Annotated in this window: 61 protein-coding genes, 2 tRNA genes and 2 pseudogenes (1 of these 65 running past the window's edge); 8 read left to right on the top strand and 57 right to left on the bottom strand. The window is 43.0% G+C overall.

All coding sequences use genetic code 11. The annotated features are described in order from the left end of the window. The 27 genes from FFM78_RS07950 to FFM78_RS07820 form a co-directional block, all read right to left on the bottom strand. Window positions 1-668, bottom strand: partial view of a cysteine desulfurase gene (locus tag FFM78_RS07950; protein ID WP_137637909.1) — the 5' portion only. It extends 571 nt beyond the left edge of the window; only the first 668 of its 1,239 coding nucleotides appear in the window; it begins with the start codon at window positions 666-668; its stop codon lies beyond the left edge, outside the window. Further along, entirely contained in the window at window positions 649-1,953 is a 1,305-nt protein-coding gene (sufD, locus tag FFM78_RS07945) for a Fe-S cluster assembly protein SufD (RefSeq protein ID WP_137637908.1), read from the bottom strand. The genes FFM78_RS07950 and sufD overlap by 20 nt, the downstream gene beginning before the upstream one ends. Window positions 1,954-1,966: 13 nt before the next feature. After that, window positions 1,967-2,761: a Fe-S cluster assembly ATPase SufC gene (sufC, locus tag FFM78_RS07940; protein ID WP_137637907.1), complete on the bottom strand. Its 795-nt coding sequence runs from the start codon at window positions 2,759-2,761 to the stop codon at window positions 1,967-1,969. A 320-nt stretch (window positions 2,762-3,081) separates the two neighbouring features. Then, entirely contained in the window at window positions 3,082-3,903 is an 822-nt protein-coding gene (locus tag FFM78_RS07935; protein ID WP_137637906.1) for a MetQ/NlpA family ABC transporter substrate-binding protein, read from the bottom strand. Window positions 3,904-3,948: 45 nt separating this feature from the next. After that, window positions 3,949-4,647 carry a methionine ABC transporter permease gene (locus tag FFM78_RS07930; protein WP_137637905.1) on the bottom strand — a complete coding sequence of 233 codons (699 nt, stop codon included), beginning with the start codon at window positions 4,645-4,647 and terminating at the stop codon, window positions 3,949-3,951. Then, window positions 4,640-5,674: a methionine ABC transporter ATP-binding protein gene (locus FFM78_RS07925; RefSeq protein WP_137637904.1), complete on the bottom strand. Its 1,035-nt coding sequence runs from the start codon at window positions 5,672-5,674 to the stop codon at window positions 4,640-4,642. The genes FFM78_RS07930 and FFM78_RS07925 overlap by 8 nt, the downstream gene beginning before the upstream one ends. Before the next feature lie 471 nt (window positions 5,675-6,145). Further along, window positions 6,146-7,351 carry an FtsW/RodA/SpoVE family cell cycle protein gene (locus FFM78_RS07920; RefSeq protein WP_137637903.1) on the bottom strand — a complete coding sequence of 402 codons (1,206 nt, stop codon included), beginning with the start codon at window positions 7,349-7,351 and terminating at the stop codon, window positions 6,146-6,148. A 79-nt stretch (window positions 7,352-7,430) separates the two neighbouring features. Beyond that, a complete protein-coding gene (locus FFM78_RS07915; RefSeq protein WP_137637902.1) occupies window positions 7,431-7,649 on the bottom strand; it encodes a DUF2969 domain-containing protein in 219 nt (72 codons plus the stop codon). After that, window positions 7,618-7,923: a membrane protein insertion efficiency factor YidD gene (gene yidD, locus FFM78_RS07910; protein ID WP_223877035.1), complete on the bottom strand. Its 306-nt coding sequence runs from the start codon at window positions 7,921-7,923 to the stop codon at window positions 7,618-7,620. The genes FFM78_RS07915 and yidD overlap by 32 nt, the downstream gene beginning before the upstream one ends. Window positions 7,924-8,000: 77 nt before the next feature. Then, a complete protein-coding gene (locus tag FFM78_RS07905; protein WP_137637901.1) occupies window positions 8,001-8,189 on the bottom strand; it encodes a DNA-directed RNA polymerase subunit beta in 189 nt (62 codons plus the stop codon). Window positions 8,190-8,203: 14 nt separating this feature from the next. Continuing rightward, window positions 8,204-9,187 carry a rod shape-determining protein gene (locus FFM78_RS07900; protein ID WP_137637900.1) on the bottom strand — a complete coding sequence of 328 codons (984 nt, stop codon included), beginning with the start codon at window positions 9,185-9,187 and terminating at the stop codon, window positions 8,204-8,206. Window positions 9,188-9,389: 202 nt separating this feature from the next. Continuing rightward, window positions 9,390-10,754, bottom strand: coding sequence for a UDP-N-acetylglucosamine 1-carboxyvinyltransferase (murA, locus tag FFM78_RS07895; protein ID WP_137637899.1), 1,365 nt, complete (start codon window positions 10,752-10,754; stop codon window positions 9,390-9,392). Between the two features lie 75 nt (window positions 10,755-10,829). After that, the gene (locus FFM78_RS07890) at window positions 10,830-11,063 is read right to left on the bottom strand and encodes a DUF1146 family protein (RefSeq protein ID WP_137637898.1); all 234 of its coding nucleotides are present in this window, start codon (window positions 11,061-11,063) and stop codon (window positions 10,830-10,832) included. 208 nt (window positions 11,064-11,271) lie between these two features. Beyond that, window positions 11,272-11,697, bottom strand: coding sequence for a F0F1 ATP synthase subunit epsilon (locus FFM78_RS07885; RefSeq protein WP_137637897.1), 426 nt, complete (start codon window positions 11,695-11,697; stop codon window positions 11,272-11,274). An 11-nt stretch (window positions 11,698-11,708) separates the two neighbouring features. Beyond that, a complete protein-coding gene (gene atpD, locus FFM78_RS07880; RefSeq protein ID WP_137637896.1) occupies window positions 11,709-13,154 on the bottom strand; it encodes a F0F1 ATP synthase subunit beta in 1,446 nt (481 codons plus the stop codon). Window positions 13,155-13,191: 37 nt separating this feature from the next. Then, window positions 13,192-14,127 (bottom strand): F0F1 ATP synthase subunit gamma, encoded by a 936-nt coding sequence (locus tag FFM78_RS07875; RefSeq protein WP_137637895.1) that lies wholly within the window; start codon window positions 14,125-14,127, stop codon window positions 13,192-13,194. A gap of 14 nt (window positions 14,128-14,141) precedes the next feature. Next, complete coding sequence (gene atpA / locus FFM78_RS07870; protein ID WP_137637894.1) at window positions 14,142-15,668, bottom strand: F0F1 ATP synthase subunit alpha; 1,527 nt, start codon at window positions 15,666-15,668, stop codon at window positions 14,142-14,144. Window positions 15,669-15,706: 38 nt separating this feature from the next. Then, window positions 15,707-16,249 carry an ATP synthase F1 subunit delta gene (gene atpH, locus FFM78_RS07865; RefSeq protein ID WP_137637893.1) on the bottom strand — a complete coding sequence of 181 codons (543 nt, stop codon included), beginning with the start codon at window positions 16,247-16,249 and terminating at the stop codon, window positions 15,707-15,709. After that, window positions 16,236-16,760, bottom strand: a complete 525-nt coding sequence (gene atpF, locus FFM78_RS07860) for a F0F1 ATP synthase subunit B (protein ID WP_137637892.1) — start codon at window positions 16,758-16,760, stop codon at window positions 16,236-16,238. Before atpF ends, atpH begins: the two co-directional genes overlap by 14 nt. Window positions 16,761-16,878: 118 nt before the next feature. Beyond that, window positions 16,879-17,091, bottom strand: coding sequence for a F0F1 ATP synthase subunit C (gene atpE, locus FFM78_RS07855; protein WP_137637891.1), 213 nt, complete (start codon window positions 17,089-17,091; stop codon window positions 16,879-16,881). 31 nt (window positions 17,092-17,122) lie between these two features. Further along, window positions 17,123-17,839, bottom strand: a complete 717-nt coding sequence (gene atpB / locus FFM78_RS07850) for a F0F1 ATP synthase subunit A (RefSeq protein ID WP_137637890.1) — start codon at window positions 17,837-17,839, stop codon at window positions 17,123-17,125. Between the two features lie 396 nt (window positions 17,840-18,235). Next, window positions 18,236-18,865, bottom strand: coding sequence for a uracil phosphoribosyltransferase (gene upp, locus FFM78_RS07845; RefSeq protein ID WP_137637889.1), 630 nt, complete (start codon window positions 18,863-18,865; stop codon window positions 18,236-18,238). A 136-nt stretch (window positions 18,866-19,001) separates the two neighbouring features. Further along, window positions 19,002-20,252, bottom strand: a complete 1,251-nt coding sequence (gene glyA, locus FFM78_RS07840) for a serine hydroxymethyltransferase (protein WP_137637888.1) — start codon at window positions 20,250-20,252, stop codon at window positions 19,002-19,004. A gap of 91 nt (window positions 20,253-20,343) precedes the next feature. Then, on the bottom strand, window positions 20,344-21,369 hold the full coding sequence (locus FFM78_RS07835) for an L-threonylcarbamoyladenylate synthase (RefSeq protein WP_137637887.1): 1,026 nt from the start codon (window positions 21,367-21,369) through the stop codon (window positions 20,344-20,346). 20 nt (window positions 21,370-21,389) lie between these two features. After that, window positions 21,390-22,226 carry a peptide chain release factor N(5)-glutamine methyltransferase gene (prmC, locus tag FFM78_RS07830; RefSeq protein ID WP_137637886.1) on the bottom strand — a complete coding sequence of 279 codons (837 nt, stop codon included), beginning with the start codon at window positions 22,224-22,226 and terminating at the stop codon, window positions 21,390-21,392. Next, window positions 22,219-23,301 carry a peptide chain release factor 1 gene (prfA, locus tag FFM78_RS07825; protein ID WP_137637885.1) on the bottom strand — a complete coding sequence of 361 codons (1,083 nt, stop codon included), beginning with the start codon at window positions 23,299-23,301 and terminating at the stop codon, window positions 22,219-22,221. Before prfA ends, prmC begins: the two co-directional genes overlap by 8 nt. A 2-nt stretch (window positions 23,302-23,303) precedes the next feature. Further along, window positions 23,304-23,894, bottom strand: coding sequence for a thymidine kinase (locus FFM78_RS07820; RefSeq protein ID WP_137637884.1), 591 nt, complete (start codon window positions 23,892-23,894; stop codon window positions 23,304-23,306). 190 nt (window positions 23,895-24,084) lie between these two features. On the opposite strand from FFM78_RS07820, the gene FFM78_RS07815 reads away from it, so the two are divergent. Beyond that, window positions 24,085-25,437, top strand: coding sequence for a Mur ligase family protein (locus tag FFM78_RS07815; RefSeq protein ID WP_137637883.1), 1,353 nt, complete (start codon window positions 24,085-24,087; stop codon window positions 25,435-25,437). Window positions 25,438-25,489: 52 nt separating this feature from the next. Here the strand turns inward: FFM78_RS07815 and FFM78_RS07810 are convergent, their stop codons facing one another. The 6 genes from FFM78_RS07810 to FFM78_RS07785 all read right to left on the bottom strand — a co-directional run bounded on the left by FFM78_RS07810 (window position 25,490) and on the right by FFM78_RS07785 (window position 32,913). After that, window positions 25,490-26,248 (bottom strand): NADP-dependent (R)-specific alcohol dehydrogenase, encoded by a 759-nt coding sequence (locus FFM78_RS07810; protein WP_137637882.1) that lies wholly within the window; start codon window positions 26,246-26,248, stop codon window positions 25,490-25,492. A gap of 213 nt (window positions 26,249-26,461) precedes the next feature. Continuing rightward, on the bottom strand, window positions 26,462-27,424 hold the full coding sequence (manA, locus tag FFM78_RS07805) for a mannose-6-phosphate isomerase, class I (protein WP_137637881.1): 963 nt from the start codon (window positions 27,422-27,424) through the stop codon (window positions 26,462-26,464). 106 nt (window positions 27,425-27,530) lie between these two features. Next, entirely contained in the window at window positions 27,531-28,547 is a 1,017-nt protein-coding gene (locus FFM78_RS07800) for a serine hydrolase domain-containing protein (RefSeq protein WP_137637880.1), read from the bottom strand. Window positions 28,548-28,619: 72 nt separating this feature from the next. Beyond that, a complete protein-coding gene (locus FFM78_RS07795; RefSeq protein ID WP_137637879.1) occupies window positions 28,620-30,497 on the bottom strand; it encodes an ABC transporter ATP-binding protein in 1,878 nt (625 codons plus the stop codon). Continuing rightward, the gene (locus FFM78_RS07790) at window positions 30,490-32,232 is read right to left on the bottom strand and encodes an ABC transporter ATP-binding protein (RefSeq protein ID WP_137637878.1); all 1,743 of its coding nucleotides are present in this window, start codon (window positions 32,230-32,232) and stop codon (window positions 30,490-30,492) included. The genes FFM78_RS07795 and FFM78_RS07790 overlap by 8 nt, the downstream gene beginning before the upstream one ends. Before the next feature lie 51 nt (window positions 32,233-32,283). Continuing rightward, window positions 32,284-32,913 (bottom strand): TetR/AcrR family transcriptional regulator, encoded by a 630-nt coding sequence (locus tag FFM78_RS07785; protein WP_137637877.1) that lies wholly within the window; start codon window positions 32,911-32,913, stop codon window positions 32,284-32,286. A 362-nt stretch (window positions 32,914-33,275) separates the two neighbouring features. Between FFM78_RS07785 and FFM78_RS07780 the strand changes: the two genes are divergently transcribed. The 3 genes from FFM78_RS07780 (at window position 33,276) to FFM78_RS13860 (ending at window position 34,312) form a co-directional block, all read left to right on the top strand. Beyond that, on the top strand, window positions 33,276-33,794 hold the full coding sequence (locus FFM78_RS07780; RefSeq protein WP_223877034.1) for a CPBP family intramembrane glutamic endopeptidase: 519 nt from the start codon (window positions 33,276-33,278) through the stop codon (window positions 33,792-33,794). A gap of 69 nt (window positions 33,795-33,863) precedes the next feature. Then, window positions 33,864-33,936, top strand: a tRNA-Glu gene (locus FFM78_RS07775). A 232-nt stretch (window positions 33,937-34,168) separates the two neighbouring features. After that, window positions 34,169-34,312 carry a hypothetical protein gene (locus FFM78_RS13860; RefSeq protein ID WP_171001862.1) on the top strand — a complete coding sequence of 48 codons (144 nt, stop codon included), beginning with the start codon at window positions 34,169-34,171 and terminating at the stop codon, window positions 34,310-34,312. A gap of 50 nt (window positions 34,313-34,362) precedes the next feature. Here the strand turns inward: FFM78_RS13860 and FFM78_RS07770 are convergent, their stop codons facing one another. The 3 genes from FFM78_RS07770 to FFM78_RS07760 form a co-directional block, all read right to left on the bottom strand. Continuing rightward, window positions 34,363-34,992, bottom strand: coding sequence for a hypothetical protein (locus tag FFM78_RS07770; RefSeq protein WP_137637875.1), 630 nt, complete (start codon window positions 34,990-34,992; stop codon window positions 34,363-34,365). 296 nt (window positions 34,993-35,288) lie between these two features. Continuing rightward, window positions 35,289-35,489: a cold-shock protein gene (locus FFM78_RS07765; protein WP_010688028.1), complete on the bottom strand. Its 201-nt coding sequence runs from the start codon at window positions 35,487-35,489 to the stop codon at window positions 35,289-35,291. A gap of 194 nt (window positions 35,490-35,683) precedes the next feature. Then, the gene (locus FFM78_RS07760; RefSeq protein ID WP_137637874.1) at window positions 35,684-36,337 is read right to left on the bottom strand and encodes a deoxynucleoside kinase; all 654 of its coding nucleotides are present in this window, start codon (window positions 36,335-36,337) and stop codon (window positions 35,684-35,686) included. A 200-nt stretch (window positions 36,338-36,537) separates the two neighbouring features. On the opposite strand from FFM78_RS07760, the gene FFM78_RS07755 reads away from it, so the two are divergent. Continuing rightward, a complete protein-coding gene (locus FFM78_RS07755) occupies window positions 36,538-37,467 on the top strand; it encodes an alpha/beta hydrolase (RefSeq protein ID WP_137637873.1) in 930 nt (309 codons plus the stop codon). 41 nt (window positions 37,468-37,508) lie between these two features. Here the strand turns inward: FFM78_RS07755 and FFM78_RS07750 are convergent. The 6 genes and pseudogenes from FFM78_RS07750 to FFM78_RS07725 form a co-directional block, all read right to left on the bottom strand. Then, window positions 37,509-37,860: pseudogene (locus tag FFM78_RS07750) on the bottom strand (DUF2200 domain-containing protein). A gap of 34 nt (window positions 37,861-37,894) precedes the next feature. Next, window positions 37,895-38,380 carry a GNAT family N-acetyltransferase gene (locus FFM78_RS07745; protein ID WP_137637872.1) on the bottom strand — a complete coding sequence of 162 codons (486 nt, stop codon included), beginning with the start codon at window positions 38,378-38,380 and terminating at the stop codon, window positions 37,895-37,897. Window positions 38,381-38,549: 169 nt separating this feature from the next. After that, entirely contained in the window at window positions 38,550-38,951 is a 402-nt protein-coding gene (locus FFM78_RS07740) for a hypothetical protein (RefSeq protein WP_137637871.1), read from the bottom strand. 265 nt (window positions 38,952-39,216) lie between these two features. After that, a tRNA-Gln gene (locus FFM78_RS07735) sits at window positions 39,217-39,288 on the bottom strand. Between the two features lie 133 nt (window positions 39,289-39,421). Then, a complete protein-coding gene (locus FFM78_RS07730; protein WP_137637870.1) occupies window positions 39,422-40,477 on the bottom strand; it encodes an LPXTG cell wall anchor domain-containing protein in 1,056 nt (351 codons plus the stop codon). Between the two features lie 131 nt (window positions 40,478-40,608). After that, window positions 40,609-41,271 (bottom strand): redox-sensing transcriptional repressor Rex, encoded by a 663-nt coding sequence (locus FFM78_RS07725; RefSeq protein ID WP_137637869.1) that lies wholly within the window; start codon window positions 41,269-41,271, stop codon window positions 40,609-40,611. Window positions 41,272-41,497: 226 nt separating this feature from the next. On the opposite strand from FFM78_RS07725, the gene FFM78_RS07720 reads away from it, so the two are divergent. Then, window positions 41,498-43,447, top strand: a complete 1,950-nt coding sequence (locus FFM78_RS07720; RefSeq protein WP_137637868.1) for an ABC-F family ATP-binding cassette domain-containing protein — start codon at window positions 41,498-41,500, stop codon at window positions 43,445-43,447. A gap of 28 nt (window positions 43,448-43,475) precedes the next feature. On the opposite strand, the gene tsaD is transcribed toward FFM78_RS07720, so the two are convergent. The 4 genes from tsaD to tsaB are packed head-to-tail and all read right to left on the bottom strand — an operon-like array spanning window position 43,476 to window position 46,269. After that, complete coding sequence (tsaD, locus tag FFM78_RS07715; protein WP_137637867.1) at window positions 43,476-44,540, bottom strand: tRNA (adenosine(37)-N6)-threonylcarbamoyltransferase complex transferase subunit TsaD; 1,065 nt, start codon at window positions 44,538-44,540, stop codon at window positions 43,476-43,478. Continuing rightward, window positions 44,497-45,012, bottom strand: coding sequence for a ribosomal protein S18-alanine N-acetyltransferase (gene rimI, locus FFM78_RS07710; RefSeq protein ID WP_223877033.1), 516 nt, complete (start codon window positions 45,010-45,012; stop codon window positions 44,497-44,499). The genes tsaD and rimI (FFM78_RS07710) overlap by 44 nt, the downstream gene beginning before the upstream one ends. Beyond that, entirely contained in the window at window positions 45,012-45,560 is a 549-nt protein-coding gene (gene rimI, locus FFM78_RS07705) for a ribosomal protein S18-alanine N-acetyltransferase (RefSeq protein WP_137637865.1), read from the bottom strand. Before rimI (FFM78_RS07705) ends, rimI (FFM78_RS07710) begins: the two co-directional genes overlap by 1 nt. Continuing rightward, entirely contained in the window at window positions 45,544-46,269 is a 726-nt protein-coding gene (gene tsaB / locus FFM78_RS07700; RefSeq protein ID WP_137637864.1) for a tRNA (adenosine(37)-N6)-threonylcarbamoyltransferase complex dimerization subunit type 1 TsaB, read from the bottom strand. The genes rimI (FFM78_RS07705) and tsaB overlap by 17 nt, the downstream gene beginning before the upstream one ends. A 385-nt stretch (window positions 46,270-46,654) precedes the next feature. On the opposite strand from tsaB, the gene FFM78_RS07695 reads away from it, so the two are divergent. Further along, on the top strand, window positions 46,655-47,629 hold the full coding sequence (locus FFM78_RS07695) for an asparaginase (protein WP_137637863.1): 975 nt from the start codon (window positions 46,655-46,657) through the stop codon (window positions 47,627-47,629). A gap of 43 nt (window positions 47,630-47,672) precedes the next feature. Here the strand turns inward: FFM78_RS07695 and galU are convergent, their stop codons facing one another. The 8 genes from galU to FFM78_RS07655 form a co-directional block, all read right to left on the bottom strand. Next, window positions 47,673-48,572 carry a UTP--glucose-1-phosphate uridylyltransferase GalU gene (galU, locus tag FFM78_RS07690; protein ID WP_137637862.1) on the bottom strand — a complete coding sequence of 300 codons (900 nt, stop codon included), beginning with the start codon at window positions 48,570-48,572 and terminating at the stop codon, window positions 47,673-47,675. Window positions 48,573-48,945: 373 nt separating this feature from the next. Next, the gene (locus FFM78_RS07685; RefSeq protein WP_137637861.1) at window positions 48,946-49,188 is read right to left on the bottom strand and encodes a hypothetical protein; all 243 of its coding nucleotides are present in this window, start codon (window positions 49,186-49,188) and stop codon (window positions 48,946-48,948) included. Window positions 49,189-49,385: 197 nt separating this feature from the next. Next, window positions 49,386-49,625: a hypothetical protein gene (locus tag FFM78_RS07680; RefSeq protein WP_137637860.1), complete on the bottom strand. Its 240-nt coding sequence runs from the start codon at window positions 49,623-49,625 to the stop codon at window positions 49,386-49,388. Window positions 49,626-49,991: 366 nt separating this feature from the next. Then, a complete protein-coding gene (locus tag FFM78_RS07675; RefSeq protein WP_137637859.1) occupies window positions 49,992-50,393 on the bottom strand; it encodes a Spx/MgsR family RNA polymerase-binding regulatory protein in 402 nt (133 codons plus the stop codon). Between the two features lie 232 nt (window positions 50,394-50,625). Continuing rightward, entirely contained in the window at window positions 50,626-52,041 is a 1,416-nt protein-coding gene (locus FFM78_RS07670; RefSeq protein WP_137637858.1) for a flippase, read from the bottom strand. Beyond that, window positions 52,038-53,231 (bottom strand): polysaccharide biosynthesis protein, encoded by a 1,194-nt coding sequence (locus tag FFM78_RS07665; protein WP_137637857.1) that lies wholly within the window; start codon window positions 53,229-53,231, stop codon window positions 52,038-52,040. Before FFM78_RS07665 ends, FFM78_RS07670 begins: the two co-directional genes overlap by 4 nt. Window positions 53,232-53,244: 13 nt before the next feature. Continuing rightward, entirely contained in the window at window positions 53,245-53,862 is a 618-nt protein-coding gene (locus FFM78_RS07660) for a YveK family protein (RefSeq protein ID WP_137637856.1), read from the bottom strand. A gap of 188 nt (window positions 53,863-54,050) precedes the next feature. Continuing rightward, complete coding sequence (locus FFM78_RS07655) at window positions 54,051-54,983, bottom strand: glycosyltransferase family 2 protein (RefSeq protein ID WP_137637855.1); 933 nt, start codon at window positions 54,981-54,983, stop codon at window positions 54,051-54,053. 142 nt (window positions 54,984-55,125) lie between these two features. Between FFM78_RS07655 and FFM78_RS07650 the strand changes: the two genes are divergently transcribed. Next, window positions 55,126-55,530, top strand: a complete 405-nt coding sequence (locus FFM78_RS07650) for a GtrA family protein (protein WP_171001863.1) — start codon at window positions 55,126-55,128, stop codon at window positions 55,528-55,530. A gap of 219 nt (window positions 55,531-55,749) precedes the next feature. Here the strand turns inward: FFM78_RS07650 and FFM78_RS07645 are convergent, their stop codons facing one another. The 3 genes and pseudogenes from FFM78_RS07645 to FFM78_RS07635 form a co-directional block, all read right to left on the bottom strand. After that, window positions 55,750-56,835 (bottom strand): acyltransferase family protein, encoded by a 1,086-nt coding sequence (locus FFM78_RS07645; protein ID WP_137637854.1) that lies wholly within the window; start codon window positions 56,833-56,835, stop codon window positions 55,750-55,752. A gap of 146 nt (window positions 56,836-56,981) precedes the next feature. Further along, window positions 56,982-57,215: pseudogene (locus FFM78_RS13990) on the bottom strand (IS21 family transposase); the annotation flags it as partial. A 291-nt stretch (window positions 57,216-57,506) separates the two neighbouring features. After that, window positions 57,507-57,671, bottom strand: coding sequence for a transposase domain-containing protein (locus FFM78_RS07635; protein WP_306438923.1), 165 nt, complete (start codon window positions 57,669-57,671; stop codon window positions 57,507-57,509).

Genomic DNA, 57,671 nt, shown 5'->3' with positions numbered 1-57,671 from the left:
GAAAAGGCAAGAAAATCACAATCCAGATCTTGCACATCAACCGGCATATTAGGTAGTGATTGCGCGCCATCCGCCACCATAACTGCGCCATGTTGATGGGCCAACTGTGCTAATTCTTTGATCGGATTAACGACCCCTAAAACATTAGAAACTTGTGCGATCGCCACGATCTTAGTTTTATCCGTGATCTGTTGACGCGCATCGGCCATGTCCAACGTACCATCGGCGTTCATTTTAATGTATTTTAAAGTCGCTTTTTTACGCAACACCAACTGCTGCCACGGTACTAAATTACTGTGATGTTCCATGTAAGAAATCACGATTTCATCGCCAGCAGTAATATTAGCTTCACCGTAACTCGCTGCGATCCAGTTCAAACTAGTTGTTGTGCCGCGTGTGAACAACACTTCCTTAGTTGAACGGGCATTGATGAAAGCACGCACTTTTTCCCGTGCCGCCTCAAAATCTTCCGTTGCGCGTTCGGCCAGTGTATGCACCCCGCGGTGAACATTGGCGTTATCGTTGTAATAATAATGCGTCAATGCTTCAACAACGGCCTTTGGCTTTTGGGTTGTTGCTGCGTTATCTAAATAAACTAATTGTTCATCATTGACTTGCTGATCCAGAATGGGAAAATCAGCACGGATATCATTCAGACTTTTGCCCATTTTCTAACTTCCTCTCGATAGTAGCCGTTAATTGATCACGAACCCGTTTGGCGGGGATCTCAGTCAAAACATTACCTAAGAAACCGCGAATAACTAGGCGTTCAGCCCGTTTCTTATCGATCCCCCGACTCATCAGATAATACATCTGCTCTTGGTCGACCCGGCCAACACTAGCAGCATGGCCAGCGGTAACGTCGTTTTCATCGATCAATAAAATTGGGTTGGCATCGCCCCGAGCATGAGTCGATAACATCAGCACGCGACTTTCTTGCTGTGAATCGGAACCGCGTGCACCTTTGACAATATGGCCAACACCGTTGAAAATCAATGAAGAAGTTTCCAAAATGACCCCGTGTTGTAAAATATGGCCGATCGTATGTTGACCATAATTAGTGACCCGCGTATCGATCCCTTGTAATTGCTTACCAGTGGTAACAGCGACTACCTTCACTTCAGCGTGTGCGCCTTTACCTACTAAGTCGGTGTTGAAATCAACGACCACATTCCCATCGTTCATCATACCAACGGCCCAGTCTAACTGCGCATCATTGGCCAAGTTACCTTGCCGGCTAAGGTAGCCAGTTGTGGCAGGGCTAAATTGATCAACGGCAGAAAAATGGACATGCGCATCGTCAGCGGCGATCACTTCAACAACAACGTTCGCCAAGTTAGCTTCAGTGCCTACAGTGGCATAGTTTTCAGCATAAGTAACTTGGCTGTTAGTATCCGCAACCACCAAAACGTGCTGAATGAAATCCTGTTTGCGCGTACTATCTTGAATGTAATAGCCTTGGATCGGTTCCTTAACGACCACATTCTTCGGGACGTATAAGAAGGCGCCCCCGTTGAGAAATGCGGCGTGAAAAGCGGTTAAACGGTTAGCATCAGGCTTGATCGCCGTCGTCATGAAATACTTTTCAACTAACTCTGGATAATCCCGTACGGCAGTGAAAATATCTGTGAAAATCACACCTTGCGCCGCTAATTCTGGATCCAACCGGGTAGTGACCACTGTTTCACCAAAAGTCACCAAAACGTTTTTCGCATCAGCGTAGTCAAGATCTAACGCTGCTAAAGCCGTTGCATCCGAAGCTTGAACTGCTGGTTCATGCGCGTCAGTTAGCGGCCAACGCTGATACTGGATCTTATCAAATTTAGGTAGCGCTAATTCTGGATATTTAGCCAGCATTGTTAGGCGCAATTTCTGCAACCAATCAGGTTCATTACGGGCCGCAGAAAAGGCCGACACTGCGGATTGAAAATCGATTTCTGCTTGTGTTTCCATAACCTGCGCCTCCTTAGATTTCGTCCGTTAATTTAACATCAATACCAAGATCATCACGAACACCGGCATAGCCTTCAGCTTCCAACTTTTCGGCTAATTCTGGGCCGCCGCTTTCAACGATCCGGCCATCCATCATCACGTGAACGGTATCGGGTACGATATAGTTCAATAAGCGTTGATAATGGGTAATGATCAATGAACCAAATTCAGGGCCGCGCATTGCGTTGACCCCTTTGGAAACGACCTTCAAGGCATCGATATCCAAGCCGGAATCAATTTCATCAAGAATCGCAAATTTCGGTTGGATCATCATTAACTGCAAGATCTCGTTGCGCTTCTTTTCACCACCAGAAAAGCCTTCGTTTAGGTAGCGTTCAACCATATCATCGGTCATATCCAAAGTCGCCAGGTTCTTATCAAGGAATTTCATGAATTCCAAAACAGGGATCTGATCATCGTCAGCGCGCCGCGCATTGATCGCCGCCCGCATAAATTCAACGTTAGTCACCCCAGCAATTTCAGCAGGATACTGCATCGCTAAGAACAATCCTGCACGTGCGCGTTCATCGACTGGCAATTCAAGGATGCTTTTGCCGTTTAATAAAACGTCACCTTCAGTGACTTTATAAGCAGGGTTGCCCATGATTGCTTGTGATAAAGTGGACTTCCCAGTTCCGTTTGGTCCCATGATGGCGTGGATCTCGCCAGTATTCATAGTCAAATTGACCCCTTTTAGGATCTCTTTTTCTTGGCCTTTATCTTCATCAACAACGGCAACGTGCAGATTCTTTACTTCTAACTTTGACATGTGCTCTCCTCCGATATCAGGAATTATTGGTTATGGTCCAGTGAAAGCGATTTAACAGAAAATCGTTTCCAATATTAAACAATACTCATTCTAACTTAATTGAGAATCTTTTTCAATGACCCTTAGCGACTTACTTAAAGTTTTTTAAGCTAAATAAGACTTGTGGTACTGGCTTATGGTTACAATCACAACGTTATGGTTGAAAATTAAAATTAAATAAGAATGTGCTAAAATTCACTTATGAAATGACCACTGTTGGTAGCGATTTCTTTTAGAAAAAATAAAAAACTACGATCACTCGTAGTTTTTTACTTTTGGTCTTATTTAACTGGCAGAACGGCCCCTTTAAAGTGCTTGCCGATCCATTTTTGCGTTGACTTCGATTGCAATGCTTTCTTCAACTTTTTGATTGCTGGTTTATTTTGGTCACCTTTACGGACTTCCAAAATATTAGCGTATGGTGATGATTTCTTCTCCAAAGCAATTGCATCCGTCTTCGGATTCAAGCCACCTTGAACGGCAAAGTTAGCGTTGATAAAGACCACGTCACCTTCATTGTTCTTGTACAATTCAGGCATTAATTTCGGATCATAATCGTACTTGAATTTCAGTTGCTTCGGGTTAGACGCAATATCATTGAAATCTGCATCGGTTAACTTAGTTCCCTTTTTGATCGTGATCAATTTAGCGTCCTTTAAGATCTGTAAAACCCGCCCATAATCAGGCCGATTGTTAGAAACTAAGATCGTTGCCCCTTTTTTAACATTGGCTAACTTCTTAACAGTTTTAGAATAAGCACCGATCGGTTCCAAATGAACGGCACCGATATCCACGATTTTATACCCATTTTTAGCAATTTCTTGTTCCAAATATGGCTTGTGGGCAAAATAAGTAACGTCTAAGTTTTTCGCAACTAGCGCCTTATCGATCAAGGAATAATCTTGGAAAACGGTCACTTTCAGATTGACGCCCTCTTTTTTCAACTGCGGCTTAACGTGATTCAGAATAATTGAATGCGGTGTTTTTGTTGCCCCAACTTTTAAAGTCGTTGCGGCTTCAGCCGTTGTACTGAGTGTGCTCGCCCCGAGCACTAATACCGCCGCGGCAGTAATAAACTTAATTAAACGATGTTGCTTTGACATAAAAAATCCCTCCATTTTTCATAAACCTAAATTAATAACCAAAACTTAATTTGCAACTCGCTTATCCAACTTGTTGACGATCAGATCGCCCACCGTTTGACAAACAAAGACGACAGCCAAAATAATAATCGTTGCCACTAAAGTTACCGTGTTATTGCTGGCCTGAAAACCATCTAAGTAGGCCAAATTACCTAGCCCACCAGCCCCGATAACCCCGGCCATTGCGGTAAAACCGATCAGTGAGATCCCCGTAACGGTGATCCCAGAAACCAGTGCGGGACTACTTTCAGGCAGTAACACCTTATAAATGATCTGCCAGCGCGTCGCCCCCATGGCCTCGGCCGCTTCGATGACCCCGTGATCGATCTCGTGAAACGCCAACTCCACCATCCGCGCGTAAAACGGAGCCGCGGAAATGATCAATGACGGTAACGCTGCCTTAGGCCCGATGATCGTACCGACTAACCCTTTAGTTAGCGGCAACAATAAAACGATCAAAATAATAAACGGCACCGACCGGAAAACGTTGACGAATAAGGCCGTGATCCCGTGCAGTAACCGGGCCCAAATATTGGTACTACCGGTTGTTTCAAATAATAGCAAGCCCAGTAAAATACCCAGAATCCCGACTAAAACTAAAGAAAATAACGTCATCCAAATTGTTTCACCAGTTGCCGACCACATATTCGCCCAATTGACCTGCGAAAAGTGAAAATACGATGAAAATCCGGTTGTACTACTCACCACGAATCACCTCCGTTACCACGCGCATTTTATGCAGATAATCCGTTGCCCCAGCAACTTCAGCATCATCGCCTAAAAGTTGCAAATACAACGTGCCGATCGCGCCTTCTTGGGTTTGATGAATACTACCATCCACAATATTCAAATCCACATTAGGAAATTGCCGTAGCATTTCGGAAATGATCGGTAACTTGGCCTGATCCCCGTGGAACGTTAATTTAACGATTTTACCAGTGGGAACTTGGGCTAACAATTCATTGATCACCACCGTAGTATCATTCATCTGCGGACTTTCTTCTTCCGAAACAAACTGGCGGGTGATCTCCATCTTCGGGTGCCGGAAAACATCGAAAACCGTGCCTTCTTCAACTACTGCGCCGGCGTCCATAACCGCCATCCGGTCACAGATCTTACGGATAACGTGCATTTCGTGGGTGATCACCACGATCGTGATCTTCATTTCCCGTTTGATCTTCAACAATAGATCCAGCACTTCATCGGTGGTTTTCGGATCTAGTCCGCTTGTGGCTTCATCGGATAACAAGATCTGCGGATCATTAGCCAAAGCGCGGGCAATCGCAACCCGCTGCTGCTGCCCACCAGATAACTCGCTGGGATACGCATTTTCCCGACCTTCTAAACCAACCGTTGCGATCAACTTAGTCGCTTTTTTAACTCGTTGTGCTTTATTCATCCCGACTAATTCCAGCGGAAACGTTACATTTTCTAAAACAGTGCGCGACCAGAGTAAGTTGAAATATTGAAAGATCATGCCCATTTTTTGGCGAGCTTCACGCAGTGGTTTTCCTTTTAACTCGCTCATCACCGTATCATTGATCGTGACGACCCCACTTGTCGGATTTTCCAACCCATTTAACATGCGGACCAGTGTACTTTTACCCGCACCAGAATAACCAACTATGCCATAGATTTCGCCATCATTGATCGTTAAGGTGACGTCTTTTACAGCAGTGATCGTTTTTTGCTTGCCGGGATACAGTTTACTGACGTCCTTGATTTCAATCACGCGTTAATCATCTCTTTCTTTTTACCGCTTAATTACGTTTGCGTTTTTTAGGCAACAAAAAAGCCCTTCGTCCCAACTAAACTAATACTAGTTGTTAAAGGACGAAAAGCTGAACTTTACGTGTTACCACCTTAATTTATTGATAGATCACTCTACCAACCTTAATGAGTTATAAACTCAGCGCATAACGGGCGCTTACCGGGCCAGATTACTTGATTTCACCTAGCGACGCTCCAGAACCATTCAACTAAGGCCATTACTGTTTCCCACTCCCAACAGCTCACTTAAAATGTCACCTTAGTGTCTTTCTTTCAACGCGCTTTATTGAATTGATTTCCATTATAAGCAGATTATAATTCAGTGTCAAGCACCAGCCGGCAGATAACCATTTTTTGTGTCCACCTACTGCCGAAAATAACTAACTTTTGGCCCCGGTGACCCTCAGCAAATTAAGTCAGTGGTCCAAGCGGCCTAATTAAATTTCTCGCTATCCGCACTAAACATATAACTATGATAATGGAAGCGCATTGACATGATCATTCCGATCCCGATCAAATTACCGATCAGCGCCGAGCCCCCTTGGGAAACAAACGGCAATGGAATCCCCGTCAACGGTAGTAGACCAATGTTCATACCAATATTTTCAAAAGTATGGAACAAGATCATCATGATGACCCCAGTAGAAATATAAGCATAAAATTCATTTTTTGTGTCGAAAGTGACCCGGATCATTTGGTAGATCAACAAAAAATAAAGCAAGATCAGCAAAGTCGACCCAATAAAACCAAAGTTTTCACCGATAACAGAAAAGATCATATCAGATTCACGAACTGGTACATAAACTTGAATATGATTAAAGCCCTTGCCAAAGATCTGACCGGAGCCAATAGCTTTCATACTGCGCCATAACTGATAACTAGAAGTACTGGTATCATTTGACGGATTTAACCAAGTGTCGATCCGCGCAAATTGATAAGAATGAAAACCTAAATGTGACAATAAATTTCGGCCCCAAGTGGTGGTGACAAAGGCTAAAACGGTTCCGCCTAATACGGTGATCGCGGAAATAAGTGGGACTAAGATCCGCCAGGTTACACCGGAAACTAATATGACCCCACCTAAAATTGCCAAGAAGACTAAGGTCGTCCCTAAGTCATTCTGAAAATGTAAGGACAGTAAAATTGGTAAGGTCCATAAAATAAGTTTACCGAGTAGCAAAAAATCACTGCGCACCGTGTGTTGCCGGTACTGATTGTTATGACTGCGAACGACCCGCGCCGCCATTAATATAAATGCTGGTTTCATAACTTCGGACGGCTGAAAAGTCAGTGGTCCAAGGGCAAACCAACTTTTAGCCCTAGTTTCAACATAATAGGCCCGACTATAAAAAATCAAAATCGCCACCATTAGAAAAATCCCAAAGCCATAGGCATAGGGTGCAATTTTCCATAATTGTTCGGAATCAAATTGCATCATCACAGCAACGATCCCGATCCCGATCACGTACCAGATCAACTGGGTCGCCACCATTTTAACCACATTAACACTTTTGGTATCGTGACTAGCGGCAACGTAAATCGACGCTAACCCAATTAAAGCCAGCATCATAATTGGAAAGATAATCCCGTAATCAATGCGTGAGTTTTCGCGTTCTTCACGCGCTGTTTGTCGATTCATCAACTCACCTTTCCTCTAATAGGTTAATTATTATTGCGGCCAAAGCAACTTTACAGTTAAAAGCCGCTATACTTAATAACTATTTATGCAAATGGTACTGCATGATCAAAGTATTCAAACCATCATCATAGGTTTTAGCGCGGTAAATTTCACCATTAGCTAATTCGATCACAAATTGAGCGGCATCGGGCCGAATAGTGCCGATCCGCCGTTTACCATCATAAACTACGCTGACAGTCACGTCCGCTTGTTGTTCTTCCTGAATACTAAGTTCGATCTTGTTGGGCTGTTTCGCCATAATAAATTTCACTCGCTTTCGCTATGTCTATAGGATTTTGATTGCGTAATAAGGTAAAATGCTGGGGTACTGGATCAATGCCGCCTTTGGCCAACGGCTGGCAGCGTAAAATTCGGCTGCCACCCATCAACAACCCCCGAATCACCCCAAATCGAGTAACGGCGGTTTGCATATAATGTGAACAAGTTGGGTAGTAACGGCAACGCTTAGGGGTACGCGCTGAAAAGCGCTGGTACCCTGCAATCAGCTTCAAGATCAAAGTTTGCATATCCATTCCCACTTCCTGCAAGTAAACATTAACGAACTACCATGGCAAAAAGAAGCCAAGCTTGCGGCTTAGCCTCTCCTTGATCAGCGGACAAAATCCAATAGATGACCCCAAGTACTAGGTAGAAAAACGCGTAATGGGTTACCACCGCCAACGGCATAACCGATCATTGCGCCAATGATGATCGCAATTGTCATCGCGATCGCCACTAGCAAAATTCGAATTAAAATCGGCTTCACAAAAATATCAAAGCGATTTGAGTCATTATTCATGCTATCACCTCAGTTTACCGTTTTTTATTGATATTGCCCAATAAGACCCCAGTACCTAAAGCAACCGCATCCAATGGCCGTTCCGCAACGATCACCGGCACTTTTAGATTATCCGTAAATAATTGTGCGATTCCGTGTAACAAAGCCCCGCCACCGGTTAACATGATGCCGTGATCAATAATATCAGCGGATAATTCTGGCGGCGTTTGATTCAAAACATCCTTTGCTGCCTGGACGATCACCATCATCGTATCGTGTAAGGCCGATTCGATCTCCTTAGACGTGATCGTGATCGTCCGCGGTAAACCAGTGACCATATCGCGGCCCCGCACGTCTAAGGACTTACCAGCGTCCTTGCCGTACACTTCACCGATCTCGATTTTAATTTTTTCAGCCGTGTGTTCACCGATCAACAAACTGTGTTCGCGCTTAACGAAAGCAGCGATCTCGGCGTCCATTTTGTCACCGGCTAAACGTAAGGATTGACTGGTCACAATATCGCCCATGGACAAAACCGCGATGTCGCTAGTGCCACCACCAATATCAATCACCATATTACCTTGTGGTTGAAAAATATCCATGCCCGCACCGATCGCTGCTACTTTTGGTTCTTCTTCCAAATAAACATTGCGCCCACCTGACTTCTCCGCAGCTTCGATGATCGCTTTTTGCTCAATTGACGTAATGTTGGTTGGACAGCAAATTAGAATATTGGGTTTGGATAAAACGCCTTTTACATTTAATTTATCAATAAAATAAGACAGCATTGCTTCAGTAATATCAAAATCTGCAATGACCCCATCTTTCAGTGGCCGAATCGCCCGAATATTGCCGGGCGTCCGCCCCACCATTTTGTATGCTTCTGCGCCGACGGCAAGTACCTTGCCGCTTTTCGTATCGATCGCGACGACTGAAGGTTCGTTAAGCACGATTCCTTTACCTTCGACGTGAATCAAAACGTTAGCGGTGCCTAGGTCAATGCCGATATCTTTCGCCATATTTATATTTCTCCTCTCACATAACCAAGTGCCACAATGACACTTCGGTTTCGAGCCAGTCTACTAGCCCAATCAATATTGAATTATAGCATAACTTCACAGGGACGAAAACCACTGGAGCCGCTCTCTAGTCGGTTTAAAAGTTAAAATTTTATCAAAAAACAGCTATCCCCCACAATGATCGGCGAATAGCTGCTAGTTTTTAAGGTTTAACCAGTGAAGTTAACCGTTGCACTTGATCTTGTTCACGCTGATAAGCGAGCTCTTTAGTAAAAGCCGTGCTATCTAAGCGCTCCTGATTAGCCGGTTCCGTAACCCGTACGATCGCCGCACCAAGTGCCCGCAATTTTTGCTGAAAATGATAATAACCACGATCTAAGTATTTTAAGTTGGTCACCCGTGTATAGCCCTTCGCCACTAATCCAGCAATAGTCAGCGCAGCCGCGGCCCGTAGATCGGAGGCAGCTACTTCCGCGCCATTAAACGCTGTTGGTCCATAAAGTAGCACCGAGCGCCCTTCAATTTTAAAATCGGCATTCATCCGGCGCAATTCCTCCAAATGCATGAACCGATTTTCAAAAACGGTTTCGGTCATCAAACTAGTGCCGGTGGCCGCCAATTGTAACACCGTCATTTGAGCTTGCATATCCGTGGGAAACCCTGGATGAGGCAGGGTCTTAACGCTAGTTGGCCGTAGATGCTGCTTACCAATGACCCGAACGCCAGCATCATTTTCGACAACGGTAACGCCCATTTCTTCAAGTTTAGAGATCAACGGTTTGTTATGTTCCTTGATGGCATCCTTAACTAAAACATTGCCCCCTGTGATCGCTGCTGCCACCATAAAAGTCCCAGCTTCGATTCGATCTTGAATAATACTATGCGTGCAACCATGGAGACTTTTGACGCCTTCGATCCGCAGGGTATCTGTACCAGCACCAACGATCTTAGCGCCCATTTTATTAAGCACGTTGGCCAGATCAACAATTTCTGGTTCCCGCGCCACGTTTTCTATCACAGTAGTGCCTTCCGCTAACGTTGCGGCCATCATAATATTTTGAGTCGCACCGACACTGGGAAAATCCAAATAAATGTTTGCGCCAACTAATTTAGCCGCACGCGCCTCAATGTACCCGGCATGTTGTTCGATTGTTGCGCCCAACGCTTCAAAGCCCTTGAGATGCAAATCGATCGGTCGTGTGCCGATCGCACAGCCACCCGGCATCGCAACTCGTGCATGCCCTAAGCGCGCTAATAGTGGCCCTAAAACAACGATTGAGGCCCGCATTTTTGAAACGTATTCCAATGGTGCCTCAAACGATAGATCGCCGGTAGCATCTAAGACGATCGTTTTACGTAGTTGATCGAATTCTAAGTTTAAATGCAGCACATTTAATACTTCATTCATCGTGAAAACATCGGACAAAATCGGTACGTTTTCCAATGTCATTTGGCCTTGCGCAGCTAAGATACTGGCTGCCAGAATCGGTAATACCGCATTCTTAGCCCCTTCGATCTCAACCGTTCCGTTCAATCTTTGACCACCGCGCACGATCAATTTTTCCATGGATTTTCCCTCCGTCAAACTGACTAGATTGTGTCTTGAATCTTTATTATAATGTACTTTCACTATTAAACGTAACTATTTTAATAAAAATAATAAGTTACGGGTGTTATCAATAAAACTTAAGAAAAAAGTAGTGCATAAATAACCTAAAACGGCCGCTAAGATCACGAACAGGGTTTGCGCTTGTGGAACATGACCGGGACGTAGTAAATGATCAAAGCGAACTGCCTGTAACGCCCAAAAAGCGACACCGGTAAAAATAAAATAGGCAGCTAAGGTAATAATGGCTTGAATACCGATGTTTTGCACAATCAAATTCCTCCTTCACGCGAATAACGCGCAATTAAGCCGTGAAAAAGGGATGCAACCCAAAAACAGCATTGCATCCGCCGGTTTTTCCTTGTCACCATTCTAACATAGACCAATCAAATTGTCAGGATTTTCCTGAGAAGTCGGTGTTAACAGCATTAAATAAAAAAACAGCCTAACATAAAATTTATGCTGGACTGCTTTTTGTTTAATGTTTGGCTACATTAATACGATTCAAAGCACGGCGTAACTTGATCTGTGCACGCGCTAATTCATCAGTATCGTGCTTCTCCTTAGCCGCCTTGATCCGCTCTTCAGCGTTATGTTCAGCCAGCTGTGCCCGGGACACATCAATATCCCGTTCACGTTCAGCTGAATCAGCGACGATCGAAGCAACATTATTAGACATTTCCATAAAACCACCGTTAACCGCGATCGCATCCTCACGATCAGGCTTATCCGCACGCTTGACGCGCACTTCATCAATCTGTAACGGTGCAATGATCGGCTCATGGTTAGGCATGATCCCTAACTGACCGTCTAAAGCTTTAACAATGATCATCGTTGCGTGATGATCATAAACGATGCCGTCAGGAGTGACAATATTAACTGTCAAAACTGGTTTGTCAGCCATTTGTGCACCTCCTAGTTAGCCGCAGCTTTTTTGGGTTCAGCAGCTGAATTATCTTGACCGTAACCCATTTTTTTAGCTTTTTCGACAACTTCTTCAATTGGACCGACACCACGGAAGGCATCTTCAGGAAGATCGTCGTACTTACCAGCTAAGATTTCCTTAAAGCCTTTGACTGTTTGATCAACCGGCACATATGAACCTGGCTGACCAGTAAACTTCTCGGCAACACTAAAGTTTTGTGACAAGAAGAACTGGATCCGCCGTGCCCGGGCAACAATGATCTTCTCTTCGTCAGACAATTCATCCATCCCTAAAATTGAGATAATGTCTTGTAACTCACGATAGCGTTGCAGAACTTGCTGAACTTGGGTGGCTACCCGGTAATGTTCTTCACCGACAATTTCTGGATCCAAGGCACTGGATGAAGAAGCTAACGGATCAACGGCCGGATAGATCCCCTGCTGGGTCAATGAACGTTCCAAGTTAGTCGTTGCGTCCAAATGAGCAAATTCAGTAGCCGGTGCCGGATCAGTATAGTCATCGGCAGGGACATAAACGGCCTGGATCGACGTAATTGATCCCTTTTTAGTTGAAGTGATCCGTTCCTGTAATTGACCCATTTCAGTAGCCAACGTTGGCTGATAACCTACGGCTGAAGGCAAACGGCCTAATAAGGCGGAAACTTCAGAACCGGCCTGGGTGAACCGGAAAATGTTATCAATAAATAACAACACATCCTGGCCCGCAACATCACGGAAATATTCCGCTAAGGTGACCCCAGTCAAGGCAACCCGCATCCGGGCACCAGGTGGTTCGTTCATCTGACCGAACACCATCGCTGTATTGTCGATAACGCCGGTTTCTTTCATTTCATAGTACAAGTCATTACCTTCACGAGTCCGTTCACCGACACCGGTGAAGACGGAAATACCACCATGCTGCTCGGCGATATTATGGATCAATTCCTGAATCAAAACGGTTTTGCCGACACCGGCGCCACCGAACAAACCAATTTTCCCACCGCGAAGGTAAGGCTCTAGCAGATCAATAACTTTGATCCCGGTTTCTAGAATTTCTGAAGAAGTACTTAGATCTTCAAAACTTGGTGCTTCCTTATGGATACTACTACGTTCGGCATCCGCTGGGAACTTATCACCAAAATCGATTGTTTCACCTAAAACATTAAATACACGCCCTAATGTTGCTTTACCAACTGGTACGGAAATCGAACCACCGGTATCATCAACGGTCATACCCCGTTGCAAACCATCAGTGGATTCCATGGCGATCGTGCGCATAACGCCGTCGCCTAATTCCAAAGCAACTTCTAACGTGACTGTTTCGTCCTGACCTTTTTGAACGAGCAGTGCGTTATTGATATCAGGGAGTGAACCATCTAAAGGAAACGAAACATCGACAACTGGGCCCATAACTTGGACAACTTTACCAGCACTCATATTGCTTTGTTCCTCCCGTCATTTTTAATTACCAGAACTATTCTAAGGCACTAGCTCCGGCCGTAATTTCTGTAAGTTCTTGCGTGATCGCACCTTGACGCGCCCGGTTATAGGTCAACGTCAATTTGTCGATCAAATCATTGGCATTATCAGTTGCACTGCGCATTGCGTTCATACCAGCAGAATGCTCCGCTGCTTTGGCGTCCATCAAGGCCCCAAAGATCAAACTAGCAGCATACTGTGGCAAAATAGCATCCAACACATCCTCTTGGGAAGGGTCGGCGATGTACTCAATATGCTGATCCTGAACTTCCGCAACATCTAGATCGGAAATCGGTAGCATTTTTTCTGCCCGAAATTCTGAGCGCAAAGTATTAACATGGTGATTGTAACAAACATACAACTCATCAAATACACCTGAATCATACATCGAAACCGCAGTAGTGACGATTTCCCGCACTTCGTTAAAAGTTGGAACATCACTAACACCACGATATTCATACGTAATATTCATGCCGCGATTTTTGAAAAAGTCCGCACCAGTTCCGCCAACAGCCATAAAAACATATTCATCAGCCGACTTATGGTCGGTGGTGATCATGTCAGTGACCGCCTTGATAACACTGCTATTATAACTCCCCACTAAACCACGATCAGAAGTGATCACCAGGTAGCCAGTCTTTTTGATCGGCCGCTGTTGAAGCATACTGCTGACTTTGATCTGATCTTTTGTGGTTTGCGGATCAGCGGCCTTTTCGCGTAGATCATTAGAATTATTGATTGCTAATAATTGCGCGGCGGCCATATGCGTCACAATTTCGCGAATTTTAGAAGAATATAGCTGATAAGCAGTTGATTTTTTTTCGATCTGATTCAACTTAGATGCCGAAACCATTTGCATGGCTTGGGTAATCTTTTCGGTACTTTTAGTCGATGCGATCCGGCGTTTGATCTCAGTTAATGATTCAGCCATAATCTCATCTCCTTCTAGTTCGTGGCCGCTGTAGCTGCACTCGCTTTAAATGTTGCTGCAAAAGCCTTAATACCTGCATCTAATGAATCATCTTCAGGTAACTTACCTGTCTTAGCCAAATTAGCTAAAACATCAGCGTGATTACTGTCAAAGAAGTTGAATAATTCTGCTTCGTAACGACCTAAATCGTCAACAGGCACACTATCGAGGAAGCCTTGGCGTAATGCGTACAAGATCAAAACCTGTTTTTCAACCGGTAATGGTTTGTGTACTGGCTGCTTAAGGACTTCAACTGTCCGCCGACCACGATTCAACTTAGCTTGCGTTGCAGCATCCAAATCAGAACCGAACTGGGCGAAACTTTCCAATTCACGATAAGATGCTAAGTCCACACGCAAAGTCCCTGCAACCTTCTTCATCGCTTTGATCTGGGCGTCACCACCGACACGGGAAACGGAAGTCCCAGCATCAATTGCTGGCCGTGTTCCTGAATAGAATAAATCACTATCCAAGAAAATCTGCCCATCGGTGATTGAAATAACGTTGGTTGGAATATAAGCAGAAACGTCACCGGCTTGTGTTTCGATAACTGGTAAGGCAGTCATTGAACCGCCACCTAGCTTATCACTCAACTTAGCGGCCCGTTCCAATAGCCGTGAATGGGTGTAGAAAATATCACCAGGATAAGCTTCACGACCTGGCGGACGGCGCAACAGTAAGGAAATTTCACGATAAGCCGCCGCCTGTTTCGATAAATCATCATAGATGATCAAAACATGCTGACCGTTATACATGAAATATTCACCAATTGCGGCACCAGCATAGGGTGCTAAATAAAGCATTGGTGCAGGTTCAGAAGGTCCAGCGGTGACAACGATCGTGTAATCCATTGCGCCATAACGCCGCAACGCTTCAACCTGAGCACGGACAGTTGATTCCTTTTGCCCAATGGCAACATAGATACAGATCATATTCTGATCTTTTTGATTAATGATCGTATCAATGGCAATTGACGTTTTACCGGTCTTACGATCACCGATGATCAATTCACGCTGACCCCGGCCAATAGGAACTAGAGAGTCAATAGCTTTTAAACCTGTTTGTAGTGGTTCACTGACGGATTGACGGTCCATAACGCCGGGTGCTTTAAATTCAATTGGCCGCGTATGATCAGTTTTAATATCACCCTGACCATCAATTGGCTGACCCAATGAATTAATAACACGGCCGATCATGCCTTCGCCAACAGGCACTTCCATGATCCGACCTGTACGTTTTACAGTATCGCCTTCACGAATATCGTCATATGAACCCATAATAATGATCCCGACATCATTTGTTTCCAAATTTTGTGCCATACCATATGAACCGTTTTGGAATTCCAACAATTCATTGGCCATTGCATTGTCGAGGCCATGTGCTCTTGCAATACCATCACCAACATAAGTGACCGTACCAACTTCTTCAACAGACAAATCAGCCGAATAATTAGCCAATTGCTGTTTGATCAAAGAACTGATTTCCTCAGCTTTGATGCTCATAGGGTTCACCTCTTTTAAAATAAAACATTACTCAATCACTAACCTAATAGTAATTGTTGCACTTGAGCTAATCGTTTACGAATACTACCATCAATAACTAAATTATTGGCTTCAACAATTAAGCCACCGATAACTGTCTCATCAACAGTATTTTTAATCTCAATCTGTTTGGCACCCAAACGCGTTGCAAGTTGTGTGGATAAAGCTTGTTGCTGCTCACTGGTTAGCGGAACGGCCGATGTTACTTTAGCATGCACAATTCCGTTAACTTGATCATAGCGCTGAACAAAAGCTGCTAAAATAAACGGCATCTCGTTCATTCGCCCATAATCAAAAACCATTTGCAACAAATTCTTAACACTAACCGTCGCACCTTGCTGCAAGCTAGTTAAAATTGGTTGCTTTTGTTCTAAGGTCAACGTTGCGTTGGTCAATACGCTACCTAACGTTGGCGTATCAGCAAAAACCTGCTGTAATGCCATCACGTCGGCAAAGACGGTATCAACCGTTCCTTGTTCTGTCGCTAGATCAAATAAGGCTGTGCCGTAACGTTGCCCGATCGTATACTTATCTAGCGCCATTTTGCTTCCCCAACCCTTCGATATAAGAATCAATCAGTGCCTTTTGGTCAGTGGCATTCAGTTCTTTTTGAATGATTTTAGAAGCAATCTCAATAGATAAGGCAGCGACATCATTTTGTGCACTCTTCAGTGCATCCGCACGTTCTTGTACGATATCTTTTTGGGCATTGGCCTTTAAAGTCGTCACGTCAGATTGTGCTTGGTCAATGATCGTTTGCCGCTGCTTTTCACCATTTTGGCGAGCAGTGGTCACAATAGTTGTCGCTTCGGTCTGTGACTTATCCAGTTCAGCCTGACGTTTAGCGGCTAATTCACTAGCCTCATTACGGGACTTCTCCGCATAATCCAAATCACCGGAAATTTTATCGGCTCGTTGATCCATCATTTTTGTAACTGGGCCCCAAGCAAAATGCTTGACCAACGCAACTAAAATAATGAATGAGATCGCATAGAACAGTAAATCGCCAACATATAAGCCACTGGCTGCACCAATAACGAAATGTGAAAGCATCTATTGACACCTCCTTTGTAAGAATGTGTTCCGCGGCACGGACACCGCTTAATTCATTAGCAAATCCAAAAAAATTTTGTTCAATCAAAAAAGGCAGACTTAGCGCTGCCTATAGCGATTATTGCGAAATCAACATAAATGAAATGACGATAGCGATAATCGGAAGGGCTTCGATCAAACCAACACCGATAAACATTGTACTACGTAGTTGACCGGATAACTCTGGCTGGCGAGCCATACTTTCGATTGTTTTAGAAATAACTTTACCATTACCATAACCTGCGGCAATAGCGGCACCTGCGGCTGCAATAGCTGCTGCAATAAAATTCATAATTAACTTTCCTCCCTAGAGTTTGTTGAGTTTATTCTTCGACTTCAACTTTCTTCGAAATATAAACCATGGACAAGGTGACGAATACATAAGCTTGGATACTACCAATGAAGACTGAGAATCCTTGCCAGATCATCTCCAGCGGTAACGCGACAACTGTTGTCACGAGACCATGAGACTTTGCGACGCTGCCGATCAGAGTCAGCAGCACTTCACCGGCAAAAATGTTCCCGTATAGACGGAATGCTAGCGTCAGGAAATTAGTAAACTCTTCTAGTATATTAATTGGTAGCATGAAGCTAACTGGGCGCATATAGGAATTGACCAAATATCCCTTAACACCGAAGATCGCAACCCCAAAATAATGTGATACTAGTAAGACTAGCAGAGCCAAGGACATCGTGACCATTGGATCAGACGTTGGCGATTTGATCAAAGTTTTACCGCCGATGATGACCTGAACTAACAAGCCCATTTGGTTGGCAATAAAAATAAATAAAAACAGCACAAAAGCTAATAAATTGAACCGTTTGCCTTGCTCGCCTGGTACGTTAGTTGAGACAATCCCGTTGGTAAAGTCGATCAACCATTCCAACACGTTTTGCTTACCTTTTGGCCGTAAAGTTAAATTACGGGACAAAAACCAAACCAAACAAAATACGATGACCATTGCTATCAATCCCGAGACAACGTTGGTAAGGTTAAAGGAAATGCCCAAAAACTTTACCACGTAACTCTCTTCATTCACAGAATCTCACCTCTTTTCACAACCGATTTGCTTCCACAGTGTTGCACGGTTAAACCATATGTACACAAAGTCACTGTATTCTGAGTGTAGCATAGAACTAGACCGCATTAAAGCACATTTGCAGAAAAGACTTCAGACGATATATTGGCAATATAGGTCTAAAATACAAACGTTATAATACCACCAATGAACTAAAAATACAAAAGTCTGTTCACCCTTGCGGAAGCGATTTATCTTCACTAAAAACGCAGTAATTCGCGGATTTTCGCGAAAAAACATAAAAAAATAATTTATTTTTTATGTTTAATATCCACGATCTACGTTCATTAGAAACAACAAAAAAAGCCCGGCCTAACTCGCTTTATTAGCCAGCATAAGTCGAACTCATCTTTTAAATTATTTTGTACCGAATAAACGATCACCTGCGTCACCTAAACCAGGGACGATATAACCATCTTCATTTAAATGGTCATCTAGCCCGGCAACATAAATATCAACATCGGGATGAGCTTCTTGTAAAGCTTTGACCCCTTCTGGTGCTGCCACTAGACCAACAAATTTAATCTGCTTAGCACCGCGTTTTTTCAACGCATCAATCGCCATGATCGCGGAACCGCCAGTTGCCAGCATAGGATCAACAACAAACATTTCTCGCTGATCAATGTCAGTTGGCATTTTAACGAAATATTCAACTGGTTTCAAAGTCTCGTGATCACGATACATCCCGATATGACCTACCTTAGCTGCGGGGATCAATTCTAAGAAGCCATCGACCATCCCAAGGCCGGCACGCAAGATCGGCACGATCGCCACTTTTTTACCCGTTAATGTTTTCTGCGTTGTTTTTGCGATCGGCGTTTCCACAACAACGTCTTCCGTTGCCATATTGCGTGTGACCTCATAAGCCATTAATGTTGCGATTTCATTCACGACTTGGCGGAATTGCTGGGTTCCGACCCGTTTGTCCCGAATAATCGTTAACTTGTGTTGGACTAATGGATGATCAATTACATGTAGTTCTCCCATGATTGCACTCCTCTATTGATTGAATTGCCTGATTTAGTTGCAGACTGCAGAAAACGGCACACGCTAGATTCTCAGCGTGCCCCGTTTTCCCAATATGGTTACTTATATTCTAGCGAATTACCGCCGCTATGGCTAGCTAAAATTCAAAACTTTTTGCATTGATCGGAAATTGTTCGGTCAAAGCAAAGACTTCCCGCTTAACTTCCGCCAAGGCGTTAGGATCTTCACGTTGTTCGATCGCCTTTAAAATCAGCTGGGCAACTTGCTTAGCTTCAGCTGCTTTCATGCCCCGCGTGGTGATTGCCGGCGTACCGATCCGAATACCACTAGTCCGGAAAGGACCGTTTTGTTCACCCGGAATCGTATTTTTATTAACGGTGATGCTGACCGTATCCAATAAATCTTGAACGTCGCGCCCAGTTAAACCAAATGGTGTCACATCCAATAACATTAAATGATTATCCGTGCCACCAGAAATCACTTTGACCCGTGGATCGGCATTAAAGACTGTCGCCATTGCCTGAGCGTTAACCAAGATCTGTTGGGCATAAGTTTTAAAAGCTGGTTGCAAGGCCTCCTTAAGGGCAATTGCTTTACCAGCGATCACGTGTTCTAAAGGACCACCTTGAATACCAGGAAAAACAGCCGAATTAATGGCCTTAGCGTATTGTTCCTTAGCTAAGATCAATCCGCCCCGAGGACCGCGTAACGTTTTATGGGTCGTCGTCGTCACAATGTCAGCATACGGCACTGGACTTTGGTGCAAACCAGCCGCCACCAAGCCCGCAATGTGGGCCATGTCTACCATTAAGTAAGCATCGACTTCGTCGGCAATTTCCCGGAACTGTTTAAAGTCGATTTCACGACTATAGGCCGAGGCGCCAGCCACGATCATTTTAGGTTGAAAGTCATGGGCTAATTTTCGAACAGCCGCAAAATCAATGCGTCCAGTAGTCGCATCAACGCCATAACTCTTGAAATCATAGGTTTGGCCGCTAAAACTCATCGGGGCACCGTGAGTCAAATGCCCGCCTTCTGCTAAGCTCATGCCGATCACCCGATCGCCAGGTTGTAAAAGCGCCGAATAGGCCGCCATATTAGCCCCAGAACCGGAGTGCGGTTGTACATTGGCGTATTCTGCGCCAAAAAGTTCTTTAGCACGATCAATCGCTAACTGCTCAATCACATCAATATATTCGCAACCGCCATAAAAACGGTGTTTAGGATAACCTTCAGCGTACTTATTCGTCAAAACACTGCCTTGAGCTGCGCGAACCGCGTCAGAAACAATATTTTCCGATGCGATCAATTCAATATTATGTTCTTGCCGCTGCTCTTCTTGGTGAATTGCTTGCCAAACTTCCTGATCTTCAACGTTAAAATCCATTGGGCCTCGTCCTCCAAAATTAATTTTACGCTTAAGCGTACTTAATTCAGTTAAGCCATTGACTGAATATGCAAATTATACCATACCCAATTTACTTGCCGCCGGTTTTTTCAAAATGTTGCTGCCCCGCAGATTTAGCTAAACGATTCATATACGCGGCCCCTAATCCCTGAACTGAAAAAGTTTGCGCTAAAATTAATTTAACTTCCGGTAATTGATCAAAATGGCGTAAACCGTCAAATAAATGGTGACTAGCCGTAACAATCGAATCACCTAACGAAAAACGATAAGTCGGCTCTAGTTCCGGATACCCAGCCAAAATCTCATCCGTTGCCAACACACCGAATGGCACTTGCTGGGTTTTAGCCCAAGCAATCGCCGCTGGAAAATCAGCGTCGGCCGTCATGTAAACCTGCGCATTGGGTGCGTAATGCTTATACTTCATTCCCGGCGCCTTAGGCACTTCATCGGCTTTAACCTGATGATGATCCGCGGTGATCGAACCGATCACAGCTTCAATATCCGCCTTGGTCACGGCACCAGGCCGCAAAATCGTCGGTGTCGGGCCGCTAAGGTCGATTACAGTCGATTCCAAACCGACGCCGGTAGGCCCATCATCGACTACGCCGGCAATTTTACCAGCTAGATCATGTAGCACATGTTTAGCCAGTGTTGGACTAGGTTTCCCTGAAGTATTGGCAGACGGTCCTACCACTGGCCGCCCTAATTTTTTGATCAGGTCCAGCGTGACTTGGTTACGCGGATTGCGAAACGCTGCTGTATTTAGCCCACCGGTCACGGTTTTAGAAAAGGCCCCTGGTTTTAAGGGCAAAATAATGGTTAACGATCCTGGCCAAAAGGCTTGTGTTAGTTTTACCGCCTTTTCTGGAAAAGTGGCGACATATTTTTTAACGGTTGCTACGTCGGCCACATGTACGATCAAAGGGTTGTCGCTAGGCCGGCCCTTAGCCTGATAAACTTTTTTAACGGCCGCTTCATTAGTGGCGTCTGCACCTAATCCATAAACTGTTTCCGTTGGAAAAGCCACCAACTCACCAGCCGCTAGTTCTGCAGCTGCAGCAGTTAATTGATCTGGTTGAAAAACTTTTGTTTCCAACATTTTTCCTTCTTTCACTATTATAATTTAATTTGCAACATACGCTGATGGCCGCTGATATCACGCCGAAAGGCCACTTGCGCAGCCGGTAACAGCTGCGCGACCAACCTAGTTAATGCAGGCCGTTGCCGATACCCAAATTCGCCAAAAAATTGCCCATCTGGTTGTAACTGCTGGGGCAAGCCTTGTAAAATGCGGCGATAAAGTCCTAGTCCAGCTTCGGCCGCAAATAATGCGGTTGCTGGTTCATAGGCTAATACGCGGGTATCCATCACGTTGCGCTCACTGGTCGCAATATACGGCGGATTGCTGACGATCGCATCAAAATGCTCCGCCGCTAATTGTGCGTAAACGTCACTTTTTCTAAACGTTAGGGGCGCCGCTAACTGCTGACTATTGATTTTCGCCACCGCTAGTGCCGCTGGCGAAATATCGCTGGCCCAAACCTGCCATTGCGGGCGGGCCAGCTTCAAACTAATGGCGATCGCCCCACTACCCGTGCCTAGATCCAATATTTTCAACGGGTGGCTAGGCAATTCGTTGAGCACCCATTCCACTAGCTCTTCCGTTTCTGGCCGGGGAATCAGCGTGGCTGGGGTCACCTTAAATTCATGACCAAAAAACGGCGCGTGACCCACAATATATTGTGCTGGCTCATTTGCCGCAAAACGACGAACATCGGCTTGAAATTGTTGCCAAACCGCAAGTGGTATCACTTCCCGATAATGCAGCAATAATTGTGTTGTGGTCCAATGCTGCCGTTCCAATAGTAAAAACCGCCCGGCATCTTCTTGTTGGTGTTGTTCTAAAAAAATAGAGGCCCAATGCAAGGCCTCAAAAAAAGTTGGATTAGTCATTTTGGAGCTGCTCCAATTTAGCGGTTTGGTCATGAAGAATCAACGCGTCAATAATCTCTTCTAATTCACCATTCATGATCCGATCCAATTTGTTCAAGGTTAAGCCGATTCGATGATCAGTCACCCGATTTTGCGGATAATTATACGTTCGGATTCGTTCAGAGCGATCGCCCGTTCCCACCGATTGTTTACGATTTTCATCATATTCATTTTGGTTTTGGCTTTCATAGTAATCATAGACCCGGGTCCGTAAGATCTGCATTGCTTTTTCCCGGTTTTGCTGCTGTGAACGCTGATCCTGCATGGCAACGACGATCCCCGTTGGCAAATGCGTCATCCGCACTGCAGATGATGTTTTATTGATATGCTGGCCACCGGCACCAGATGACCGATAAACATCCGTTCGAATATCTTTAGGGTCGATTTCCAGATCGACTGCATCATATTCAGGCATGACGGCTACAGTAGCCGTTGAGGTGTGTACCCGCCCTTGCGATTCGGTTTGAGGAACGCGTTGCACCCGGTGCGCACCATTTTCAAACTTCAATTTAGAATAAACACTATCACCGGTGATCATGATCACCACACTTTTAAACCCACCAACTTCAGTCGGCGTTTCATCAACCGTTTCCACTTGCCAACCTTGTTTTTCAGCGTAGCGCATATACATATTGAGCAGGTCGCCGGCAAATAAACTCGCTTCATCCCCACCAGCGGCACCGCGAATCTCCATAATGATATTTTTATCATCATTCGGATCTTTAGGCAACATTAGTAAGGTCATTTCTTCTTCAAGCTTTTCTTTTTCACCATTTAATTCTGCTAGGTCTTGTTTGACCATAGTATCCATTTCTGGATCTAGCTTCTCCCGCAGCAGCGCATCATTTTCGGTGATTTGAGCTAACACATCTTTATAGCGCTTATATTTCTCCGTTGTTTCGCGGATTTCGCCTTCTTCTTTCGACAGTTTCATAAAGCGCTGGGTATCACTGATCACTTCTGGATCGGATAGCAAGCCCTCTAATTCTTCATGGCGATCGACTACCGCTTGCAACTGTTCAAACATTTCGTCCATGACTAATTTCCTTTCTTAAGCTGGCTTAGATCGGGGTGGAAATAATGCTTGCGACAGACAGGATAATACGCCTCATTACCGCCAATTTCGATCTGCTCACCTTCATAAACCGGTTTACCATTCGCGACCCGCATATTCATTAAGGCCTTTTTGTTGCAGAACCAACAAATCGTTTTAATTTCTACGATTTTATCTGCATATAATAATAGGTATTTGGAGCCTTCAAACAATTCATTGCGAAAATCATTTTTTAAACCGTACGTCATAACCGGAATATTTAGTTCATCCACGATCTTAGCTAATTCGAGCACGTGATGTTTCTGCAAAAACTGCGCTTCATCAATTAAAAGACAAGCCGCGTTCGGATTTTCTTGCTTGACCACATCACAAATATTCGTTTCGGCAAATATCGGTAATGCCTGCCGGCGCAAGCCGATCCGACTAGAAACATAACCGATCTCATCACGATCATCTAACCCTGAGGTCATAATGATCACGGACTTATTCTGCTCCTCATAATTATGGGCAACCTTTAAAATATCGATCGTTTTACCACTGTTCATTGCACCATAATGAAAAAACAACTGGGCCATCCTTGTTCTTACCCCTTTTCATAAACATTCTTATTCAGTATAATCGATTTTAGTGAAAAATTCATCTACCAAATTAGTGGGGATCTAAAAACAACACCCAGCGCGTTTAATTGCTAATCAAATCACTGGCGCACTTAAATTATGTTATGCTCAAGTCATTAATATTTTAGTCGCATTAAAGGAGCAAATTATGTCATTAAAAAGTTCATTCGCCGCAACTGCCGGTCGTTCGGCCTACTGGTTCCTGCATACTTTCATGAAAGGCGGCAGCTCGTTACCCGGTAAGATCACTAATCGGCTGGATCCTGATATTCTCGCCACACTAGGGCGGGATTACGAAGTCGTGATCATCACCGGTACCAATGGTAAAACCTTGACCACCGCGTTAACGGTGAAAGTTTTACAAGCCAAATACGCTAATATTTTAACTAATCCCACCGGTTCCAATATGAAACAAGGGATCATCACCGCTTTTTTAACACATAAACGCGGCCGCTCCGGCAAACAAATCGCCGTTTTGGAAGTTGATGAAGCCAATGTGATCGAAGTGACCAAATATATTAAACCGACCGCCTTTGTTTTCACCAATATTTTCCGTGATCAAATGGATCGGTACGGCGAACTTTATACCACCTACCAAAAGATTCTCGACGGCGTGGCCAAGGCACCAGAAGCCACGATCATCGCTAACGGTGACGCACCGATTTTTCATTCGCGCAAGTTGCCCAATCCGTTTATTTATTATGGCTTTGACCAGCAACCAGATGGTGAATTAAAGGCCGAATATAATACTGACGGCGTTTTATGCCCCGTCTGCAATCATATTCTGCACTACAAATCACTGGTGTATAGCAACCTAGGTAAATATTATTGCCCTAACTGCGGCTTCGCCCGCCCAGAATTGCAACATCGCGTGACTGCGTTGACAAAGCTCACGCCAGTCAGCTCCCAGTTCACCATCGACCAGCAGCCCCTTAAATTAAATATTGGCGGCACCTATAATATATATAACGCCCTAGCCGCCTTTAGTGTTGGTCGTTATTTTGGCCTAGAACCGGCTACGATTGCCCAGGCGTTAGACGCCGATGAGAAAATTTTTGGGCGTCAAGAAGTGATCCAAGTTGGCACTAAAGCAGTCACCTTGATTTTAGTTAAGAATCCGGTTGGTTTAAATCAAGTTTTTGACTTGATTCGCTTAAATCACGACCCATTTTCATTGGTTACCTTACTTAACGCAAATTACGCCGATGGCATCGACACCAGCTGGATCTGGGATGGTAAGTTTGAACAAATGGCGGCCCAACCGATCCCCAGTTTTATCGCCGGTGGTGAACGCGTTGCGGACATTGCCTTTCGCTGGCAAGTCGCTGGTGTTCCGGAAGCAAAACTTCAACGGATCAAAGATCTCAGTCAAGTTGCAGAAAAGATTAAAACTTTACCGACAAAACAAGTTTATGTTTTAGCCACTTACACAGCCGTTTTGCAGTTACGCGAAAAATTTGCGGCGCAAGGCTTCATTGCCGCAGCTAATCGTAAGCACTAAAAATAGCCTTAAATCGCAAACTCGCGGTTTAAGGCTATTTATGTAACGCTATTTATTGTGCGGTGTACCCACCATCGACCACAAATTCGGAACCAGTGGCAAATTTAGCTTCATCTGAGGCTAAATAAACGCAGATATACGCAATATCATTAGGTTCGCCAATATGGCCCATCGGTGTTTTAGTCCGTTGTGACATTGCCGCTTCGGCCCCTGGCAAATCATCCACTAACGGCGTTTTAATATAGCCAGGATGAACAGTGTTGACCCGCACATCGTAATCCTTTAAAGCACAATCGACTGCGGCTGATTTGGACATAATCCGAACCGCACCTTTGGACGCATTATAAGCACCTAAATTAGGATCGCCGACAAAACCTTCAATTGAAGACATATTGATGATCGACGCGCCAAGATGCTTATTTTTCATACGCTGGATCCCTAGCCGCGTACCAAAGAAAACCCCATCCAAATTAACGGATAATAGTTGCCGCCATTCTGCAGTCGTTGTGTCTTCCAGACTTTTGTTAACAGCCATCCCTGCGTTGTTAACAACTGTGGTTACCTGTCCGAAAACCTTCTCACATTCATCAAAGACTGCGACCCAGCCTTCCTCACTCGAAACATCCTGTTTAAAGAAGCGAATAACATCTGGTCCGCCGATTTCTTGGGCGGCTTTTTCCCCAATATCAACATGCCGCCCTGTAATCATGACCTTAGCGCCTTCTTCGACAAACTTATCGGCAACCGCCAACCCGATGCCTAAAGTACCCCCGGTGACAATTGCAACTTTCCCAGCTAATCGACCTGCCATTATATTACCTCCTGAACTATTATTGGTGTACAACCTTATTATAGCTCATTTATTAATAAATGAAAGCGCTTTTCCAAAAATAAATAATTTTTTCACATTTTAACTGATTTCAAGCGTAGTAAAATCAAAAAATGGTGCTGTAAGCCAATTTAATTGACCACAACACCATCGTACGTTTTTTAACAAGCAACTAAACTTGCCACACTTTTTGGTTTAAGCTTTTAGACCTGGTTCGGAGGCAATGATCTGCAGCTCGCCTTTTAATTGCCAAGTTTTAACCGCAAACGGCAACAGTAAATGCTGCCCTTTAGACAATGAATAACTTGTGCCATCAACGAGCAACTCACCTTGACCGGCTAATACTGAAACTAAAGTATAAGGTGCCGCTTGACGCTTTAGTGTCAGCTCGCCCTTGACTTGCCATTCATAAACCGTAAAGTACGGGGCCTGCACGAAAGTCGTTACCTTAGAAGTACCAAATTGCTGACTGGTAACTGCTAATTTAGGGGCGACAAACGGAACAGTAGTCACATCGATCGATTGTTGTAAATGTAAGGCCCGCTTTTGGCCTGTTTTAGCATCAACGCGATCATAATCATACAGCCGATAAGTCGTGTCACTACTTTGTTGCGTTTCCAAAGCCATAATGCCTTTACCCAAAGCATGAATCGTTCCACTAGGGACATAGAAAAAGTCGCCGGCCTTCACCGGAACATGTCGAAACAAGCCCTGCCAATCGGCACCGTGGATCATGTCGGCCAGCTGCGCTTTAGTCTGCGCATTATGACCATAGATCAATTCGGCACCTGGATCAGCCGCAATAATGTACCAACATTCCGTTTTACCTAATTCATGCTCGTTTTTGGCCGCGTAGTCATCGTCAGGATGTACTTGAACAGACAAGTCAGCCTCGGCATCTAAAATCTTGGTCAACAATGGAAAAACGTCCCCCTTGGCATTGCCAAAAACGGCGCGATGATCACGCCAAACTTCAATCAAAGTCTGACCAGCGTAAGGTCCATTAGCAACGGTACTTGGACCATGGGGATGAGCTGAGATCGCCCAGCATTCGCCAGTTTTATCTGTTGGTAGCGTATAACCAAATTCATCGTGTAATTTAGTGCCACCCCAGATTTTTTCTTGAAAATACGGTTGTAGGAAAAAAGGTTCTGCCAAGATAATCACTCCTTAAATTGTTCGCAAATATTCCGTTAATAGTTTACCGCTTCCGGCAATTAGAGTACAGATTTGTTTCTGTCGCCGTCACAATTGATTGCGGCACTTATTTATTTTTTCCGTTCGTTTCCTGCAAATAGGTAGCCACAATTTCGTCACGTAACGCCAAATAAGCAGTATTTGGTGCCGTGGGGTGAATTCGATTTGATAGGAAAACAAACGCATTATGCTGTTGCCCATCGATCAAAATAAAATGACCCACAAAACCTGTATGGTACAGTACCACATGTTGGTCAGGAGCCGTTAACAACTGCCAGCCTAAACTACGCCCGCCCTTAAATCCCGTATAGTCTTGATACAAAGAAGCGATCGTTGCCTGACTGATTGGCGGCGTAGTTACCATTAGATCACCTAACATAAAGCGACAGAATTGCAGCAGGTCGGCTAAGTCAGCAAATAAACCTGCCGAAGCACAATGCGCCCCTAAAATAGCTGCTTTAGGGTCATGAACGATTCCTTGGACCAAACCGCGGCCAGTTGGCTCATAAACAGTCGGCACGCACCGTGCCTTTTCTGGTGTAAAAGTCATATTGTTTAATTGCAATGGCCGTAAGACTTCCTGGATCAGTGCCGTTTGAACAGGCATTTTTAAAAGTCGTTCGATCACCCACCCTAAGTAGATCAACCCAATATCACTATAGACGACTTTACGTCCAAAATCTGGTCCTACGTTTAGGCCTAACAACGCCTGCGTCAACTCAGGCGCAGGTAGTTGGTTACGGTGGGGAATATAACCAGTGATTCCCGAAGTATGCGTTAATAAATGCCGCAACGTGACCTGGGCATTATTAAATGCTGGTAAATAGTGCTGCACAGGATCGTCAAGCCTTAACCGACCTTGTTCTTGTAATTTTAAAATCAAGGTTGTTGTGGCAACAACTTTAGTCAGCGAAGCCAAATCATATAATTGTCCCGCTTTTAGTGGCTTTTTTTCTGGCAGCAACTGCCGTGCGCCTAAATAATTAGTGGTCGTTTGGTGGCGGTTAATAAAACCATAGCTCACACCCGGTACCACACCAGCCGTGACTAATGCCGCTATTTTTCGTTCCGTTTGTGGATACATCTACTCAACTCCAATATTGTCGATAACAAAAAAAGCAAACGCACAAAGACGCTTGCTTTTACTATAACGTATTTACAGCACAATATTACCAGAAAATTGACTATTATATAAATCAGCGTAAAAGCCCTTTTGAGCCATCAACTGATCATGGGTGCCGGTTTCAATAACATCCCCGTGGTTCATGACAATAATATTATCGGCATCACGAATAGTCGATAAACGATGCGCAACCACAAAGCTGGTTCGATTGGCTAATAAACGTTCCATTGCGTGCTGAATGTGTACTTCCGTTCGCGTATCAACCGAGCTTGTGGCCTCATCTAAAATCAAGATCTTTGGATCGGCTACAAAAGCGCGGGCGATGGTGATCAATTGCCGCTGTCCTTGCGAAATATTGGAAGCCGCTTCATTTAAAACCGTTTCATAACCTTGCGGCAAACGACGCACGAATTCATCAACGTGAGCTGCTTTGGCTGCAGCCATAATTTCTGCTTCCGTGGCCTCCTCCCGTCCGTATTTCAAATTAGCATAGATCGTACCGGTAAACAGCCAGGTGTCTTGTAGCACCATGGCAAAATGACTGCGCAAGTCATCACGACTTAATTGTCGCGTATCAACGCCTTCCAAACGGATCGTACCGCCACTAACATCGTAAAAGCGTTCCAACAAGTTGATGATCGTTGTTTTACCAGCACCTGTAGGCCCAACAATGGCGACCCGCTGCCCTTTTTGCACTTGTAAATTATAATCATTCATCAGTAATTCGTCCTGATTATAACCGAATTGCACATGATCAAAATCAATAAAATCAGCTTCCGGCCGTTTTTGGGGCTGCGTTGTCGGTTCTGGACTCATTTCTGGTTCATCTAAAACAGAAAAGATCCGTTCTGCTGAAGCGACAGTTGATTGAATCGTATTTAATAAATTAGCCAGTTGTGAGATTGGCTGTGAAAATTGATTCATGTATTGTAAGAAGGCCTGAACGTTACCTAAAGTTACTGCGCCATGGGTCACTTGGATCCCACCAATAATGGCGACAAAAACATAACCAATATTATTTAAGAAAATCATCAACGGCATAATAATGCCAGAAATAAATTGTGCTTTCCAAGCCGCACGGTAGTAATTCCCGTTTTGCTCTTCAAAAGTCGTGATCGCAGATTTTTCTTTGTTAAAACTTTTTAAAACCACATGACCACTATAATTTTCTTCAACTTGATTGTTCAGTAAACCTAAACTACGCTGTTGAGCAGCAAAATACCGTTGTGAGCGCGGTGCAATCACGCCGACCACCACTAAGCTTAATGGGATCGTGATCAACGCGATCAGCGTCAATTTCCAACTGATGGTCAACATCATCCACAAGGTACCAATAAAGGTGACCGTACTGGTAACCGCCTGAGTTAGGCTTTGTTGCAACGTACTAGCAATATTATCCATATCGTTGACCGCCCGCGACATAATATCACCATTACTGTGCGTATCATAATAGCTGATCGGTACCCGCTGCATCTTCTCTTTGAATTCTTTGCGCAGCTGATAGACGGTTTGTTGCGAAACCCGGGTCATAATGAATTGTTGCAAAAAATTAAACAGCGCTGAAGCCAAGTACATTAAAACCACGATCAAAATGATCTGTTTGATTTTATCGAAGTCGATCGGCAGCTTGGCCACCGTCAAGCCCGCCTTTTTAGCTGCTGCTCCTTTCATGATCCCTTTATAAATTTCAGTGGTAGCCTCACCTAAAATTTTTGGTGTGCGAATTTGGAAAATAACTGAAGTGATCGCTAAAATCAAAACCAGGGCAACTGCCACTAAACGATTCGACATATAGCGCAACAGACGATTAGTAGTCCGCCAAAAATGCTGCGGTTTCTCAACCAAGCCACCGTGAGCACCGGGACCATGTCCCCGCCCCATTGAAGGCCGTGTTGGTGTATTTTTACTCATGTTGCGCCCCCTCTCCTTCCTTTAGCTGTGAAGCCATGATTTCTTGATAAACAGGATTGGTGGTCTTTAATTCAGCATGTGTGCCCTTACCAACTAACTTACCGTTATCCAGCACCAAAATTAAATCCGCATCAGCAACCGTTGCGATTCGTTGGGCAACGATAATCACGATCCGGTTTTGAATGCGACTATCGGCGCGTAACTCTTGCCGTAATTGGGCATCAGTTTTGAAATCAAGGGCCGAAAACGAATCATCAAAAACGTAAACTGCCGCATTTTTGACCAAGGCGCGGGCAATTGCTAACCGTTGGCGCTGACCACCAGAGAAGTTGCCCCCACCTTGTTCGACATGCGTATCCAGCCCTGCCTCGGCGGCAATAAATTGATCCGCCCGGGCAATTTTCAATGCTCGCCAAATAGCTTCATCACTGGCGTTAAGATCACCGTAACGCATATTGGCGCGCACTGTACCGGAAAATAAGATGGCAGTTTGGGGGACAAAGGAAATAGCTTCCCGCAGATCATGCTGACTAAATTGGCGAATATCGGTGCCATTTAAGCTGATCTTACCGGTTTCCACGTCGTAAAAACGCGGTAATAAACTGACCAACGAGGTTTTGCCAGAACCCGTGCCACCAATGATCGCCACAGTCTGACCACTTTTGGCGCTGAAATCAATATCCGTTAACGCCGGATTCTCTGCACCACGATACCGATAACCAACGTGCTGGAAGGCCAGCCGACTATGATCAAAATCAGTTGGTAGCGTCTTTGGTTGCGGCTGATCGTTGATACTAGAATCCAAAGCCAAAACTTCTTGGATCCGCAACGCTGAAGCCTGCGCCCGTGGAATGAAAACAAAGACCATTGATAACATCATAAAACTCATTAAGATCTGCATGGCATAAGTCATAAAGGCAATCATATTCCCAACCGGCATAGAAAAATTAGCGATCAATTTGGCACCATACCAAGTAATACCAACATTGGTCGCACTCATCATTAAAGTCATGATCGGAAACATTAAAGCCATGATACTGTATACTTTGACCGCATTACCTGTGTAATCTTGGTTAGCATCTTCAAAGCGATCCTGCTCAAATTTATCGCGCCGAAAAGCCCGAATCACCCGCACACCAGTCAAACCTTCCCGAAAAACTAAATTAATACGGTCAGTTTTAGACTGCATTGCCCGAAATAAAGGAACCGCAAACCGCATGACAATTCCGATAAAAATCGCCAATAACGGTAAAACAATTAAAAAGATCAAAGTCAATTGATGATTTTTATTATAGGCTAAAACACTAGCCCCGATCAGCATGATCGGCGCCATGATCATCATCCGTAAAGCCATCATGGCCACATTTTGAATCTGTACCACGTCGTTAGTGGTTCGGGTGATCAACGACGACGTTTCGACTTGATCAAATTCATCATTTGAAAAATTAATAACTTTTTGGTAGATATCTGAACGTAATTTTTGGCCTAAATTTTGCGAAGTACGCGCCGCCAAAAAAACGTTGCCGACAGCAGCTAGCACACTTAATAACGCAAAAGCAACCATTTCTGCCCCAACACGCCATATATAGTTGATATCCCCTTTAGCGACCCCATTATTAACAATGTTGGCGGTCAAACTTGGTAGATTCAAACTGCTGATCACTTGCACGATCATAAATAAAAAAGCGCCGGTGACGGCCCAGACTGACATCCGCCCGCGTGCTATTTTAAGCATCTACTCACTTCCTCATACTATTAAATTTATAATGCCGGCGCCACAAACAAATTAATTGATCGCCACACCATGTTCGATCCAATCAACTGCCTGCTGAAATTCCTGATTGAGCTGTGCCACTGTGACCTGTTCACCTTGCTGCTGGCGTATATAATAAGAACCTAGCGATTGAAACAAGGCCGACATCAAAATATGCATTAACATCCCTAATTCGTGATGGGTAGAAATTTTCAACCGCGAAAAATCAACCGCCGCATAAAAGTCTTTATGCCCATGGTGACCATGATTTTTTTGAGTTGCAGATGTGACCCGTCGACCGTTTTTGTAAGTCATGTTCAAGAACATATTCCGGTAAAATGCAGCGTTAGGTCCATTAATAATTTCATCTGCCAATTGACTAAAATAATCACGAAATGCGGCAAATAGATCACCATCGGCTGCCTGCAAACTGCTTAATAGCGAGTGCCGATCCTGCTTGTGCAAATACTCTGAGTAGTAATAATACAGGTCAGCCTTATCCGTAAAATATTGGTAAAAGCTACCCCGGGGAATATCCGCTGCTGCTACAATTTTACTGATCGAGGCCTCGGCTAAAGGAACCCGCGAGAATTCTTGTTGCGCGGCAGCTAATAAGCGCTGCTGTTTGGCCTGTGATAAATTGAAAAAAGTGCTTGTTGGCATTACACAACCTCCTTTCTACAGCATAAGTTGCTTATTAGTTCAAAGCACTAATAAGCCTAAAATTATTTATGACATCTTGTCGCTTATATGACAATTTGTCATTATAGAAGGTTCACTACAGAAAAGCAAGTAATTCGTTTATTAGGTTAAAATTCAAATTTCGTGCTATCATTGGTGTACTTATATTTTTTGAGGTGACGATCATCAAAACATCTAATTCTGGCTGGGCGCTCATCCGCCACATCATCTATTTTCTTTTACTTTTATTTGCGGAGCAACTGCCCTTAACTGGCCTAAGTCTCGCTAGTAGCATTGTTTCAACGCAACAAATGGCATTAACTTATTTGCTTGGTGGTTTATTTTTGATTATTGCAATTTTACTGACGATTATTTTCTGGCAAGTCTATAAAAAGGCAGTCGCTGATAATCATTTTGAATTTGAACAACCTTTACGGCGCAACAGCTGGTATTTGATTCTGATCGGCTTTATCGTGATGTTATTGATCAATGTTGCTTCCATGCCGTTTATGAAAACCAGCGGTAACACAAATGTAGACAGTTTAACTAGCCTATTACGTAGCTTTTCCTTTTTCATGGTGGTGTTTGTTGCCTTTATTGGACCAATCTTAGAAGAGGTTTTGTTCCGTGGTCTATTTTTAAATTGGTTTTTCCCCCACCAACGGACACTCAGTATTATTTTAAGCGCCGTAATTTTTGGTACCTTCCACGTCGATTTCACTAGTGGCTCAGTTGATCCAATCTATTGGCTCTCAAAAATCCTGCTGGGGCTGGTGCTAGCGTTGATCTATAACCGCACTAAAAACTTAAAAGCCTCGATAACGCTCCATATTTTGAATAACACTTTGGCTACTTTCGTCTAATCAATTTTAAAAAAGCTTGACCCCCGGCGGTAATTTCTGTAGAATGATATATGTTCCAAATGTTGACCTTGCCCGTTGGTCAAATTGGTTAAGACGTCGCCCTCTCAAGGCGGAGTTACGGGTTCGATCCCCGTACGGGTGATAAAAAGTTTGCGACTAGCTGAGAAAGCCGAACTACCGGCATTCTCAGCTTTTCTGTGCGCAGCAAACTTTTTACCCATTTTGTGTACACCGTAAATCACAGTGTACTTACAACGATGCGTTAAGTCATTGAACAAAGTTGCAGTTTAATCACTAGCGGGTATTTTCAAGGGCCTTTCAACCAGATGTAAAGGCGAAGTTATTTTTGGCAAAACAGAGTGGTAGGCGTTAATATGGAAAAACAAAAACAAGCAGAGTTGCCGTTTAAGCGACTTTCTGATCAAGCGATCAGTCGTAATTTGACTGCCTTTATGGTGCAATTTAGCCGTGAGCAACGATTACGGCAACAACGAGCCGAGCATAAAAAATCAGCTTAGCTTAAAGTAAAAGGGGTTCGGCAAAATTGCCGAACCCCTTTTTTAACGACTTATTGATAACGATTACTGATGACCTGCCATGAAGCACCTGCATCCGCCGAGCTTAACAACTGGCCTTGACTATTGATTTTAAACCAACCGACAGTCGGTGCTGTATTTGTATCCGCGCCCTGGGCCTGCTGATTAGCACTATTATGATTTTCACGGACCTGAATCACCAGCTCACCATTTTCATCCTTACTCATCGCATAACTTAGATCACCGGCCTGATAATCACCACTAACATAGCGGGTCACCCAAGCCTGTACTTGAGCAGTTGTTAAATTTTGACCATTTGCCGTTGTAGCCGCTGATTGCTGATTAGTTGCTTGACTGCTACCTGAAGCAGCCTTAGCCGTTGCGCTGTTACTATTACTGGTAGTTGTGCTACTGCTACTGCCAGCGGCACCAACAGCACTGCTAGTTTGGCCGTTAGCCTGCTGACTACTAGCGGTGCTTGCAGTTGTTTTATCAGCACGCACACGACTAGAACCCGTCGTTTTTTTGGCACTTGTTTTTTTGCTGACCTGACTACTTTGCGGGCTAGAACTGCTGGTTGAATCTTGCGTGCTGCCGCTACTACAGCCAACTAAGGTAGTCGCCGTGATGCCAACTAACAAAACCCCAAAAAGCTTTTTCATGTCTGTCAAACCCCTTCCCCATCATGATCACCGATCTAAAACTTGTTTAAAAAGTAATTTTAACTAGTAGCTCAATATAGCGTGTAGGCAAAGAAATAACGACATAGCAACATTGCCTTAACTAATAACGTTACTTGTCCGCAGCACCTAGCCTGGCAATCGCCCTTGATATTAAACACATCTTAAGTTGATTTTAACAAAGAACGCAACTTGAACTCAAGTTTTCAGCTAAAGTATTTTGAGCAACAAAAAAAACAGCCTCGATCACTCGAGACTGCCTTCAATAAGACTAATAACTAGTCTTTAACAACGTTAGTCGCTTGTGGGCCACGATCGCTGTCTTCAACGTCAAATGTTACATGTTGGCCTTCTTCTAAAGACTTGTAACCTTCGCCTTGGATAGCTGAGAAATGTACGAATACATCGCTGCCATTGTCGCGAGTAATGAAGCCATAACCTTTGTCTGCGTTAAACCATTTAACTGTACCTGATTCCATGTGTAAAAATCCTCCTGTAGGTCAATCGACCTGTATTATTTGGTAAATCTTGTGAAAGGCGTACATTGGAAGAAGTTTACGATGAAACTTGAAACCAAAATATTCCGAACAAAGAAGTACTATAAGTATAGTAGCATACCGCCCTAGTAATAGCAAACATATCCCACAATTATTTCAAATAACTTTAAATGCGCTTATTTTAATAACGAAGACGGCTGCCGCACGGTGGTTAATTTGGTGTCGATCAATTGTAAAACCTTTTGGGCATTGGCGGGCTGTGCTAAGTCATATTTTTGTAAGTCGACTAACATTTTAGGCCCTTCATCATAACTTTCAAACCAGTCCTTATAGGCGCTCCAGATTTTATAATAATAGTCGTATAATCCTTGATCGTTTTCAACCTGTTCATACTCACGGCCACGCTTTTTGATTCGATATAAAATCGTATCGAAGTCGGCCCAAGCATAAACTAATAAATCAGGCGCCTTCTTCGGAATACTCCGTAATTCAGCCATCATATTATCCAGTAATTTAAGGTAAATATCAAATTCCTGGTCACTGATGTTGCCTTCTTTATTATTTTCCCGGGTAAATAACGCATCTTCATAAATCGAACGGTCTAACACGTTATTATCGTCGGTCAACGCTTTTTTGATCATCGCAAACCGTTTATTCAAAAAGAAGATCTGCAGTAAAAATCCGTATTTTTTTGGATCAGAATAGTAAAGTGGTAAAACAGGATTATCGCCGACTGGCTCAAAAAATGCTTGTGTGCCTAAATGTTCCGCAATCATTCCGGTCAGCGTGGTCTTGCCGACACCGATCATCCCTGCTGTTATTATCACCATGATTGGCCCCCTCGTTAGTTGCAAAAATGCATACCCTATATTGTAGGGCAGAATAGCTTAAAGGACAATCCTTTTTCACAAAAACTTGTCACCAACTTATCCTAAGGCTATCATATATGAGTTAAGCAAAAGTTATTTTGCTCATGCCCGGGTAAATTAACCGAACCCGCCTTAATTAAGTATAGGAAGAAGTGACAAGTTTGAAAAAAATCTGGATCACCCTTACGACCATTATTGGCGTCATCATTATCGGGTTGTTTGGTGCTGGAATGTACTTTTATCATGTGGCCGTCGTGCCAGGTCATAAAGACTTTCTAGCCAAAACCACTAAACTCAAAACCAGTGATCCACTATATCGGCAGAAAAAATGGTTTATTACCAGTAAAAAAAGGCTATGGTTTGAAACTACCACTGATGGCTTAAAACTGGACGCTGACTACATCCCTGCCGCCCATAAAACGAATAAAACGGCCATCGTTGCCCATGGCTTTATGAGTCGCAAAGAAGAAATGGGCGCCTACGCAGCTATGTTCCATAAATTAGGCTACAATGTCCTATTACCCGATAATCGTGGCCATGGCGACAGTCAAGGAAACGTGATCGGTTTTGGTTGGCTGGATCGACTAGATTATCTGCAATGGGCGCGCCAAGTTGTTAAGAAAAACGGCACTGATAGTGAGATCGTAATGTTCGGTATTAGTATGGGCGCCGCCGGAATGGTCATGGCTAGCGGTGAACAGCAAATTCCCCAGATCAAAGCCTATGCTGTCGATAGTCCTTATACTTCAGTGGAAGACGAGATCACTTATGAGGCCAAACAACAATATAATCTACCTAAATACCCGCTAGTGCCAATCACTAGCTTGATCACCCGTATTCGCGCCGGCTACAGCTTTGGTGAAGCTAGTGCCATTAAGCAGGTCCGCAAAAATCATAAACCAATCTATTTTGTCACTGGCACAGCCGATACCTTTGTCCCTCACTACATGACCAAAAAAATCTACCGTGCTGATCACTCATCAAAGGAAATGTGGCTAGTCCCTGGGGCCGCCCACGTCAAGTCCTTCAGCAAGCAGCCCAAGGCTTATCAACAACATTTAAAACAATTTTTAGCTAAATATGTTCATTAAAAAAGTGCTGCCGAACCATTTAAGGTTCAGGCAACACTTTTTTAGTGGCGTAAAATTTGGGTCATCGTTTTTCCTTTAGCCAATTCATCGACCAACTTATCGAGATACCGAATCTTTTGCAATAGCGGATCTTCAATTGCCTCGACCCGGTAGCCGCAGATCAACCCAGTGATTTGCGTGACCTTTTCGTTTAGTTGCGGTGCTTGCGCAAAAAACGTTGTGAAGTCAACATCAGCCGTCAATTGTTGTACTAGTTGTTCCTGCTGGTAGCCGGTCAACCAGCAAAGCACCGTGTCTAATTCTGCCTTAGTGCGGCCCTTTTTAAGTCACCCTTTCAACGTACAGCGGATAAACACGGCTGACCGCCATTTTAAAGATACGCGTATTTGCCATCATGATCTCCTTATCTAAACGCCCAATTATGAATCTAGCGCTTTTTCAAGTACACTTGCTGAAGCACCGGTATATCAGAAATGCCGGCATCCTGTGCGCGGCCATACGGTTTGAAACCAAACTTTTGATAAAACTTGATTGCTGACCAATTGGCAGCAAAAACCCATAGATAAATCGTCGGGTACTTTACCTGCAACCGTGCCAATGCCCGCTTGATCAATGCGCTACCGATACCTTGGTTGGCATACGCCGGGTACACATAAATCGAATATAGCTCGCCATAACCGTTAAATTGACCACTCCGCGCTGGGCCAAACGAACAAACACCCACGATTTGCTGCTGCGCATTCTCGGCCACAAAACTAGTTTGCCAACGCTTTTGCGGTTGCCACACTTTCACATGTAACTGAGCTAAAAAAGCGGCTGGCACTATGCGCTGATAGGCGCTGCGCCAAGTCGTTAAATAAAGCCGCGCCACCGCTGCAAAATCATCATCTTCACGCATTGCCCGAATCAACATTATGATCACCACACCATTATTTAAAGCTCATTATTTTGCTAAAACCGTTGTGCCCCTACCTTATGGCAGTTTCAAATCAGGTTCATTATCCGCAGTAATAGTTGCTTCAACAGTAAACAGTTCTAAAGCCGCTAAATGAAAAACATTGATCACCACATAATTAAATTAATCATGCTCTAGACCGAACCATTTTAATTTGATAACGATCCAATCCTAAAATCAAAGTTCCTAAACCAACTATTATCATGAACGCCAACGCACTAAAAAGATAGCTTATTTTTGGTAAAAATAATTTCAACACGGTTAAAAAAAGCACAGTACCAATGATTAAAAAAGTTTTTGCCTTAAAAGATAATTTCGGAGATGTAATAATAACCTCAGAAACATGCTGATCTAACTGCACACTTTGTTTTACCAGTGGCCAATGCATAATCTCCAACGGCATTTTAATATCAACATCAACGACTTGCTGACTTCGATTAGGTAGAATCGCTAATTGTTTTCCTGCATTTCTAACCACAAATGGCGCGATATAACCAAATTTTGTTTCTCTACGTAGCTTGATCTGCATCTTATTTACCCCTCATTAATAAGAGTTGAAATGATATAGCGCTTTCACAATCAATTTTAAAGCATTCGCCAAAATTTTAAATCAGCCTGTAGTATGACTATGCCCTAAATGACCAGATAATCAGTAGCGCCTTCCCCGACTCTTAAAAACAATACCAAGCTATTATTTAACCCTATTACTAGTAGCGCTCTTTTACTGCCAATAAACAAAAAAAGGTTGTTACTAGTACTTAAAAGTACTAGTAACAACCTTTTTAAACCTCTGATTGGGTAACTAGGGATCGAACCTAGAAATTACGGATTCAGAGTCCGTTGCGTTACCATTTCGCTATTACCCAATGATGTTAAAACTCATCAACGAATAATAGTTTACCGAAAATTCGGCTTGCTGTCAATTGCTAATTTATTTTTTTAAGCAATTCCACGTTGTTTGCTAAAAATCAATTAATATAATTGTTACACTAATTTCGACTAACGTAAATTACGCCGATATAAAACAGCGGCGCTACCGACCAGAACAAGTCCAAGTGCACTTAATGCAAAGTTAATTTGCTCTCCAGTAGTTGGCAATAATTTATTTAAAACCGTTCTAACTGTCGGTTTATGCACTTGTTGCGCAGTTTTAACCATTTTACTGGTTGTTTTAGTTGGCTGCAATACGGTGTCCGTCACTGCACTATCAGCAGTTGTTGAACTTGCAGTATCATCAACAACTTTAAAAGGGGTGTCCTTCTTAGTAGACGTTTTTGCTGCGGTTGACTGTGAGCCAGCAGTTTTAGTTGATTTTGTTTTTAAATTTGCAAATAAATCCGCCGAAGTAACCTGCTTGGCTGCAGTAGTCGTTTTTTTAGTCACCGGTTGCGGTGTTTTAGTCGGTACTAGCTCATCAACTAAGGCAGTCACCGTTGTTTGAGTCTGGGCGGTGGTTGTCAACGGCAGTAATCGTGACCGCAAAGTCGCTGTATCATCATTAGTTAATTGGGTCAGCAAACGATCCAACTGTGGTGCTAGTTGGGGATAGGTCTGCCGTAATTGCTGCAAAGTAGCTGCTAAAGTTGGCGTAGCAGCTGTATTATCAGTGGCAGTAGCGGTTGTCGGCTGCTTAACTTGGGGATTATTGGTGGCAACTGCTACCGATGCCTGTTCCCCCGTTGGCGTAGTGGCGATTGTAGTACTGGCAGCTGCTGAACCTGATGGAACAGTACTTGTTGGCTGATTTGTATCGGCCATGCCACTTGATTCAGCTTTAGCGGGATTAGCAGCCGCTTCTGCCGTATCGGTTCCATTATTTTGGGGTGTAACTGGTATTGTTCTCGACTGAACTGTTGTTGTTTGGGCTGTTACCGGGGTTGTTGTCTCCGCAGCTGTAGGCCCACTTTGCTCAGTAGTTGTTGAACACACTGTGGTTGGTGCGGTATTTTCTGTTGTTGCAGTTACCGCAGCATGGGTTTGTGATCCAACCCAACCAAAACCTAATAATGCGCCACTTAACAGCCAGTACTGCAACTTATGCTTAAAATATGGCATCTAAATCCCTCCAAATAGATGACGATGAACTCACTTCATTCTATCCTAGCATATTTTACCAATAAACGCAGTACCAAGCAGTGACAAAAAAAGTGTGAGTTCACTAATTTTAGCTTACTCACACCATTTATTTATTCTAATGCTGAATTATCGGATGTTGCTTTACTACCATAGTGGTCTAAGAAATAAATCAATGTTTGTAACTCGTTTGCAAGATCAACATTTTGCACTCGAACAGTAGCGGGTACAGAAATACGGATCGGCGTAAAGTTCATAATGCCTTTAACCCCAGCTGCAACTAATTCGTCGGCCACTTTTTGCGCGTCGTCGATTGGAACGGTTAAAATTGTAACGTCAATTTGCTGTAACTGTAGCTGTTCCTTCATTTCTGCCATCGGGTAAACCGGTACGCCACTTTGAATCGTATTAGCAATATCGGCATTGATGTCAAAAGCGGCACTGATTCGAACACTATTGGTTTGCCGGAAATTATAATTCAGCAAGGCGTGTCCTAAATTACCGACCCCGATCAAAGCCACATTAGTTAACCGATATTGATTTAGCGTTTTTTTGAAGAAATTCAATAAACTTTCAACATCGTAACCATAACCACGCTTACCTAGCGCACCAAAATATGAAAAATCACGCCGAATCGTTGCCGAATCAACCTGAACTGCTTCTGAAAGCTCGGTAGACGACACTCGTTGTTTACCTGCATTAAATAGAATGTTTAAGTAACGATAATAAATCGGCAAACGCTTTGCCGTTGCCTTAGGTATTTTCGCTTCAGCCATTCGCTCAACTCCAAACTATGTTTTATTCAACTTGTGAAATATTTTCTTTTTAACAACTAGTATGATACTGTATTTACTTGTGAAATGCAATTAATTGCTCACAATTTGTTTTGCGCATGTAACCCCGAATTTGTGAAGATATGGTAGACTATTAACAGTGTGCGAATTGCCTAGTAATTCGCCAATTCACGGATACGATAAATATAAGTAGAAAGAAGCGAACCTCGTGATCTTATTACAAGCACAAAACGTCGCTCGTCGCTTTGGCGCGGAAGTTTTATTTGAAAATGTGCAACTGGAAATTCAGAGCAATGCCCGCGTCGCTTTAGTTGGTCGTAATGGCATTGGCAAATCGACTTTACTGAAAATCTTAATTGACGAAAATCCCCCTGATGAAGGCCAAGTTATCACTAGCAAAGGAGTCAGCATCGGCTACCTTTCCCAGAATACCGGCTTAGATTCACAAAATACTATTTTTTCTGAAATGTTGACTGTCTTTACTGAGCTCCAACAAATGGAACAACAAATGCATCAACTAGAAGCACAACTCGGTAACAGTGACCTATTGGCCAACGATGAGGCCTATCAACAAACCTTAAAACGTTATGAACAGTTACAACATACCTTTACCGATCGCAATGGTTATGGTTATGAAGCTGAGATCAGAAACGTTTTGCACGGCTTTGGTTTTGATGCTGACTACTATGATCACCAGATCAGCGCTTTATCCGGCGGCCAAAAATCGCGCTTAGCTTTGGCCAAACTGTTGTTAGAAAAGCATGATCTATTGATTCTCGACGAACCCACCAATCATTTAGATATTGATACTTTAACTTGGCTGGAAAATTATTTGCAAGGCTATGCCGGTGCCTTATTGATTGTTTCCCATGATCAGTATTTCTTAGATAAAGTCGCTACTGAAGTTTATGATCTCAGTCAACATACTACACGCCACTACCACGGTAATTACACCCGTTACCGCGAGCAAAAGGCCGCTAATCTCAGCCAAGAATGGAAGGCTTACGATAAACAACAGGCCGAAATCGCTAAATTAGAAGACTTTGTTAATAAAAATATTGTGCGTGCTTCAACTACAAAACGCGCACAAAGTCGCCGGAAACAATTGGAAAAAATCGTCCGCATCGAAAAGCCACAAAATGACAATAAAACCGTTCGCTTTAGTTTTAGTGAAGATAAACCTTCAGGCAACCAAGTTCTAGATGTCAATAACGCGGCAGTTGGTTACGATCGAGTCGTCTTAGCCGAACCAATCAATCTCCACGTTAAGCGCCACCAAGTCGTTGCCATCACTGGTCCTAACGGAGTCGGCAAGTCCACCTTGCTCAAAAGCATCCTCGGTCAGATTCCTTTTTTGCGAGGACAGGCTCAATTAGGTGCTGGCGTCGATATTGGTTATTACGATCAGGAACAGGAAAACTTGCACAACAATAAGTCCGTTTTGGCCGAAATATGGGATGAACACCCGACTTTGCCGGAAGCAGATATTCGCCGTATTCTTGGTAGCTTTCTCTTTACTGGTAGTGATGTTGAAAAATCGATTTCCAGCTTATCCGGGGGCGAACGGGCCCAGTTGATGCTAGTTAAATTAGCGATGAATCATAATAACTTTTTAATTTTAGATGAACCAACTAACCATTTAGATATTGATAGTAAAGAAGTTCTAGAAGCGGCATTACAGAACTACAACGGTACCATTCTATTTGTTTCACATGATCGTTACTTTATGAATCACTTAGCTACCTTAACCATTGAATTATCCGGCGCTGGAACGCAAACTTATTTAGGCAATTATGATTATTACTTGGACAAAAAAGCTGAAGCAGCAGCTATTGCAGCTGAAAGCACCTCAACGGTAGCTACACCGACTAGTGCCGCTCCTAGTTCGGATCAGCAGCAATATCAGTTGAACAAAGAACAACAAAAACAAGAACGCAAATTGCAGCGTGAAGTCACTGCCTTGGAAGAACAACTGGACAAATTGAGCCATCAGGATGAGCAGTTACAACTGGCGATGACGCAACCCGATACATTACAGAACCCTAGCAAACTCAACGAATTACAAGTACAGCTGGAACTTTTACATCAGCAACAACAAACCGTTGAAGATCAATGGGAACAACAAAGTTTAGCGCTAGAAGAACTGCATAACGCATAAAAAAGATTGCCAAAAATGGCAATCTTTTTTATTTACTAAACGTAGCTCGCCGTTCGGGCGTCATGTACGCAAAAGATAATCCTGGTTGCGCGTTTAAATGACCATCGCCCCGAATACCTTGTGCGTAGAACACGTGAGCGGCCGCGCCGATCATTGCCCCATTATCACCACATAGACGCAATGGCGGAACAACAAAATCAAGTTCTGGTGCTTGTGCAGCAATTTCTTGCTGAAAACGCGCCCGCAACCCACTATTGGCCGCAACACCCCCGGCCATCACCAACTGGTTGACGCCGTACTCTTTAACCGCCCGCATGGTTTTAGCAACGATCACGTCAATCACACTAGCTTGAAAACTAGCCGCTAAATCCGCTGGCACTAAAGCTTCGCCGCGTTGTTGTGCATTGTGCACGGTATTAATGAAGGCGCTTTTTAATCCGCTAAAACTAAAGTCATAGTTATTTTCTCTCATCATCGCCCGCGGAAAATGAAAGGTATCCTGACCTTGCTTGGCCAAATCGTCGATTTTTTTACCTGCTGGATAAGCCAAATTTAGCACCCGCCCGACTTTATCAAAAGCTTCGCCGGCAGCATCGTCACGAGTATCACCAATAATTTCAAATTTTCCTGCGGCCTGCATATAAACAATCTCAGTGTGCCCACCTGAAACCAACAAAGCAAGTAATGGATAGGTTAAGGGCTTCACTAAGCGGGCCGCATAAATGTGCCCCGCCATATGATTAACTGGCACTAATGGTAGTTGATGGGCAAAAGCAACTGCCTTGGCTGCCGAAACGCCGATCAAAAGCGCGCCGACTAGACCTGGCCCGTAAGTCACCGCAACTGCGGTCAAATCCGCATAACTGACACCGGCCTGGGTCATGGCTTCTTCGGCACACAAAGTGACTTGTTCCACATGATGCCGACTGGCAACCTCAGGGACCACCCCACCAAAACGCTTTTGGCTATTGATTTGCGAGGCGATCACATTAGAAAGAATTTTATCACCATTTTCTACCACCGCCACACTGGTTTCATCACAACTTGATTCAAAAGCTAAAATTAACTCGCGTTGCCGCGCCGTTTCTTCCATTATTAGTCGTTTCCTTCCATTTTAAGGCCATGATCAATGCATCCTCCTCTGGTGCAGCGTAATAAGCCACGCGCCGATTGATCAGTGTAAAACCTAACTTTTCATATAATTTTTGTGCCGGTAAATTACTGGCACGTACTTCTAAAAAACACTGTCCCGCAGTTGTTTGTGCTTGTAGCAAAAGCTGCCATAATTGCCAGGCAATCTTTTGGCGCCGCCAAGCTGGCGTTACGACCACGTTAGTAATTTCCAGTTCGTTGAACAAGGCCGAATAACTAATAAAGCCCACAATTTCGCCAGCAACCACAGCAAATAAATAATATTGATGTGCTGCTTTTAAGTCCGCAACAAAAGTGGCCACCTGCCAAGGTGAGCCGTTGGGATAACTAAGTGCACTTAATTGATAGCAAAGCGGTCCTAATTGTTCAGCATGCTGCCGCAATTCTTCTTTATCTGGCCAATAATAATCCATTATTCGGCCTCATTGAGCGGTAGCATCATATTCAAAGCATCCTCATGATCCGCCACATAATAAGCACGCTTAATATTTTGATCTAGAAAGCCTAGCTTACGATATAAATGCTTGGCTGGTTCATTACTGATCCGTACTTCTAAAGTCAATTTACGCGAAGGCAAAGCCTGGCTTTGGCGAATCATCCAGGTCATTAAAAAACGGCCGATCCCCGCATTTTGATATTGCGGTTCAACCGCTAAGTTAGTGATGTGGGACTCACGTAAAGTAAACCAGCAACCAATAAAAGCAATGATCGTATGACCTGTGATCAGAACTAAATATAATGTATCATTTGTTTTACGAAGTTCATTGGTAAAGGAAATACGGTCCCACGGCGTTGTTCCGGCATAACAGTGCCGTTCAACTTCTAAAAGTTCATCAATATCCGCAACAGTTGCTCGGCGTAACGTAAACGATTGCCCGCCAAGCACCACTTCTTGTGCTGTAAAGGTGAGCGGCGCAAGCGCCGCCTCATTGTTATACCACTGCCTAAATTTCTTCCACATAGGGCTCATGTCCTTCATTAGCAGGATGTTCTTTCAACCAGTTAGCTTCGGCTTCGGTCATCCGTAAATAAGTCGGCACAAAACTATGAACGTTAGTAACAGGAGTCAATTGACTTCCTAAAGCCGCCAATTGACTACCGCGTGGTAAGGCACAAGCAGCACTGGCGATTTCTGCCCGCCCCCCTAAAGCCGCCGTCAACTGATCGCTAAAAACGGCCGTATCCCCCACAAAGGTCACCGGTTTTTTAGTTGCCGCCAATTGTTCCAACCAATCACCTAATGCAACGTGGCGATCAGCTAAAATATTGACCAAACGGCCTTCTTGCCATTGATAAGCACCAGTAAAAACCGCATTACGCCGAGCATCAAATAGTGGTACGATCAAGCGACCTTGCTCCAGCACATTACTAGCAATAACTGCCAAACTAGAGATACCAACTAATGCTTTATTTAATGTCCACGCTAAAGTTTTAGCTGTGGTAACTGCAATGCGGATCCCCGTATAGGAACCTGGTCCCTGGGCTACCACCACCCGATCAAGGTCTGCCGGTACTTTTTTAGTGGCCTTAAATAAATAGGTTAATGCAGGCATTAAACCGTCACTATGTGTTTGCTTCACGTTAAGGGTCACTTCACCTAACAATTGTTGCGGTGTCGCCAAGGCAACGGTCAGAGCGCGATTAGATGTATCAATAGCTAAAACTAACATTTCCAACTTCCTTTTCATCATACAACCTTATTTGCTTGCTATCTTAGCACAATCAGCCGCTAGTTGCAGCTGACTGACTTTCATTAACCACACGAATTTGTATGCTTTCTTATTATACCAAAAAATAAGCTTAGAATAACATCTACCGATCGTTTTACTAGCAAAACTAAAATGAGTGAAAATTAATCATTTTCTGAGTATATTCACGGGTGTTTTTCATTTCAATCAGTTATATTAAGCATGTAACCAAAACAAACCAAACCTTTTTCATTTTTCGACACTTCTTCCCCCGAAGAAGTGACTCTCCCCAGAACATCTTCCGCCCGAAGATGTTCTTTTTTTGTTGTATAATGTGATTATTAAATTTACTTAGGAGATTCAATGTATGAAAAAACTATTAATTTTACATACTGGTGGCACTATTGCCATGGCCGAAGACGCTAACGGCGCTTTAACTCCCGGCAGTACCAACCCGCTAATGGCCTTTAATCAGCTGTTTCAAGATAAATATGATTTAACCGTTGAAGAAATGTTTAATTTACCTTCTCCCCATATGACACCACATGAAATGCTGCAGCTTAAAAATCGGATCATGAAGGCAGAACGTGCCGGTATTGATGGCGTTGTGATCACCCATGGTACAGATACCCTAGAAGAAACTGCCTATTTTCTTGACTTAACTTTACCCCCGCAAATTCCAGTAGTTATCACTGGGGCCATGCGCTCCTCGGATGAGATCGGTTCCGATGGCCTGTACAACTTGACCTGTGCCTTAAAGACGGCGGCCTCTTCTGCGGCACGCGGTAAAGGTGTACTCGTCGTGATGAATGATGAAGTTCACAGTGCCCGCTTTGTCACTAAAACACATACAACTAATGTCGCCACTTTTCGCACACCAACTTTTGGCCCGATCGGAATCATGGAAAAAGACGACGTTAAATTCTTCCAGGAATTAACAAACCAATCCATGTGCGCCATTGATCACGTGATCGATCACGTCTATTTACTGAAAGCCTATGCAGGAATGGACGGCACCTTATTCACAGCGCTAGATCGACCAGAAACTAACGGCCTTGTGATCGAAGGTACTGGTGCCGGTAACTTACCGCCACAAACATTACCAGCGATCGAAAAATTATTGGCCCGCCAGATCCCAATTATTTTAGTTTCCCGCTGCTTCAATGGAGTGGCCGAACCCGTTTATGGTTATCAAGGGGGCGGCCAACAACTTGCCCAAATGGGATTGATCTTCTGCCAAGGTTTAAATGGACAGAAAGCGCGCATTAAATTATTAGTCGCGCTTTCCGGTGACAAAAAAGGTGCTGTATTAGCCACCTACATGCGCGACGCAATTTCATAAGCCAAATAAAAAGCATCCTACTTTTTTAGCAGGATGCTTTTTATTACTTTTTAGCCTTTTTTTCAGCTTCCAATTTCTTGGATAATTCAATAATGTAAGTTTTTAACTGATCTTTAACTTCTGGATGCCGCAAACCAAATTCAATATTCGTTTGTACATAACCGAATTTATTGCCAACATCATAGCGATCACCTTTGAATTCATGCGCAAAAACCCGCTGAATTTTATTTAGTTCATCGATCGCATCCGTTAATTGAATTTCGCCACCTGCACCCGGTTTTTGCTGATCTAAAATATCAAAAATCTCTGGTGTCAATAAATACCGACCGATGATTGCTAAATCACTTGGCGCCTTTTCAATCGCTGGTTTTTCAACAAATTTACGAACATTATACAAACCAGGAAATTCTTCGGCTTCCGGATCGATCACACCATATTTAGAAACCTCTTCGTGGGGTACCCGCTTAACTGCCAAAGTAGAAGCATGCGTCTTTTCATAATCATTGATCAATTGTTTGGTCAACGGTACCTTATCTTCCATCAAGTCATCGCCTAACATAACAACAAAAGGTTCATTGGCAATAAATGATTTGGCCAAACGTACCGCATCACCTAGGCCGTTCGGATGAGATTGGCGAATGAAAAATAGGTTTACTTTCATATTAGTCGTTGCTTGAACAACCTTTAACATTTCGTTTTTTTGCTTTTTGATCAAATTTTGTTCTAGCTCAGGTACGGAGTCGAAATGATCTTCGATCGGCCGTTTACCCTTACCCGTAATAATCAAAATATCATCGATCCCTGATGCTTGCGCCTCTTCCACGATGAATTGAATTGTTGGTTTATCAACAATCGGCAACATTTCCTTAGCCATTGCTTTAGTTGCCGGTAAAAAACGCGTGCCTAAACCTGCGGCCGGAATTACTGCTTTATGGACATTCATTTCTACGCCTCCAATAAAAAGTATGTTCTCATTATACAATAAACCCTGCAGCAGTACCTTAAAAACAACTAATAATCACAAACAGAGCTAAAAACGACTAAATAAAAACGGATCCAGACCTGCTGAACCCGTAACTAATCATTGAATTATGGCGTAAAACTAACCCAAAAGTAACATTTATTAAAACATGACAAAACTACCTGCTAAAATCTAATAACCATTCAATCCCTTTTGCTAATAACTAATATCTGAAAAACAGTCGCTACTAACAAAACAGACCAACTCCCGTCTAAATACCAATTATATTTTTCGTAGTACCAGCGGACAGTACTGCTTAAACAGACACAAAACTGAGATACAGTAAATCTTTTGGTTATAGATTTAATGATTTAGCTAACTGCTGATAATCATCGGAGGTCAATTGTTTGATCACCCGATTATAACGTCCCGGAATTTTCTCCGTTTGTAATGGGGTAAAATAAAACCCAGCATGTGCATTAGCAACATAAGTTTCTAAATCTGGATAGTCTTCAATTTGATCCTTATGCGCCGCTAAAAAGCTCTTAAACTGTTGCAATAATTCATAATCATTAACTGGTTTTGTACTGGTAAACATATTAAAAACCCTCCCTTAATCAATTGTTTTCTACACCTTTAACGTAACGCGATCGCTTAAACATAGCAAGTGATCTGTTGACATTATCATGGAATCTTAAGCTCCTATCAATTGATTCTTAAGCCACTCTCATTTAACCATTACTTTTACTGCTGGCCAAATAAAAACTCGGTGTGCCGGCACACCGAGTTTTCCAATCAATGATTAATTTGTTGTTCGATCTGAACAAAATCTTGTGGCGTCAATTGACGAATGACCCGCTTATAATGCTTAGGTATCCGGGCTTGACTATGTGTGAACGTAGTCAACTTAGGTTGCTGTTTTTGAACATATTCTTCAACAGAATCGTAAGCTTTAACTTGCTGGCGATGATCTAATAAGAAACTTTTAAAGTGTTGTAACAGTTCATAATCAGAAATTGTGCGGGTAGCTAACAAATAAGGTCTTCCTTTCTAGTTGACGTAATGGCTTGTCATTTATCTATTGGCTATACCATAACATATCTAGAAATTAGCACAACCGTTAACCCGTTAGATTAGGGCTTTCTTAGTAACTTGTTATTAAAAACCAATTCTAATTTTCAAGTCGATAAACCTAACATATAGATGTTAGATTTTAAGCTAAAGCTTTATTAGTCAGTTCAAGCGGATTATTCGCATTGGCCACAAAAGAACTAATTTAATAACCTAGACTACCCGATCATTGTATTTTGCACTGCTCACCACTGCAGCAAGTAGTTTTTTCTACCTTAAAATAAAAAAGCCGCGCTGCCCCTTAGCTCGACTTTACCGCTAAATACCTTATTAAATTTCGGCCGCATTGATCATCGCTTGCATGAAGTCTAACCGCCGAATATGCCGTGGTACAAATTTACGAATTTCATCGTCATTAAAGCCAATTTGAACTTTATTTTCCGTCACAATAATTGGCTTGCGTAATAATTGTGTCTGTTCGCAAAGTAATTTTAAAACTTCATTAAATGACATATCTGGAATTTGGTCAGCAACTTCAGGATAGGCCCGTGACCGTGTTGAAATAATATCATCTAAACCATTTTCGGTTAAACTCAAAATATGTTTTAACTCGGCTACTGTAGGCGCCTTTTTACCCACATTTTGTTCTTCAAATTTTACATCGTGATCCCGAAGCCATTGCCGTGCTTTACGAGAAGAATTACAACTTGTTTGTGTGAATAATTTGATCATGAGCGCTTCACTCTCCTTAGTTAATTCGGTTAATTTGTTTTTAAAACTTTATAGTATTCATAATGTATAATTTATTATACCGGCTAATAAATAACATTGTAAACCGCATTCATTGACTTGCCTTGGAAAGTTCACATAATATTCATATTTAATCTTATGGATACAATAACTTAAATATATTTTTTAACTAAAAAAACAAGCTATGACTGCGTTAGTCATGGCTTGTATCTGCTTAGCGATGTAATAGCTGTTGTACTTGTTTAAGAATCTTCGCCCGTAAAATAACAATCAAAATACCGTAAATAATGACCCCGGCACCGATTTCAATCAACAACCAGACCAAATTAAATGGCCGGGTAATATTTAACCAGTAAACCACAGTAAACATGGCCAATCCGGCAATTAAGTACTTCCAAATATCGGTGAATAAATGTCGTAAAGTCAATTCCTTACGCACCACATACAATTGATAGATCGTCACACTAGCTTCTGAAATCACAGTGGATATAGCTGCCCCCGCTGCCCCAAAGAAAGTGATCAACGGAATATTTAGAATTAAATTGACTATGGCTCCGACCGTAACTGAAACTGTAAAGTCACGGTTACGATTAGTTGGCATTAAATATTGCATCCCCAGCACATTACTCCAAGCAATAACCAAAATTGCCGGTGATTCCAACATGATCAACGTATTTGTCGCCGCAAATTTTGCCCCAAAAAACCAAATTGCAAACTTAGGCGCAATCGCAGCTAATCCCATCGCCATTGGTACTGATGCCGCCGTTACAAAATCAAATGAACTGTAAAGATAGCGTTGTACTTGGGCATTATCCCCCTTGGCAAAGGTGTGGGCCACCCGCGGTAACATAACGGTCCCAGTAGCCGTCACCACAGCCAAAACCATTTTAATAATTTTATCAGAATTATCAAAAAAACCAGCGGCCGTTACGCCAGTGATCTGCCCCAACATAGTTTTATTTAGAACTAAATAGATCTGTGTGGCGATCTGGGGAACAAATAAGACTAGTGCTGGCCGTAAATGCGGCCATAAATTCAATTTACGCCAATTCATTTTCACTAAATGCTTGCGCAAAAACGGCCACAAGGTTAAATTACCTAATAGTTGTGATCCGGAAATAATTAAAATGTACACCGCAAGATCCTGCGCCGTTTTGACAAAAGTAAAAATCAGAATAATTGAAATGACTTTAACGACCATATTACGCATGATTGTTGTTTTAAAATCTTCAAGGCCCATGAAAAACCAAGAAATATCAAATGCCGCTGCTGTGATCAACAAGGACTGCATTAACAAGTATTCATGATATTTAGAAGTCCAACTCAGATAAGCAAAAAAAACTAATTCGGCTAAAATAATCGCGCTAAAGCGTAATAATTCAATTTCCCAAAATGATTGGGTCATTTTTTTCGGATCGTCACGGTAAAAAGCAATCTCACGGTTACCATACATATTGATACCGATACTCCCAAATAAAACAAAGTATTGGATGATCGAGTTAGTAAAGGCGTTGATCCCCACACCAGTGGGACCGATCACCCGTGCAATATAGGGTGTCGTAATCAACGGTACTAGCAATAAAAACACCTGATAACCGGCATTATAGAGATAATTTTTTACGACTTTCATGAAATTCCTCGTTTCCAAGCAGTAGCAGGTAAAGCAAAACTTTCGGTGTCCGCTAACAACGCCAAAAGAAAAATATTATAAGATAAGTCAAGTAAATGCTGATCAATAATACAGCTAATCGCAGTTACCGCGATCAACAACGGTAATAAATAATCACGCTGCCGTACTTCACGCCACATAAACCAGACATAACCGCCAAGTAAAATTACCGCCACAATAATACCAAAGCTAAGTAATACCGTTAAATAAGATGAATCAATAAAAAAATATTGGCTCTGCGCAATTTGGCCAGTAAACTTTTTAAAGCCTTCGGTACCACCCCAACCGTTAACTTGGACCACTTGCCCCAACCATTTCGGGTCATAACGATTAAAAGCTTCCCGACCTAATTGCAAACGCGAAGATAACAAATGGTTCAAGTCCGCTAACCATTTAACTTTCGGATCGTAAAAATAGCTTAAACCAAGTGACAGGGCAGCACCTAATGGCATTGCCCCAATACTGATCCAGCTGAGCCAAATTGCTAGGCGCTTGCCATGACGAATCAATTGATAACCCAATAATAGCACTAACAAAATCCCAATCAAAATAGTATCTAAACGGGCATCACTATAAACTTGTACAAACCAAGCGGCCACTACGCCGATCAGCCAATCGTACCACTGAAAACGCCCTTTTTTTACTGCGGCGTAAGTTAATAATAAGTATAAAACGTGGGCCGCAAAATCAGTTGGGTATTGAATCCCAAAAGAATTGCGATAGGTTCCAGCACGCATAAAGCGCAAGTTAGGAATTAATCCTAATAAAGATGACGCAAAAATCAAAACAAACGTTGCTAAACCAACTAATAGGGCAGTCTGGGCGATCCGTTCAAAAGAAACCCGGCGCGCACCGATCACTAGCAGATAGACGGCTAGTAAAATGTACCGCCCCGAAGTTCGCGCAACCACGGCAATCAACGCTAAACCAGTCAGAATTAGTAGCCACTGGCCCAGTTGATAATGGTCAAACGCCAAGATCTTACCTAATAGCAAAGGTAAAACAAGCGCTAAAACGATTAATTCAAAACGAGGTGGTAAATAATCGTTATACATTGAAGTCGCAAAAAAAGCATAACTAAAAAATAAACCAAACCCCGTCAAGTAGACGCCAGTTGCGGTGATCCGACTGGCAGTCGATTTTGTCAACATCTTGCCAGCCTCCTCAATTATTACGCCAGACTGTGTAAACAAATGTAGCAATAATGCCTAAGTATAAGCCAAAGACAAAGCCGCCTAAAGTTAATTTAGCCACCTGCTGACCATTTAATAAGGCAGCACGCTTTGCTTTTGCAGGTTCAATAATTCGGATCGTACCGCTATCTGGCACTAATTGGGGCAAATGCTGCCGAATTGAGCGTGCAAGCAAATTAGTTGTTTGCGCTGCCAGTTTAGGACTACTTCCCTGGGCTCTGATCTTTAGATTAACCGTATTGGGTGAGACCCAGGTGCTGATTCCTGCAGCCAAAGTTGTCTGATCAGCTTGGTAACCAGTTACCTTTTCTAGCCGCGTTTGGACCGGTTGAACAATGGCATTACTGGTCACTAAATCCCGATAAGATGACATTGCCGTTATATCAGAGCGCCATTGATCGGGACTACTATTAGCGTGATAGATCATCAAGGTACTATCCGCAGTATAAACAGGTACCACGGTTCGTTTTCCCCAAACAAAAGCCCCTGCCGTTACGACCAATGCTGTTATTACCCATATGTACCAATACCGCACCAAGGCTAAAAGAAATTCCCCAAATGAAAGCTCCCCCTGCACTGAATTACTCATCCGCATTGTTATTCTCCTTTATTTCTGAAATCAATATATTAACTAATTGCACGCACACTATTTGTTACACCCATTGGCACAATAATTAATATAGAACTATTTTTATCGGATAAAACCGACATTACCTAGTTTAGCAAAAAACCGCACAAATTGCGCGGTTTGTTTTTTAAAGTTAGTTTAAAACGGATTTATTTTTTCTCTTTAATGATGTAAATCGGCCGTTTTTTTGCTTCCAAGTAAATACTACCAATATATTTGCCTAGAATACCTAAACTAAGTAATTGTAGCCCGCCGATCATTAAAATAATCGACACCATCGAAGCCCAGCCGGTAACCGAACCACCATAAATAATTTTACGCGTGATGACAAAAACAACGCCCATCAGTGAAACTAAAAAGGAAAGGAAGCCCACTAAAGTTGCTAAATTCAGGGGGGCGTCAGAGAAGTCAATGATCCCATCAATCGAATAGCGCAACAATTTCCAAAACGACCAAGAAGTTTTGCCCCCAACCCGATCGCGATTCTCGTAACTTAAGTATTTGGTTTTAAACCCAACCCAGCTAAGAATACCCTTGGAGAAACGATTATATTCGCTCATGGACAAAACTGCATCCACCACCTGCCGCGTCATTAAACGGAAATCACGCACACCATTTTTGATCGGCGTCGAAGAGATCTTGTTGATGAACCAATAAAAAGTATTCGCAAAAAAGGAACGAATCATCGGTTCCCCACCACGATCAATTCGCCGCGTCCCGACAACATCGTAGCCTTCATCCTCGATCCCCGCCATCATTTCGGCCAATTGTTCTGGTGGATCCTGCAGATCCGCATCCATCACTGCAATATAGTCGCCGGTAGTGGCTTGCAAACCTGCATACAGCGCTGCCTCCTTACCAAAATTACGCGAAAACGAAATATAGTGGACTTGTTGGGGGTCTTTTTGCTGTAAATCGCGTAAAATAGCAAGTGTTCCATCTTCAGATCCATCATTGACAAACCAATATTCCAACTCAGCACCACGTAAAGTTGGTTTCACATCTTGTAAAGCGGCATAGAAAAGTGGTACCGTTTTTTCTTCATTAAAGCATGGTACAACTAATGAAAGCTTCTTTGTCATTTTATCCTCCGTTAAACCTATCTAGAGCCAATTATCGTAGAAATGATGGTTAACATCAAGGCTTTACTGATAAAATTTTATGTAAGATTGACACTACGCGGAGTTACAGGTAAATTTATCTAGTCAAACTAAGGAGTGAATCATTATCATTCAATTAATAAAAAAATATCGATCTGTCATCAGCTATTTAGTTTTTGGCGGTTTAACTACGCTGATCAATATTATTGTCTTTGCCCTACTTAATCCAATAATGAATTACCAAGTCGCTAATATCATTGCTTGGTTTCTTTCTGTACTATTTGCTTACGTTACTAATAAGATTTGGGTATTCTCCTCTAAAACTCATGGTTTCACCGCCCTAATCGAAGAGATGAGCTCGTTTTTCTTTTTCCGTATCTTATCATTAATCATGGATGTTTTCATGATGTGGTTGGGTATATCCGTTTTACACGCCAATCCTGTATTGACGAAAATCGTTGATAATGTGGTCGTTGTTGTGGCTAATTACTTTTTTAGTAAGTGGTACATATTTAAGTTAAATAACTGATTTTAGCAATACAAAAAGACGTAAATAGCCTCTATTGTTCCAACTAAACATCAAAGTTCACGTCATCATTATCTGACTGTTCATCACTCTGGTTAGACTCAAATTTATCAAAGAATATAATTTCCATCTGCTCATCGGCTATCCATTTTCTATATTCAACAAAGAATCAATATTTGCTTAACATTTTCAAACAACGACATTTTATCTGAACTTCCTTGATTAAGCAATTTTTACTATTTTATCTGGCCGTCTAAATGGATACTGTTTATTCAAAAAGAAGTGACGCACAAATGGCATTTTAGGCACGAAGTAAACACAAATACTTGCGAATGCTATTCGATAAATAATTGCCAATGCAGTACCTAACAACGGCAAACCAACTGTAGCTAAATGCGCGTAAATACTCAAACCGATGCGCAGTATATCCAAATCAACAATATGTGCGCACAAAACAATTAAAGAGTACCGTCCAAATGGCAATAATACTTTAACGACTTGCGGTTGGGTCAGATGCTGCGCAAGCCAGCAAACAACAATACTACCGCCAAAAGCGCCTAATACAGCAAGCAACAAATTATCAGCATGTGCCACATTAACATAGAAAAACCCACTCCAAGCAGACAAACCCCATAATATAACGCCCAAGCCAACCGACCAAAGCGGAATAGCGTCAAAAAAATTATATTGGTGTAAGGTATACCCAAATGTATAAAAGATAACGCTCATGAGACCGGCATTGAGTGACCATGGCAACAATCCATACTGCGTTTGAGTACTAATAACTAACAAGACGATCGACAATATCCAAAGTATCGTTAACTTATGCCTTCCTTCCGGAACAAGATGTTGCAATAAATTAAATATGACGCTACCAACAAACATAGCTAACAAGAACCAAATAGCGCCTATTGCTATGATTGGATGATTATTTAAGAACGTCAACCTTGTTGCAGTACCGATTCCGTATAAACCAGCGAGAACACTAGCTCGGCTTGGTCCGAGACTCGCAAAGACCGTTAAGTCATGCAATGCCGTTTTATTGATCAAAATCGAAAGCACTACAATGACACCGGCTGTGAAGATATAAGGCAAAAGCAAACTACTAAATAAATTACGTACTTGCTTTTTAAGTGGTTTCTTACGAAACAAATAACCAGATAAAATAAAAAAAATCGGTACGTGTACCGCATAGATAGCCCGTGCAAAGTATGAGAACTGGTACGTAAATAAAGTGTGGCCAGTTATGATCAGCACCATCCCCACCGCACGCACGATATCTATCCAAGTAATTCTTTTGACTCTCATTAACTTCCCCCATCTAAATAGCAAATTAAAAAGTAATCTAATCCTGATAGTATTGTATCATTATCAGAATCACACAATCCAATTTTTTTGATACCATCCCATTATTTGTCCGCACGCCCAAACCTACATTTTCACGGCTCTTGACAATAAGGCAAGACATACAGAAAAATATTAAAATGATAGGGCTTGTCTTCCTTGCTGCAAAGCGTCATCTCCTCTTTCCAATCAACTTGAGCTGAAAGACCAGCAGTGTGTTCAATGCGAATCGTTGCCTTGTGCGTTCGTCCTTTACGAATAGAGGTACAATAGGTTTTAACAATCGTATATTGACCTTGAAACCCTTTCTTCTGAATGAACTTAAAAATGGCCATGGCCGAACAAAACGCTCAATCAGCACCTAGCACTTGATCACTGAGTTAAATTATTTCACGTCATCAATATGTCGGTCAGCATTATGCTGAATTTAGGGTTAAATTTGCATCACAAATACAAGCAAAAAAACTTTGTCCACCTCCATTGAGGAAGCAGATAAAGCTTTTTTGGTTCATCATGACTAGTTGTAGTTGCAAAGTAAGCACCCAATAAACGACCGTAATCAAAAGAAGCGCTACTGATCCGAAACTTTTTGGTTCGAATCAGTAGCGCTGTTTAGTTTTAAATTAGCCAATGGGCTACGCTTGTTGATCACGCCAAACCTTTTTGTCCGGCACTTGTCGCCATGGCAAACAAGCTACCAGTTCTTCCTCAGTTGGAAAAACGGGTAGTTGCCCTAATTGATCAAGCAGGTATTCGAGATACTGCCGGGGATCCAAACCATTAGCTTTCGCGGTTTCAAT

It is taken from the genome of Loigolactobacillus binensis (assembly GCF_005405165.1).
Taxonomy (GTDB): Bacteria; Bacillota; Bacilli; order Lactobacillales; family Lactobacillaceae; genus Loigolactobacillus; species Loigolactobacillus binensis.
Note: the sequence above shows the minus strand (reverse complement) of the source record. Positions and strands in the feature narration are given on the sequence as shown.

What these genes read in the sequence shown, in the direction of transcription:
- sufD (WP_137637908.1), bottom strand. Translation starts at nt 1,953, where the DNA reads ATGGAAACACAAGCAGAAATCGATTTTCAATCCGCAGTGTCGGCCTTT.
- sufC (WP_137637907.1), bottom strand. Translation starts at nt 2,761, where the DNA reads ATGTCAAAGTTAGAAGTAAAGAATCTGCACGTTGCCGTTGTTGATGAA.
- FFM78_RS07935 (WP_137637906.1), bottom strand. Translation starts at nt 3,903, where the DNA reads ATGTCAAAGCAACATCGTTTAATTAAGTTTATTACTGCCGCGGCGGTA.
- FFM78_RS07920 (WP_137637903.1), bottom strand. Translation starts at nt 7,351, where the DNA reads ATGAATCGACAAACAGCGCGTGAAGAACGCGAAAACTCACGCATTGAT.
- FFM78_RS07915 (WP_137637902.1), bottom strand. Translation starts at nt 7,649, where the DNA reads ATGGCGAAACAGCCCAACAAGATCGAACTTAGTATTCAGGAAGAACAA.
- yidD (WP_223877035.1), bottom strand. Translation starts at nt 7,923, where the DNA reads ATGGATATGCAAACTTTGATCTTGAAGCTGATTGCAGGGTACCAGCGC.
- FFM78_RS07905 (WP_137637901.1), bottom strand. Translation starts at nt 8,189, where the DNA reads ATGAATAATGACTCAAATCGCTTTGATATTTTTGTGAAGCCGATTTTA.
- FFM78_RS07900 (WP_137637900.1), bottom strand. Translation starts at nt 9,187, where the DNA reads ATGGCGAAAGATATCGGCATTGACCTAGGCACCGCTAACGTTTTGATT.
- murA (WP_137637899.1), bottom strand. Translation starts at nt 10,754, where the DNA reads ATGGAAAAATTGATCGTGCGCGGTGGTCAAAGATTGAACGGAACGGTT.
- FFM78_RS07885 (WP_137637897.1), bottom strand. Translation starts at nt 11,697, where the DNA reads ATGGCTGACAAACCAGTTTTGACAGTTAATATTGTCACTCCTGACGGC.
- atpD (WP_137637896.1), bottom strand. Translation starts at nt 13,154, where the DNA reads ATGAGTGCTGGTAAAGTTGTCCAAGTTATGGGCCCAGTTGTCGATGTT.
- FFM78_RS07875 (WP_137637895.1), bottom strand. Translation starts at nt 14,127, where the DNA reads ATGGCTGAATCATTAACTGAGATCAAACGCCGGATCGCATCGACTAAA.
- atpA (WP_137637894.1), bottom strand. Translation starts at nt 15,668, where the DNA reads ATGAGCATCAAAGCTGAGGAAATCAGTTCTTTGATCAAACAGCAATTG.
- atpH (WP_137637893.1), bottom strand. Translation starts at nt 16,249, where the DNA reads ATGGCGCTAGATAAGTATACGATCGGGCAACGTTACGGCACAGCCTTA.
- atpF (WP_137637892.1), bottom strand. Translation starts at nt 16,760, where the DNA reads ATGCTTTCACATTTCGTTATTGGTGCAGCCAGTGGCTTATATGTTGGC.
- atpE (WP_137637891.1), bottom strand. Translation starts at nt 17,091, where the DNA reads ATGAATTTTATTGCAGCAGCTATTGCAGCCGCAGGTGCCGCTATTGCC.
- upp (WP_137637889.1), bottom strand. Translation starts at nt 18,865, where the DNA reads ATGGGAGAACTACATGTAATTGATCATCCATTAGTCCAACACAAGTTA.
- glyA (WP_137637888.1), bottom strand. Translation starts at nt 20,252, where the DNA reads ATGGATTTTAACGTTGAAGATCAGGAAGTTTGGCAAGCAATTCACCAA.
- prmC (WP_137637886.1), bottom strand. Translation starts at nt 22,226, where the DNA reads ATGACTAATCCAACTTTTTTTGAGGCCTTGCATTGGGCCTCTATTTTT.
- prfA (WP_137637885.1), bottom strand. Translation starts at nt 23,301, where the DNA reads ATGGACGAAATGTTTGAACAGTTGCAAGCGGTAGTCGATCGCCATGAA.
- FFM78_RS07820 (WP_137637884.1), bottom strand. Translation starts at nt 23,894, where the DNA reads ATGGCCCAGTTGTTTTTTCATTATGGTGCAATGAACAGTGGTAAAACG.
- FFM78_RS07815 (WP_137637883.1), top strand. Translation starts at nt 24,085, where the DNA reads ATGTCATTAAAAAGTTCATTCGCCGCAACTGCCGGTCGTTCGGCCTAC.
- FFM78_RS07810 (WP_137637882.1), bottom strand. Translation starts at nt 26,248, where the DNA reads ATGGCAGGTCGATTAGCTGGGAAAGTTGCAATTGTCACCGGGGGTACT.
- FFM78_RS07800 (WP_137637880.1), bottom strand. Translation starts at nt 28,547, where the DNA reads ATGTATCCACAAACGGAACGAAAAATAGCGGCATTAGTCACGGCTGGT.
- FFM78_RS07795 (WP_137637879.1), bottom strand. Translation starts at nt 30,497, where the DNA reads ATGAGTAAAAATACACCAACACGGCCTTCAATGGGGCGGGGACATGGT.
- FFM78_RS07790 (WP_137637878.1), bottom strand. Translation starts at nt 32,232, where the DNA reads ATGCTTAAAATAGCACGCGGGCGGATGTCAGTCTGGGCCGTCACCGGC.
- FFM78_RS07785 (WP_137637877.1), bottom strand. Translation starts at nt 32,913, where the DNA reads ATGCCAACAAGCACTTTTTTCAATTTATCACAGGCCAAACAGCAGCGC.
- FFM78_RS13860 (WP_171001862.1), top strand. Translation starts at nt 34,169, where the DNA reads ATGGAAAAACAAAAACAAGCAGAGTTGCCGTTTAAGCGACTTTCTGAT.
- FFM78_RS07770 (WP_137637875.1), bottom strand. Translation starts at nt 34,992, where the DNA reads ATGAAAAAGCTTTTTGGGGTTTTGTTAGTTGGCATCACGGCGACTACC.
- FFM78_RS07765 (WP_010688028.1), bottom strand. Translation starts at nt 35,489, where the DNA reads ATGGAATCAGGTACAGTTAAATGGTTTAACGCAGACAAAGGTTATGGC.
- FFM78_RS07760 (WP_137637874.1), bottom strand. Translation starts at nt 36,337, where the DNA reads ATGGTGATAATAACAGCAGGGATGATCGGTGTCGGCAAGACCACGCTG.
- FFM78_RS07745 (WP_137637872.1), bottom strand. Translation starts at nt 38,380, where the DNA reads ATGTTGATTCGGGCAATGCGTGAAGATGATGATTTTGCAGCGGTGGCG.
- FFM78_RS07740 (WP_137637871.1), bottom strand. Translation starts at nt 38,951, where the DNA reads ATGCAGATCAAGCTACGTAGAGAAACAAAATTTGGTTATATCGCGCCA.
- FFM78_RS07730 (WP_137637870.1), bottom strand. Translation starts at nt 40,477, where the DNA reads ATGCCATATTTTAAGCATAAGTTGCAGTACTGGCTGTTAAGTGGCGCA.
- FFM78_RS07725 (WP_137637869.1), bottom strand. Translation starts at nt 41,271, where the DNA reads ATGGCTGAAGCGAAAATACCTAAGGCAACGGCAAAGCGTTTGCCGATT.
- tsaD (WP_137637867.1), bottom strand. Translation starts at nt 44,540, where the DNA reads ATGGAAGAAACGGCGCGGCAACGCGAGTTAATTTTAGCTTTTGAATCA.
- rimI (WP_223877033.1), bottom strand. Translation starts at nt 45,012, where the DNA reads ATGGATTATTATTGGCCAGATAAAGAAGAATTGCGGCAGCATGCTGAA.
- rimI (WP_137637865.1), bottom strand. Translation starts at nt 45,560, where the DNA reads ATGTGGAAGAAATTTAGGCAGTGGTATAACAATGAGGCGGCGCTTGCG.
- tsaB (WP_137637864.1), bottom strand. Translation starts at nt 46,269, where the DNA reads ATGTTAGTTTTAGCTATTGATACATCTAATCGCGCTCTGACCGTTGCC.
- FFM78_RS07695 (WP_137637863.1), top strand. Translation starts at nt 46,655, where the DNA reads ATGAAAAAACTATTAATTTTACATACTGGTGGCACTATTGCCATGGCC.
- galU (WP_137637862.1), bottom strand. Translation starts at nt 48,572, where the DNA reads ATGAATGTCCATAAAGCAGTAATTCCGGCCGCAGGTTTAGGCACGCGT.
- FFM78_RS07685 (WP_137637861.1), bottom strand. Translation starts at nt 49,188, where the DNA reads ATGTTTACCAGTACAAAACCAGTTAATGATTATGAATTATTGCAACAG.
- FFM78_RS07675 (WP_137637859.1), bottom strand. Translation starts at nt 50,393, where the DNA reads ATGATCAAATTATTCACACAAACAAGTTGTAATTCTTCTCGTAAAGCA.
- FFM78_RS07670 (WP_137637858.1), bottom strand. Translation starts at nt 52,041, where the DNA reads ATGAAAGTCGTAAAAAATTATCTCTATAATGCCGGTTATCAGGTGTTT.
- FFM78_RS07665 (WP_137637857.1), bottom strand. Translation starts at nt 53,231, where the DNA reads ATGTTGACAAAATCGACTGCCAGTCGGATCACCGCAACTGGCGTCTAC.
- FFM78_RS07660 (WP_137637856.1), bottom strand. Translation starts at nt 53,862, where the DNA reads ATGAGTAATTCAGTGCAGGGGGAGCTTTCATTTGGGGAATTTCTTTTA.
- FFM78_RS07655 (WP_137637855.1), bottom strand. Translation starts at nt 54,983, where the DNA reads ATGACAAAGAAGCTTTCATTAGTTGTACCATGCTTTAATGAAGAAAAA.
- FFM78_RS07645 (WP_137637854.1), bottom strand. Translation starts at nt 56,835, where the DNA reads ATGAGAGTCAAAAGAATTACTTGGATAGATATCGTGCGTGCGGTGGGG.